The sequence below is a fragment of the Paraburkholderia bannensis genome (assembly GCF_014200455.1).
GTDB classification, from domain to species: domain Bacteria; phylum Pseudomonadota; class Gammaproteobacteria; order Burkholderiales; family Burkholderiaceae; genus Paraburkholderia; species Paraburkholderia bannensis_A.
In genome coordinates this window covers 1-55,569 of the sequence record NZ_JACHBW010000012.1, presented here as the reverse complement: position 1 = coordinate 55,569, position 55,569 = coordinate 1, and the positions used below count along the sequence as shown (strand labels likewise).

The following is a 55,569-nucleotide window of genomic DNA, read 5'->3' as shown; positions in this document are numbered from 1 at the left end:
GACATCGACCAGAGCGCCTTCGTTCTGGGCGTCGTTGGCCTTGATGAGAAGCCCGGCGAGGCTTGCGCTCATGCTGCGCTCGAAGGTTGCCTGCCATTGCGAGCGAGGCAAGGCCCGGGCATCGATAGCGCGGTCCAGTAACTGGCTCAAAGCGGCGGCAACATCATGGACGCAATAGCGTCGTGGCCCTTCCGCATGGAAGATTTCAATGTCCTTCCCGCTGGCAGGCCGCAACCAGAGCTCGGCTGCAATGCGGCCTGCATCCGGCGCTGAAATTGTGGGAAACAGTTTATCGAGCGGGTCATGAAAGCTGGGCAATGTCCCGGTTGCGATGGCGACGGGAATCACCCGTCGCCAGCCTTGCATATGTTCTGCTGATCGCAGCACCAGCTTTTGCCCCGGAAGTTGGCCCAGGCGCTCCTCGAAAAGTCGAAACACCGTTGGCATGCCGATGTCATGGGCGATATGCGCGCCGTAATCGGAAATCGCCAGAATGCGTTCCGGGCGCACCTGGTTGAGCGCCTGCACGAGGCTTTCGATTGCGCGGTGCATCTGCGCCGTCGTGTCTTCGGCTTGCGGGTCTGGCGGGAGAATGACCTGCACATGGCTGGCGTTGCCGATTGCGCTTGCAAGCGCTGCACTTTCCTCTAAATTGGCCACGGCGATTTCACAGCCAATTTCGCGTAAGCGCGCGCTTTTTCCGGCATCGCGGACAATCGCCCGCACCGGCAAGCCCGCCTGGCGCAGCGCCGTTGCGCTCGAAAAACCAACCTGGCCCGTCGCCCCAATGATTGCGTACATTTTTGATTCCCTGATTGCGTTGTCAGAGCGCCAAGGTTAGGCAATCGTGCGTGCGGCTTCTTGCAGATTGAGACGAGGCCTTGCAGAATCGGTCCGATTTTTTAGATCGGTCGAGCGATTGCGCCGGGCGTCTGGCCTAGGACGCGCCGCATCGTGGTCGTCATATGGCTTTGATGCGCAAAGCCAGAGGCGAGAGCGACTTCGCTTGCCGGCATCTTTGTTGTAGCCATCAAGGTGCGGGCGTGTTCGACGCGGCGACGGATAACGTATTGATGCACGGACAACCCCGTGCTATTGCGAAACAGGAACTTCAGGCGCGTCGCGCTGAGACCCGCAACGGTCGCAAGGTGGGCGACGTGCAACTGCTGATCGAGGTTTTGGCCGATGAAATCGGTCAGCAGCTGTAACTGTCGCGCCGACATTTTGAGTGCGGGCGCTGGCTGTGGGAGAGTGCAATTGTCGCTGGCGGCATCGAATAGCCGGATCACCAGCGCGCTTGCGAGGTGGTCGATATAAAGCGGATCGGAAGGCGTGTCGGCTTCGAGTTCAGCCTTGATCGCCGCACCGATGGCTTCGATGCGAGCATCGCGAAGCTGCATATGCGGAACCAGTGCGATGGTCGACGCATCCTTGTCCAGATCCCCGGCGACGCGATCTACCAGCGCTTGAGGCAGAGACAACGTGAGTATCTGGCATTGTGCGTCGTCCTCCCAGGAGGAGTCCATTCCCGCCGGCACGAAGCCGATGTCGCCCTGCTTTTGCACGCGACGCAAACGCTTGCCATCGCAGGTGCAATCCGCGTAGACGGGCGGCCCGTAGTGCAGGCCCAGGGTGTGCCGCTCGCGGCCCGGGATGCGCGTCAAACCGCGCGGAATTCTCACGAGCGCAGCGTCCAGCCCATCCCAGCCTTTTCCTGCGCTCGAATGGAGAACTTCAGGTGCCTGCAAGAGTGTCGAAGAAGTCATGGCCGGAAGTGTCCTGAGGGGTGACGGCTGGCAACGGGTGGTGATCAGGTCGCAAAAAAGGGCGTGGTCGTTCACATTGCCTGTTTAGCGCAGCATAGCCGGGAAATCGACCGGCCGTTGATGAGAGGCCGGTGAGCGCCGCGAAGCGCCCGCGAACACGATGCGGTGGTTCGATGTTCGCCATTGGCTCACGGCAAATATTCGCGATCCTGACCAGCCGGCTGAAAATCACGCGCGCCGGATTAAATGCTTGGCCCGGTAATCAGTACGCTGCGAGCAAATCAAGCCCGTCGGGCAATTCTTTCCGGCGAAATACAAGGTAACGTTACGCGATTTTTGAGGGTGGAACTTTAAGGCGGCTGGGGTTTATTGTACGAACCAATTACAAGTTTTGGCCCTTCGCCTGAGAGGAAATCCGCCATGAAGAAAACTCTGATCCTTGCTGTTTCCATTGCCGTGACGGCAGCCGCTTCGCTGCAGGTACGCGCCGAGGAGCCGCATGCGCCGCCGCCCGTTCGCGCTCCTCTGTTCGCCGGCGATCTGGGGCCGGTTCCGCCGTTCCATGGTCCAGACTTCGACGTCATCAACGATCTTGAGCAATTGCGTCGGCTCTACAGCCTGTCGGGGCGGCCTGGCGACATCGTCGCGGTCTATCACGAGGTGCTGGACAAGTCGCGCAATCCTGCGGTGCGTCGCTTCGCTTACGACGCTTTGGCGCGCGAACAACTGAAGCCTTCCGACCCCTCAGCCGCCATTGCAACGCTGCATGCCAGCCTTGAAGAGGATGTCGATCGCGCCAACAAGACGCCGCATTTCGAACCCGGTCAAAAGCAGAACGCTGCGCATCCCTGATTCGCCAGGTAGGCGCACCGGTATCGATTCAGCCGATGCGCGTCGAAACTGTCGACGGATGTCGCTCGCGTGACACTCACCAATGCTTACTGGAATTTTCTTTCTGTAATTCGCGAGAAAGGAAATAAAAATATTGCGTGAATCCGCGCCATTCAATCCGGGTTGGCAATACGCACTCGCTCAGGAAATCCACCAGCGCGCGAATCTTCGGCGATAGATGCCTGCTGGCAGGCCAAAGCACGTGCACGACGCCGGGACGTTCGACGTCATCCGTTAACACCGCGCGCAGGCGGCGGCGAGGCGCGGCGCTCGCCTGTGAGATTTCCATCTGCTCCGCTTCGATCTGCGCGGGAATGCGGCGGCTTCGGCGCAAAGATCCGCCTCAGGCTTCGACTGAATAGTCGCTGCGCCAACGGCAACGCGGCACGTTCGCTGTCATCGAACGTGCCGGGTTGCGCGTAGTCGTCCCGCAGCTACTTGGAGCGCTGCGCGAGTTCTCTTAGCGCATGCCGCCGCTGGCGACGATATGCTCGCCCGTCAGCCACTTTGCGTCGTCCGAGGCGAGGAAGACCGCAATCGACGCAATGTCGTCCGGTGAACCCACGCGGCCGAGCGGAGTCTGGCTGACCGCCGCCGTTTCGAATTCCGATCCGATCACGCCAGCGCTTTGTGCGCCTTCAGTCACGATCACGCCCGGATTGATGGTGTTCACACGAATCTTTTTCGGCCCGAGCTCGCGTGCAAGCGCGCCGCTGATGGCGTCCACCGCGCCTTTGGTGCCGCTATAGACGGCAGTCGTGGCGGGGGTGATCGTCGAAACCACCGAACTGATATTGATGATGCTCGCGCCTTCGCCAAGGTGTTTCGACGCAGCCTGTGTAGTGAGCAGCACACCGAGTACGTTGATATCGAACTGTCTGCGATATTGATCTTCGGTGAACTCTTCGATGGGCCCGAATTCGTACACGCCCGAGTTATTCACGAGAATATCGAGGCGCCCAAAGGTTTCGACCGCGGCGTCGATGATGCCTTTTGCGTCGGCGGCCTTCGACACGTCGCCGCCCACGGCAACCGCCTTGCCACCCGCCGAAGTGATTGCCGACACAACGGTATCCGCACCGGCTTTGCTGCTCGCGTAGTTCACGACGACCGACGCGCCTTCGGCCGCCAGTGCTTTCGCGATCCCTGCGCCAATGCCTTTCGACGCGCCGGTGACGACGGCCACTTTGCCTGAAAGCTTGCCCATGATGGTTTACCTCGCTGTGAGTGATTGCGTTGAAGCGGACCGGCTTGATGTCTTGCGTCACCAGTTTGCCGGCGCGTCTTGCAAATCTAGACAGTCGCGGCGCAGCGATAAAGGCGCGCAAAATGAATTGAGTGGCTTGATTATCTGAACAATCCGCGAAAACGGCCAAAACGGGGCGCAACCATTGCGGGTGAATCAGGCTGAATCCCAGGCGCTGCGCCGGTTTGCGGCTCCTCGGCGTCTGCTCACGCCAGTTCGCAAATCTTCCATTGGACTTTCGACCTGAAAAATACTTCGTTTGGATGTGCGCTCCGCACCATTAGAGTGCGGGCTGTGCCGCCGGCGTTCGACGTGCGATGACGCAACCAACAAAAAGGAATTCAGACAATGAAGATGAAAATCAGGGGCGCAGTGTTTCCCGCACTGCTGACGGCGTTGCTCGCCCTGGCATCGACTGCAGCGCACGCCGATCGGCTCGACGACATCAAGAAGGCGGGCGTGCTGCGCGTGGCCGCGTTCGACAGCAATCCGCCGTTTGGCTTCGTCGATTCGACCAATAACCAGATCATCGGTCTCGATGTCGATTATGCGCGCGCCGTTGCGAAGAGCCTTGGCGTGAAGCTGGAAGTCCAGCCGACCAACCCGGCGAACCGCATCGCGTTCCTCAAGTCGGGCAAGGTCGATCTGGTGTTTGCGAACTTCACGATCACCGATGGGCGCAAGAAGGAAGTCGATTTCAGCACGCCGTATTTTGCCTCGGGCACCCAGTTCATCGCGAAGAAGGGGGTGCTCAAGTCGCCCGACCAGCTGAACGGCCTGCGCATCGGCGCCGACAAGGGCACCACCAACGAACAGCAGGTGCGTTCGAAATACCCGAACGCGACCATCGTGGCCTATGACGACACGCCGTTCGCGTTCGCCGCGCTGCGCACGGGCAACGTGCAGGCGATCACCCAGGACGGCCCGAAACTGGTTGCGCTGCTCGCGCGCGTGCCGGATAAGGCGAACTACGAGATTCCGGCGTTCACCATTTCCAACGACTATGAAGGCGTGGGTGTGCCGAAGGGCGAAACGCGTCTGCTCGACGCCGTCAACACCACGCTCACGCATCTCGAAGCCGACGGTCAGGCCGCACAGATCTATGACAAGTGGTTCGGCCCGAAGAGCGCCGCGCCGCTGCCGCGTCTGTTCAAGATCGGCGATCCGCAGAAAAACAGCTAATCGGTCACTCTGTCAATTTAACCCGGGCCTTGCTTTGCAGCGGCCCGGGCTTTGTGTTTTCTGTTTCCTGATTCATGCATACCTGGCTTGAACCCAAGTACTTGGCGTGGCTCGAACAGGGCCTTGCCGTCACCGTGTTGCTCAGCGCCTGTGCGGGCCTGTGTGCAACCTTGCTCGGCTTTGTGCTGGCCATCGCGCGCACGGCGCGCAGTGCCGTGGTGTCGCGTACCGCCGCGCTCTACGTGTTCGTGTTCCGCAATTCGCCGCTGCTCGTGCAACTGCTGTTCTGGTATTTCGGCGCGGCAGCGTTGTTGCCGTCGGAATGGATGACGTGGCTCAACACTGCGCACTTCGTCGCATGGGGGGCGCTCACCTTGCGCTGGCCGAGCTTCGAATTGCTGGCGGGCTGGATCGGGCTCACGTGTTATACGACGGCCTTTATCGGCGAGGAATTTCGCGCCGGCATGCGCGGCGTGAACGTCGCCCAGGCACACGCTGCTGCCGCGCTCGGGATGGGGCGCCTGGCGACGTTGCGCTACGTGATCCTGCCGCAGGCGTTGCGCATCGCCACGCCGCCGCTCGCGGGACAGTATATGAATCTCGTGAAAAATTCGTCGCTGGCGATGGCGATTGGTGTGGCGGAACTTTCGTATATGTCGCGCCAGGTGGATACCGAAACGTTCAAGACATTCCAGGCCTTCGGCATCGCAACCCTGTTTTACGTGCTGACGATTGCAGTGATCGAAGTGGCGCTGGTCGTCTGGCAGCGCACCGGTACGCGCGCACTGATGCGAGGTCGCGCGTGACAGGCATCGACTGGCTTCCCACCTTGCGCTATTTGCTGCTGGGAGCGTTCCCGGAGGGGCCGCTCGGCGGCGTTGCGCTCACCCTGGTGCTATCCGTGACATCGGCGCTGCTGGCGGCGCTGATCGGCCTCGCAGGCGGCGTTGCGCTGGCGATGACGCGCGGCGTGGTTCATCTGGCACTCACGGCAATCGTGGCGTTCTTCCGCGCGATTCCCGTGCTGATGCTGATTTTCTGGACCTTCTTCCTGATGCCGATCCTGCTGCACATCGACGTGCCGGGTCTTGCCACCGTCGTGTGCGCGCTCGCGCTGATCGGCGGCGCGTATCTGTCGCATTCGGTCTATGCGGGTATCGAATCGATCGGCGCCGGGCAGCGCGACGCTGCGCTCTCGCTGGGTCTCACGAGATGGCAGGCGCTCAAAGAAGTCGTGCTGCCGCAAGCGGTGCGCGTGATGCTGCCGTCGTTCATCAACCAGTGCGTGTCGCTCATCAAGGATACGTCGCTGGCGTACATCGTCGGCGTGCCGGAGTTCACCTTTCTCGCCAATCAGTTGAATAACCGCTTGATGGTGTATCCCGCGCAGATTTTCCTGTTTGTCGGCTTCGTTTATCTGCTGCTGTGCGGTGCGTTGCAATGGATCGCAAATCGGCTGGTGGGAAAGCGCGCGAACGCGTGGGACGGGAGGTCTCACCCCTAGCCATAAACATCGGAATACTGATTAAATGCAGGGCGTTCGCGCGTTGCCCGATGCCGGTTTACCCGGTCACCGCTTCCTGTATGGCGTCGACCAGGTCTGCATTGCTATGGGCGCGGCCCGCGATGCCCCATGAGCCGTCCGCCGCATAAACGATGTTGGTCCAGATGTGGTCGCGCGTAAGACGGCCGTCGGCTGCGTGTTCAAGAATGGCGGTCGCCTTTTCGGTAAAGGCCTGCTTGGCTTCGGGCGTCGCAAGCGCGATCTGCGGCAGTGTCAGTTCAACAAACGCGGCGGCTGTGGGTTGGCCGGCGGAGAACACCCGGCCGGCCGGGATCACATTGAGCGTCCCGATCACATTGGGCGTCATGAACGCGTTGCCTTCGAGTTGGGCGACGCTCAACAGCGCATGTGTCAAGGCCGCGAAGGTCGGGGCCTCGGTTTCGGCGGACAGCACTCCCTCAGATACGGTCAGCGTAATAGGCATGGCAGATCCTCGTCGGTAAGCGACAGCAGTTAGTGGTATATATGTAGCGACTGCTCTCTATGTATAGACACTGACTGCTCTTTAAGCAAGAAAAAAGAGCAGTCGCTCCGAATGGGAGATCCCATGCGTTACACCGCTGAGCACAAGATCGAAACGCGCAAGCGCATCGTCGATGCGGCGAGCCGCCTGTTCCGGCGCGACGGCTATGGCGGCTCCGGCATCGACGGGCTGACGAAGGAGGCGGGCGTGACAAATGGCGCGTTCTACGGCCACTTCAAGTCGAAGAGCGAGGCATTCCGCACGGTGGTGCTGGCGGGCATGGAACAGTTGCGCTTCGCCGTCGCTGATCTGAGGGCGAGCCACGGCAAACGCTGGCTGAAGACCTTTATTGGCTTCTATCTGGGCCCCAAGCGCACCTGCGATATCGGTGAAAGTTGCGCGCTGCCAAGCTTTTCCCCCGAGATGGTTCGCGCCGACGCCGAAACTCGCGAGGCCTATGAGGCGGAGCTGCTACGCCTGATCGAGGCGGTTGCGGCGGGGCTGGGCGACGAAGCCGCAGCGCAACGCGACGACAAGGCGATCGCGCTGCTGGCGATGTTGTCGGGCGGGGTCACGCTCGCGCGGGCGGTGCCCGATCCGGCGCTATCGAAGCGCATCGCCGACGCAATCGAGCGCTCGGCGCTTGCGTTGACTTGCGCGCCGCGCAAACACGGCTGACCGCACGCTGGCAGACAGCGATTTACGTGGCCAGCGTCGATATTGGAGAAGGGCGCCGATTTTCGCGTCCGGGGCAACGACATCCTGAGCGGCCCGCGCTTGAGCGGGCCGTACGGGCTTACTTGATGAGTCCCTTCTGTCTTCGATAGACGTCGGTGGGCAGCCCGCCCCAGCCCCAGTTTTCCGTTGGCACTTCTTCGATGACGACGAAGGTCGCCTCCAGCGGTTTGTTCAGCACGTCAAGCAGGAGCTGGCTCACGCCCTTGATAAGCTCGGCCTTTTCTTCCGAAGTGACGGAATCCGCGCCTGGGCGGGTGCCTTCGCGGGTGACCTGAATGGTGACGATTGGCATTTGGCATTCCTCAGTGGTAATCGTGGCAAGAAGCGCTGGAAACCGGGGCTTCTTACCGGCCCGTGAGGGCCGGTAGAGCATAGTGCGCCTTAGTGACCGGCGCTCTGACCGCCGTCGACGTGGAGGATTTCGCCCGTCACGAAGGGTGCCGAGTCGAGATAGAGGATGGCATTGACGATGTCGCTCATCTCGCCCATATGCCCCATCGGATGCAGCGCGCCGAGTGCCGCGTGGGTTTCGGGTGCGTGCATCGGCGATTTGATAATGCCAGGCGATACCGCGTTGGCGCGAATGCCGCGCTTGGCGTACTCGATAGCCAGCGAGCGCGTGGCGGCGGCGAGGCCGCCCTTGCTCAGCGAGGCCAGCACTGAGGGGACGCCGTCGATCGCGTGATCGACGAGCGTCGTCGTGATTGTGACGACGTGGCCGCTCCCGTGCTTTTCCATGTCTGCGATCGCGAGCTGCGTGATATGGAAGAAACCGTCGAGGTTGGTGCCCTTGATTGCCGCATAGTCTTCCGCCGTGTATTGCGTGAACGGCTTGGCGACGAAAATGCCGGCATTGTTGATCAGCGTGTCGACGCGGCCAAAGCGCGCAACGGCCGTTTCGATGACGCGGCGCGCCGTTGCGGGGTCGGCGATATCGCCGGCCACTGCGACGAGATCGCTATCGTCAGTCTGTTTGATGTTGCGCGAAGTCGCGACCACCTTATGGCCGAGTGCGCGGAATGCCTTGGCGGTTTCGGCGCCGATGCCCTGCGATGCACCCGTGATCACGATGACTTTGGAGGATTGACTCATATGAACCTCGAAGGAAATTGGACTTTGTTTCTGATCGGGCTTGCTGCTCCGATGACGACCAATTTACGCATCCACGCCTTCGGGTTGAAGACAGGAAGCGGACAAACAGTTGTGAGTCGCAGGAACAAATGAGAGCAATCTGGGATCGGCGATGCGCGGCGAGCATGATCTCGTGAATGACGCTGATTTATATCTGGACAACTGAATAAGTTTCGCGGCAGACCGCGCAAGATGATTCAGACCCACATGGGTCTTGCGGTCGAACTCGACCAGGCGGCTTGGGTCGGTCACTTGCCCGAGGGTCAGGTCGCGCACGGTCAGTCCGGCATGATCGATGCCGGGCGTAAGGCTTTTGTCATATATGTTTCGCCTGGGACGCTGCACCGAGCCGCCAGCCCGTTTCATGCGACCTCGAAAATTTTCGCACATAAATCTGCAATGTCAGATATAGTTTCGATCAGATATCGAGGAGGGCGAGCGATGAGCGATCCGGTCAATGAAGATTCCGAGCGCACGCAGAAGCTGCTGTTCGAGTTCGGTCAGGCCCAACACCTGATGGCCACCGAACTCAGGGCAGGGCTCAAGGATGACCCGCGTGCTGGACAGGCTCGAGAACAGCGGGTTCGTGGATCGCGCCGCTTTCCAGGCTGCTCCACGGCCTGGAACGCCCTTTTTTTCGCCAATTATCAGACATGTCAGATAACGGCCCGTGCTTGACGGCATATTCGCATCCAGACGAGAGGACCTAACATGAATCCATCGACCAACCCAGGCGGGCCTGCCCAGCTGACTGGCGCGAAGTTCGCGCTTGGCACCTTCGCCGTGGCGCTCGCTACCTTTATGAACGTGCTGGATTCGTCGATTGCAAACGTCGCGATTCCCACGCTCTCCGGCAACCTCGGCGTATCTATCGACGAAGGCACATGGGTCATTACACTATTCGCCGCAGCCAATGCGGTGTCCATTCCGTTGACTGGTTGGCTGACGCAGCGTGTGGGCCAGGTCAAGCTGTTCATCTGGGCGATCCTGCTGTTCGTGCTTTCGTCGGCGGCCTGCGGTATGGCCCCGAACCTGCTGACACTGCTGGTCGCCCGTATCGTTCAGGGCGCCGTGGCGGGGCCGCTGGTGCCGTTGTCGCAAGCCCTGCTGCTCGCCTCCTTCCCCAAGGACAAGAGTTCAAACGCGCTGGCGCTGTGGGCGATGACCGCAACCGTCGGACCGATCGCGGGGCCCGCGCTCGGCGGCTGGATAACGGACAGCTATAGCTGGTCGTGGATCTTCTATATCAACGTGCCGGTTGGCCTCTTTGCCGCCGGCGTGATCTGGGCGATCTATCGCGACCGCGAGACGCCGGCACGCAAACTGCCCATCGACAAGGTCGGGCTGATCTCACTCATTGCCTGGGTCGCTCCGCTGCAGATCATGCTCGACAAGGGCAAGGACCTCGACTGGTTCAGCTCGCCGCTCATCTGGGTGCTCACCATCGTCGCCGCGGTCAGCTTCGTGTTCTTTCTGATCTGGGAATTGACTGAGGAAAAACCGATCGTCAACCTGCGGCTGTTCACCAGGCGCAACTTCCTCGGCGGCACGATCGCAATTTCGGTCGCCTATGCGATCTTCTTTGCAAACCTCGTGATCCTGCCTCAGTGGATCCAGGGCTTTCTCGGCTACCGCGCGGTGGATGCAGGGCTCGTCACCGCGCCGCTGGGGATTTTCGCGGTGATTCTTGCCCCTGTAATGGGCAAGCTCATGCCGCGCTCCGATCTGCGGGTGCTCGCCACGCTGGCGTTCGCTGGCTTCGCCGCGGTATTCTTCATGCGCTCGAACTACACGAGTGGCGTGGATGCGTGGACGCTGATTCTGCCGACGCTGCTGCAAGGCATTCCCACGGCGCTGTTCTTCACGCCGCTCACCGGTATCATCCTGTCAGGTCTGCGGCCCGACGAGATTCCGGCTGCCGCGGGTCTGTCAAACTTTGCCCGCATTTTCGCCGGCGCCGTGGGCACCTCGCTCATGAGTAACGCCTGGAACGACCGCACGATCCTGCATCACGCGAGGCTGACCGAGCAAACGAGCGTGGAGAATCCGGCTTTCACCGGCGCCATCGCGCACCTGCAGGCGACGCTCGGCGGCGGCATTCCCCGGGCCACGGCCTTTTACGAGGCCTCGCTCAACGCTCAGGCCACCATGCTGGGGTTGAACGATATTTTCTGGATATCGGCGGTGATCTTCGTTGTCATCATCCCATTGATCTGGGTGACGAGGCCGGTCAAGGGCGCTGGCGCGGGCGCGGCAGGCGCGGGCGGACACTGAATTGCTGGCTTGAATACGTTTGAGACAGGCAAAGAGTATCCCGTGTTTTTCTTGACAGTATCTGATATTGCAGATACTGTACGGTCTAACACGGAGGAAGTCGCGATGGACCATTACACGCCAAGGAATTTCATGCTTACCGAAAGTGTCGGCTTCAGGATCGTCAAGGCGCGCAATCTGGTCGTTGCGGAGATGGACGCGGCGCTCAAGGACCTCGATATCACGGGCCAGCAAATGGGCATTCTGCTGTCGCTGGAACAGGGTGTGGCGACCACCCCGTTCGAACTGTCGAAGCTGCTCGGCATCGATACCGGCCTGATGACGCGGATGCTGGACAAACTGGAAACAAAAGGTCTGCTGGAGCGGTCCCGTGACGCAGACGATCGCCGCGTGGTCAATCTGCACCTCACTGCAAAGGGGCTGGAAACGGCGGAACAGATCCCGGAGGTTGCGCCGCAGGTGTTGAACGCCCGCTTGCGCAAATTTACCAAGGCGGAGTTTGCCGAACTGAACCGCCTGCTTCGCAAGTTCACGGACGACTGAACGGTGCGGCCGTCGTGCCGCGTTTTTTCGGCCATAAATCTGATTTGTCAGAAAATGAAATCACAGACTTTTGAATCAAGCATCGGTGCCCGTACGCTGAAGCTGGGCGTATCGGCGATTTCAATGGCTGCACTGGCGGCTTGCGCCAACTATGCGGGCATCCACAGCGACAGTCAGATGGCGCAGCCGCAGCAGTTCGAGACGGCGCAGAGCCTGCCGCAGCAACGGGGGCACTGGCCGTCCGCCGATTGGGTCGACCAGTTTGGCGATGCCCAGCTCAAGGCGCTGATTGCCGAAGCGCTGCAGGGCAGCCCGAGCGTCGAGCAGGCCAAGGCGCGCGTGGCCCAGGCGCAGGCCTATAGCGATACTGCGAAGGCGGACACGCTGCCGCGCGTGGACGCCAGCTACACGCTCACGCGCCAGCAATACAGCGGCACGGCGCTGATTCCGCCGCCGTATGCCGGTTCGTGGCAGACCGAGAACAAGGGGCTGCTCACCGCCTCCTACGATCTTGACCTGTGGGGCAAGAATCGCGAGGCGCTGCGAGCGGCCGTTTCGGAGACGGCCGCGAGCGAAGCCGACGAGGAAATGGTCAAGCTCACGCTGGATACCTCGATCGCACGCACCTACAACCAGTTGGCCCGGCTCTACGCGCTGCGCGACATCGCGCAGGAAGAGGTCGCGCGTCGCGAGCAGATCGACCGCATCACCGCCGGCCGCATTGCCACGGGCCTCGATACGCAGGTGGAACGCAAGACGGCGCAGGCGAACCTGGCGACGAGCCGCTCGCGGGTGAGCGCGCTCGACGGCAGCATTGTTACGACGCGCTACCAGCTGGCCGCTCTGATGGGCAAAGGCCCCGACCGCGGACTCGCGATCACGCGGCCGACGCTGGGCGTGGGCGACGAGGTGCGTTTGCCGGACAACCTGCCCGCCGACCTCGTGAGCCGGCGCCCGGATATCGTCGCGGCGCGCTGGCGCGTGGACGCGATCACGCACGAGGTCAAGCAAGCCAAGGCTGAGTTTTATCCGGACATCAACCTGAGCGCCGCGCTCGGTCTCGACGCGTTCGGCTTTGGCCGCTTCCTGAGCGCCGCGAGTCGCACGGCTTCGGTGGGCCCGGCGGTCCATCTGCCGATCTTCGACGGCGGCGAACTGCGTGCGCAGTTGAAGGGGCGCTACGCCGAGTTCGACTACGCCGTCGCCGCCTACGACCAGACGCTCATCGGCGCGTTGAGCAGCGTGGCGACGCAGCTCGCGCAGATCCAGTCGAGCGATGTGCAACTCGTGGATGCCCAAACCGCACAGCAGGCTGCGCGCGACGCCGACCAGCTTGCAATCACGCAATACAAGGGTGGCCTGACCAATCAGCTCACCGTGCTCAACGCCGACCTCACGGCACTGAACGCCGACGAAGCCATTGCCAACCTGAAGATGGATCGCCGCGACGAGCAGATCGCTTTGGCTTCGGATCTGGGGGGCGGCTATGTGGACCGCTCGGCGGATACGGGCCACCAGGTCGACGCCGCTGCGCAACCCAACACCCGAGCAAATTCCGTCATTGCCGCCGCGCGCTGAAGGGCGCGTGTGCAAACCAGCCAGGGAAAACTGAGATGAGCGAAACGATCACGACCGACCGCGCGCCGGCGGAACAACGCGACGAGCAACAACGCGACGAGCAACACGGCGGCGCGCAAGCGGCCACGGCCCACCACGACGAACAAGCCGCGCCGCCGCGCCGCCGCAAGCGCCTGATCGCGCTGCTCGGCGCCGTGACGTTGATTGCGGGCGCGGCCTATGGCGCGTACTACTTCACGGAAGGCCGTTTTCACGAATCGACCGACGACGCCTATGTAAGCGGCAATCTCGTGCAGCTTACGCCGCAGGTCACGGGCACGGTGGTGGCCGTCAATGCCGACGACACGCAGATCGTGCGGGAGGGGGAGCCGGTCGTGACGCTCGATCCGGCCGACGCAAGAATCGCGCTGGCCAATGCCGAAGCGTCGCTCGGCCAGACGGTGCGACGCGTGAGCGGTCTCTATGTCAACAACGACTTCTATGCGGCGAACGTGGCGCAACGCGAATCGGATCTGGCGCGCGCCAACGACGATCTGCACCGCCGCGTGGCGGTGGCGGACTCGGGCGCCGTCTCGGCCGAGGACATAGCCCACGCGCGCGCCACGGTGCAGGCCGCACAGGCCGCACTCGATGCGGCACGCCAGCAAGGCGCGGCGAATCACGCGCTGACCGATCGCACGTCGGTCGAGCAGCATCCTGACGTGCTGGCGGCCGCCTCGAAAGTGCGCGCGGCCTGGCTGGACTATGCGCGCGACACCTTGCCCGCACCGGTGACGGGTTATGTGGCGCAGCGCCACGTGCAGGTTGGCGAGCGCGTGTCGCCCGGCACGCCGCTCATGGCAATTGTGCCGCTCAACAGCGTGTGGGTGGATGCGAACTTCAAGGAAGTGCAGCTCAAGCACATGCGCGTTGGCCAGCCAGTCACGCTCACCGCCGATGTCTATGGATCGGGGGTGAAGTATCACGGTCGCATCGAAGGCTTTTCGGCGGGCACGGGCAGCGCCTTCGCGACGCTGGCAGCGCAGAACGCCACGGGCAACTGGATCAAGATCGTGCAGCGCCTGCCGGTTCGTATCGCGCTCGATCCACGCGAACTCGCTGCGCGTCCGTTGCGCATTGGTCTTTCGATGACGGTGGATGCCGATACGCGCGACGACTCGGGCTCGCAACTGGGGGCGGCGCAAAACACGCGCTATCGCACCAACGTCTTCGCAGACTACGACGCGCAAGCCGACGGCGTGATCGAAAAGATCATCAAGGAAAACGAAATGGCTGCGACTGCGTTACAAGCCTCGCCGCAGCATGTGGCTGCGCGCGATCACCAGGGCAACGCGGGTTAAGGCGGTCCGTTTCGCGCTCGTGCGCATCGTCGCGCATTTCGCCCCTTCGGATCGCCGCGATGGCCGACTTGTTGCGATGGCCGGAAACGAGCCGGGATTAGCCCCAAACCGTCGCCTGCGCGAACTATACAGGGTGGAATACTGCGACTTCCTGATTGCCGTGGGCGCACGATTCGACGACCATCGCGGAGTTCGTTGAGGTACTGAACGGCTACGTTCGTTGGTACAACGAGAAACGGATCGAGGGCTCCCTTGGCTATTCCAGCCGTTTCTGAAGAACGCGCTGCGATCTCAATTCGCCTATTTCGGGCGAATCATTCATTTCCTTCCTGAAAACGCATCGCTGATCTGTCGCGCCCGTTTGACTTCGTCACTGTGGAGGTAGATTGACGTCGTTGAGACAGAGGCGTGACGCAGGTTGTCTCGCACGGTGGTTAATTCCGCGCCGCGGCCGAGTGCGTGGGTCGCATGCGTGTGCCGCATCCAATGGGGACTCGCCCGTCGCAGTTTTTCCGCAAGCGGTGCGTGATTCGCCTCGATCGCCTTTGCGGCCAGCAGGAAGAAGCGGCGCATCACCATCCACAGGCGCACGCTGCTGATGGCGTCGCCACTGTCGGCTTCGAGACTGCCGACGACCGGAGTTTCCGGGCGCCAGTGCAACTGCGTGACCGGCAGCCCGCGTTCAGCCAGATAGCGCGCAAGCGCGTCCCAGGCGAGCGGCGGCAGCGCCACGCGCGCCAGTTTCTTCCCTTTGCCTGTCACGCGTAGCCAGTGATCGCCGCGCGGATCGGTTTCGACGTGACCAAGCGCAGCGCCGACCAGTTCGCTCGCGCGCAAACCGGTCGCGTAGCCGAAATCGAGCAGAAAGCGCACACGCTGCGCCGCGGGCGCCGACCAGCCGTGGGACCACTCCAGCCCATCCGCGATCGTGCGTGTGAGCGCCCATTCGCCTTCGGTAAATGCGTGGGATGCATCGAGCACGCCAGTCCCACCAGCATCGCGCACCTTCACACCCGCAAACGGATTGGCGAGCACGTAGCGCTGCTCGATCAGCCAGCGGAACAGCGCACCGAGGATCGACAGCGCATGCGCGACCGATCGAGCGGAAAGTCTGCCATTGAACGGCCGCCAGTCCGGCGAGGTGCGCGGCCGAACCGGGCCGACCCAGCGTCCATGCGGCGAGGGGTGGCGCAGGAACGCGCGATAGGCGATGGCATCCTCGGTGGTGAGCGAGGACAGCGCGCGCCCGCGTTCGACGATGGCCCAGAGGATCAGCCGCTCGGCTTCCTTGCGGTAGGTGCGTTGCGTTGCCTGCGACTCGTGCAGCGAAAGCCAGCTCTGGACGGCCTGGTAGTCGTTGGACGCGTCGAGCGTACAGGTGGCCACGGGCGCGCGGAAGGTGCCTTTGGAGCCATCGACCTCGTGCGGCAAACTGATCGATTCCCACGGCACGATGGGACTTTCCCGGCTGGCTGCGATCAGGGCGCGGGCCTTTTCTGTGAGCGCGGGCCGCGCGGCGAAGAATGCTTCGATTGCCTGCGCGCTCGCTGCGCCCAGCCCAGGCACGACTTTCCACCACTGGCGGCGGCGCGGAATGCGCACGGTGAGATCGGCAAGCGTCGTGATCCCATGAGCCTGCAGCACGCGCACGGCGCGCGGGGAGAACCACTGCGCGATGTCGTCAGCGATCTGTGGTTCGCGAGGGCGGGCAGTGCGCAGAATGTCGATGGCCTGCGCGACGGCTTTCGCATGGTGCGTACGCTCGTCCGCGGGGTGATCGAGAAGAGTGGCCAGATCGTCGCGATTGACGGCGCGGGCGATCGCCACGAGCCTGCGTCGGATACGGCCGAGCACGCCGCGCGCGGATTTGCCGTCACCCAGCGCCGAAGGCAGATAGCGCTCGACAGCGGGCCGAACCGCAACACCCGCATACCAGGCGCGCAGAACCGCGAGTTCGGCGGCGTCGGGGAAGCCGGACTGTTCGAGAGTAACAGGAGCGGAAAGAGCAGTGTGACGCGTTTTCATACTGTCGAGTTTACTAGATAAATAAACACCTTATGATAAGAAAAGTTATCTTAATGCTTGTGACATCTCCCCGTTGTTCGCGAAAACTTCAGGCTTTGTCGCAATACGGGAGCTGCCAGGCAGAAGACCCGAGGACGAGCGATCTGATCGATGAGGCAGAGCCTGAATCCGGCTGTAGCGAAGGTGCTCAAGCGCCTGCACTATCCGCTTGATGTAATCCTTCTGCGCATGCGCCGTTACGTTGCGTATCCGTCAAGTCTGCGCCACCTCGAGCAGATGATGGCCGAAGGGCATTTTGGTTGACCATTCGACCGTGCATCGCTGGGCGCTCAAACTGTTGCCGGTGCTGGAGAAAGCGTTCCGGCGCTGCAAGCGGGCAGTCGGCAAGAGCTGGCGTACGGACGAAACGTACATTCGGGTCAGGGGCGGATGGAAATCTGTATCGCGCCGTCGAAAAGACTGGCGACACGATCGATTCCTGCTGCGAGCCCATCGTGACAAGGTTGCGGCCCGGCGCTACTTCGAAAAAGCGATCGCGCAGAACGGCGAGCCGGAGACCGTGACGATTGATAAGAGCGGATCAAATCTGGCGGCGCTACAGGCGCTCAATGTTGAACGTGAGACGCCGATCAGGATCCGCCAGAAGAAGTACCTGAACAATGTTATCGAGCAGGATCACCGGGCCATCAAGTGTCGCACCCGGCCGATGCTGGGGTTCAAGAGTTTTCGATGTGCACGCATCATACTCGGCGGCATCGGGTTCATGCACATGATCGTCAAAGGCCAGATGGAAGACGGCGGCATCGCGTTAGCTCCCGCCCAGCAGTTCTACTCGTTGGCTGCATAAGTATTCCTCATCATCTCGAGTTTGTTTGACTCGACTTCCTTATCGCGACAAAAAACGCTTCGCCGCCCCATCCTCGTTACTGCGACAAAACCATTTAACTTCTTTGTCCCGTCGATTCCCGGCGTACGAGTTGGATGGGAAGCACGTCATGCGATGGCGCACTCATCCCTGACGCGCGGATGCGCTCGACGAGTCTGTGTGCTGCAGTTCGTGCCATGGCCTCGACCGGTTGGCGGATGGATGTCAAACCGATCAGCGGGGATCCCGCCAAAGGCATGTCATCGAAACCGATGATCGAAAGCTCGCCCGGCACACGGATACCGCGCCGGTTCGCGGCCTCAAGCACGCCGAGGGCGATCGTATCGTTACCGGCCACGATCGCCGTCACGGGCTCGGACTTGCCCAGCATCGCCATGGTGCTCGAGTAACCAGCTTCGCTGGTATAGTCGGTCCAGACCACGGAGAGCGAATCGGATGACACGCCGATTTCCTTCAACCAGTCGAGCGCGCCTCGCGCTCGATCCCGACTGGTCGACGTATTGCTCGGTCCCATGATGAAACCGATCTTGCGGTGTCCGAGCTGATAAAGATGCTCGGCCGCGACCGCGCCCGCATGAACGTTGTCGATTTCCACGGTATCGACCGCGACGTCGTCGACCGAGCGAACCACGAGCACGAGCGGCACACCTCTGCGTTGCATCTCCGCGACGACAGGCGAGTCGAGCGTGGCGGTGGCGAAGATCAAGCCGTCCAGATAACCGTCAATCAGCGGACGAAACGCAAGCAGATTCCCCGGATCGTTCATCGGGTCGATCATCAATGTGATCTGGTAGCCGAACTCCTGAAGCGCGTCGTGAAGATGCGTGAGCAGCAGCGTCATGAAGCGGTTGTGAAGCGCGCCGACAACCACACCGATCAATCGCGTTGCGGGCTTGCGTGCGCGCCGTCCCTGCAAGGGCATACGGTAGCCAAGCTCGGCGGCCACCTCGCGCACCGCATTGCGCGTCTCATCGCTGATCGCGGGATGACCCGCAAGAGAACGCGAAACCGTAGAGATGGAGATGCCGAGCCGCTCTGCAACATCCTCAAGCTTGACCTTCGCCGCACGCGTCGCGTGTAAATGTTTTTGCATGATTTTGCATTGGGCGCGTCCTAAAAGGATTGTTCGGAACACGCTGTAATGGAGATTCCAGGGTTTGTTGGGACTGTTTGCGCTGCTTTTGCATAAAAAGTTGCGCTACATTTGCGCCCATCGTAGCGCATGCGTGAGCGCAATGGCAGCGCCGCGTAGACCATCCCCTCTTCAGGAAACAAAAATGGCAATCCAATATCTGAAACACGGCCGCAGCGCCGAAGAATCCTCGCAGGACGCAGCCAAGGTCCGTGACACCGTCACCGGCATTCTCACGGACGTCGCGAAGCGCGGTGACGACGCGGTGCTCGAACTCTCGCAAAAGTTCGACAACTGGGCCCCGGAGAGCTTCCGTCTTTCGGAAGATGAGATCGCCGCGTGCGTGCGTTCGCTGTCGCAAGGCCAACTCGACGACATCAAGTTTGCGCAGGCACAGGTGCGCAATTTTGCACAGGCGCAGCGCGAGTCGATTCGCGACGTCGAAGTCGAAACGCTGCCTGGCGTCGTGCTCGGCCACAAGAACATGCCGGTCGATAGCGTCGCCTGCTATGTGCCGGGCGGCAAATTTCCGCTGGTCGCGTCGGCGCACATGGGCGTCGTGACGGCCAAGGTGGCGGGCGTGCCGCGCATCATCACGGCGTCGCCGCCGGTGCAGGGCAAGCCTAACCCGGCAGTCATCGCCGCCATGCATCTGGGTGGCGCCGACGAGATCTACACGTTCGGCGGCGTGCAGGCCATTGCCGCGATGGCGCTCGGCACGCAGACGATCGATCCGGTGGCGATGGTCGTCGGTCCGGGCAATGCGTTCGTCGCCGAGGCGAAGCGTCAATTGTTCGGGCGCATCGGCATCGACCTCATCGCGGGGCCTTCGGAGACGCTGGTGATCGCCGACGACAGCGTCGACGCGGAAATGTGCGCGACCGATCTGCTGGGACAAGCCGAGCACGGCTTCAATACGCCCGCGATCCTGCTGACCAATTCGCTGCAACTCGCGAAGGACACGATCACGGAAGTCGAACGCATCCTGAAGATCCTGCCGACGGCCAACACGGCGGGTGTGTCCTGGCGCGACTACGGCGCGGTGATCGTGGCGGACACGCTGGAAGAAATGGTGGCCGAAGCGGACCGTATCGCATCGGAGCACGTTCAGGTGATGACGCGCGATCCGGACTACTTCCTGAACAACATGAAGAACTACGGCGCGCTTTTCCTCGGCGCGCGAACCAACGTGGCGTTCGGCGACAAGGTGATCGGCACGAACCACACGCTGCCCACCGGAAAGGCGGCGCGCTATACGGGCGGCCTGTGGGTCGGCAAGTTCATCAAGACGTGCACGTATCAGAAGGTGCTGACGGACGAAGCCAGCGCGCTGATCGGATCGTACTGCTCGCGTCTGTGTGCGATCGAAGGGATGATCGCGCACGGCGAACAGGCGAACATCCGCGTGCGCCGTTATGGTCATCAGGATGTGCCTTACGGCAGCGCCGTGCCGGCCTGACGCATCGTTGCGACGAAAGACGCTTCGGTCAGTCCGCTCAGGTATGACCGAAGCGTCCGCGAATCTGTCTCGGCACGTTCCCCTTTGACCTTCAACAAAGCATTGCCATCCAAAACACAGCAGCGCGCGTGACGGACCAGCACGCCCGGTGCTGAACCGTGCGAAAGCCCTGAAGCGATGGCTTTCGACGTTCACGCAGACGCACACCGGCGAACTCCACGCAAGCACGTTCCCCTGGAGCGCCAGCGTAGCAAATTCAACCGGGTATCCGACCGATCGCGCGGCGCGAGATCTCGACTCGCCGCCGCCGATCGCGCTCGCCGGTTCTGAAAAAAAAGGACTATCAATGAGCGTGATCATCGCACTGGCTGCACTGTGCTTTCTGATGCTGGCGGCCTACAGGGGCTACAGCGTCATTCTGTTTGCTCCCATCGCCGCGCTCGGCGCGGTGCTGTTGACGGACCCATCCTTGATCGCGCCGGTATTTACCGGGCTTTTCATGGACAAGATGGTCGGCTTCATCAAGCTGTATTTTCCCGTTTTCCTGCTCGGCGCGATCTTCGGCAAGCTGATCGAACTGTCGGGTGCATCGCGCTCGATCGTCGCCGCCGTCATTGGCGTGCTTGGACGTGAACGCGCGATTCCGGTCATCGTCATCGTATGCGCGTTGCTGACTTACGGCGGCGTGTCGTTGTTCGTCGTGGTGTTCGCTGTGTATCCGTTCGCGGCCGAAATGTTCCGGCAAAGCGGCATACCGAAGCGGCTCATGCCCGCCACGATCGCACTCGGCGCGTTCACGTTCACGATGGACGCGATGCCCGGCACGCCGCAAATCCAGAACATCATTCCGACGACCTTCTTCAAAACGACATCCTGGGCCGCGCCTTGGCTCGGACTGATCGGATCGGCGTTCATCTTCATCGCCGGCGTTGTGTATCTGGAGGTGCAAAGCCGCCGAGCGATCCGCAACGGCGAAGGCTACGGCACGAATCTTCGCAACGAGCCGGAGACACCTGAGGATGCGCGCTTGCCGCACCCCGTTGTCGCACTGCTGCCGCTCGTGATCGTCGGCGTGGTCAATCTCGTGCTGACGCAACTGATTCCAATCTGGTATCCGGGCACTTATTCGTTCATGTTGCCCGGAATGGGCGCGCCGATCGCGATCGAAATCGCGAAGATCACGGCGATCTGGGCCGTACTCGGCGCATTGTTCGCGGGTATCGTCGTCGTGCTGCTGTTCGGCTTCAACGCGATTCGCGAAAAATTCGCCGACGGCTCGAAAGCCGCAGTAGCGGGCGCGATGCTCGCGACAATGAACACGGCCTCCGAGTACGGGTTCGGCGCGGTGATCGCGGCACTGCCGGGATTTCTCGTCGTCGCGCACGGTCTGCAGTCGATCTCGAATCCGCTGATCAACGAGGCGGTGACGATCAACCTGCTGTCGGGCATCACGGGCTCGTCGTCGGGCGGGATGAGCATTGCGCTCGCCGCGATGGCCGAACGCTTCATCGCATCCGCGAACGCCGCGGGCATTCCGCTCGAAGTCCTTCACCGCGTCGCGTCGATGGCGGCTGGCGGCATGGATACGCTGCCTCATAACGGCGCGGTCATCACGCTGCTCGCGGTCACGGGGCTCACACACCGCGAGTCGTACCGCTACATCTTCGTGATGACGGGCATCAAGGTCATGGCTTCGTTTCTCGCGATCGCGGTTTTCTACGCCACGGGGCTGGTGTGATCGGCCACGCCGACCACACTTGGCCTTCAAAGCCAAAGCCGCGCACTGAATTCAGAACCCAAACCCGCCGCCGTCCACGTTCAGGACCTGACCGGTGATGAAGCGCGAATCGTCGGAGACGAGGAACGCCAGCGCGCCGGTCAGGTCGGCGGGCTCTTCGGTGCGTGGAATGAATTGCCGGGCGCGCAGCGCGTCGAAGGCTTCCGGCGGCAGATTCGCCGCGCTGCCCGGATGTCGCGTGAGTCCCGGCGAAATCGCGTTCACCGTAATGCCGTGCGGACCCAGCTCCGCCGCGAGCGCGCGGGTGAGCCCGATCACCGCCATCTTGCTGCTTGCATAGGCGCTCATGCCGGGGGGCGGTCCCCACACGGTGCTCGAAGCGAGATTGACGATGCGCCCCCAACCGCGCTCGATCATCCCGGCTGAAAACGCTTGCGCGAGCAGGAAGGGCGCGTCCACGTTGACGGTCATGATCTGCCGCCACAGCGTCGCGGTGATCGAAGCGAGCGGCGCCATCGGCATGAAGGCCGCGTTGTTGACGAGCACGTCCACTTTGCCCGTCTGTTCGACGACGCGAGCCGCAAAGCGCGCGACATCGTCCGGCTCGCTCAGATCGCAGGGCAGAGCGCAGGCGCGCCCGCCGTTTCGATGCGCGCGGCGAGGGCGTCGCATGGCGCGCGGTCGGTCAGCACGAGCGAGTGTCCGGATGCCGCGAGTCGCAGCGCGAAGACTTCGCCGAGGCCGCCCGCCGCGCCGGTGACGACGGCGACGCGGTCGTTGTTTGCAGTGAAATCTGTCATGGTGAATTCAGTAGGTTTCGCGTTGTCATGCATCAGATCGGCTCGCGCAGCGCCTGCTGCGCGGCGACCATGACGCGCGTGTGCTCTTCGCGCGAGCCGCCCGTGCACTCGAACTCGCCCATGCGCCCCGACGCCGAGACCACGAGCCGCGCACGGTCGTAGTGGCGTCCCGCGTAGGCGAGCAGTGCGCCTTCGAGCGAGTGGCGGCGCGCGAGTTCGGCGGCGAGCACGAGCGCGCCTTCCACGGCGATGCCCGCGCCCGACGCGAGATGCGGCGTGGTCGCGTGCACGGCGTCACCGAGCAGCACGATGCGCCCGCGATGCCACGGACCGCCGATCATATGCCCCATGAGCGGCCGGTACAAAATCCGGTGCTCGTCGTGCGAACCGTCGAGCAGGCCTTCGCGCAGCGTCGCCAACGGCCCGTCGAATTCTTCGAGCAGTTCGGCAAGCAGGCGCGGCCATTTTTCCTGCGCGACGAAATCCATCCCCTCGCGCTTGTCGAGCACGAACAGATAGCACTGCGTCGCGCTGATCGGATTCATGCCGGCCTTGGTGGTCTTGCCCATGTAGATCGTCGAGTTCTCGCGCGTGCGCGGCACCACCGCGCGCCACGATCCCTGGCCGGTGAATTTCGGGCCCGGAAAATCGGGCTTCACGTGACGGCGCACCGTGGAGTTGACGCCGTCCGAGCCGATCACGAGATCGTAGCGCGCGCGACTGCCGTCGGTGAATTGAACGTCGACGCCGTCCGCATGACAGCATCTCGCTGTCGTTCAACTGGGCGATGCTGACGCCGCACGAACAGGAATTCCTCAAGCAGGAAAACATCGCGGCGGGTGGCACGGGTTATACGGTGGGCCGCACGCAATACGGGCTTAAGCTCGACGCGAATATCGCGCTCTCGCGCAGCATCATTCTGAGTCCGTACGTGATGCGCACGTGGAATACGAATACGTGGGGCAATCCGTCGTTTGCGGGGACGCCGAGGAACGGCTTCGTGGCGGGCATTCTTGCGAGCGTGTTCTTCGACAAGATGCTTGGCCTGACCGATCGTTGACAGCCATCGCTGGTGGCACAACAGCGGCAAGCTGCTCAACAGATGCCTACGCCGACTATCGCGACCACCTGCTGCCGTGGCGACAGTGTGAGCAGCAGCTGCCCGACCACTGCGCGAAGGTCGGCCTGCCCGAAACGGGCAGCGAATTCGTTGCCCAACTGCGTTGCGCGCGGCGAGGCAGGGTGCCCCCGCGCATCCGTTCGGCGACAACGCCCTTTCGCATTGCTCGTTAGCGGAATCGCCTGAAAAAACGGCGCATATCCTCGGCCAGAAGATCAGGCTCTTCCATCGCGGCGAAATGGCCACCGCGAGGCATGTCTGTCCATTGGACGACGTCAAACACGCGTTCGAGCCACGACCTCGGCGGCCTGTTGATCTCCTTCGGAAAGCGAGCGAATGCGACCGGCGGCAGCACGCGCTCTCCAGCAGCGAAGCGAAAGGGTTGCAGCCGGTTTTCCCAATACATCTGCATCGACGTACCGATGCTTCCGGTGAACCAGTAAACCGAAAGGTTAGTCAGTAAGGCATCTTTTGAGAAGCGGCGCTCGATCACGCCGTCACAGTCGCTCCATGCACGAAACTTCTCGCCGATCCACGCGGCTAGTCCCGCCGGTGAGTCGTTGAGTGACGCGGCCGCTGTTTGCGGTTTCGTCGCGTGCATATGCGCATAGCCGCCCTCCAGCACGGCCCATTCGGCTTTCTCGCGAAGATAGTCCTGTTCCGCCGGGGTGAGCGAGGCGTTTGCGGCATCGACGGTGGGTTCGTACGAGCCAGGCAGGAAATTCAGGTGGATACCGTCCACCGCATCGCTGTGCCGCGAAGCCAGCGCGATCGACACGCCCGCGCCGAGGTCGCCGCCCTGCGCGCCGAAGCGCTCATAGCCGAGGCCTCGCATGAGCGCGGCCCACAGATCGGCTACCTGGAATGCGGAAGCTCCGGGCTTCGCGGGCGCGGGCGAAAACGCGAAGCCGGGGAGCGAAGGCACGACGACATCGAATGCATCTGCCGGGTCCGCGCCGAATGCGGCGGGGTCGCAAAGGCGATCGAGCAGCGCGTGGAATTCGACAAACGAGCCGGGCCAGCCATGCGTGAGGACGAGCGGGTAGGGCCTTGGGCCCACGCCGCGCCGATGCACGAAGTGCACGCGCTGGCCGCCCGCATCGGTCGCCACGTCGGCCATGAACTGCGGTTGCTGGTTCAGTGCACGTTCGGCGACGCGCCAGTCGAATTCGTCTGCCCACCACGCGACCAGTTCTCGCAGCCATGCGTTGTCCACGCCCTGCTGCCATGCCGGCGCAGGCGTGGCGTTCGCCCAGCGCGTGGCGCGCAAGCGCCGGCGCAAGTCGTTGATTGCTTCGTCGGGGACGTGGATCTCGAATCGGTCGATATACATGGTGGATCGTCCTAAGCAGGCTGTTGAAAAAGCTCCAGTTCTCGTCATTGAAGCGGGAGCGGCAAACGTTGAAACAAGGGAGTGGACAAGGTTGTGTCGCATTAGTGCGGGGACGCCAGGATGCGCATCTGACGAACCTGCACTGACCCGATGATGATGAAGGCACCGACGCCACGAACGGCCCTTGCCCCAGGCATTGCGAAGGTTCTGAAGCGACTGCACTATCCGCTCGATGTCATCCTGATGTGCGTGTGCTGGTATGTGGCCTATGGGCTGAGCCTGCGAAATCTCGAAGAGATGATGGCTGAACGCGGCGTTGATGTCGATCATTCAACCGTGCATCGAAGGGCCATCAAGCTGCTGCCTGCTCTGGAAAAGGTGTTCCGGGTCCGCAAGCATCCAGTCGGCAAGAGCTGTCGCGCAGATGAGACATCGTTCAGGCCTTTTCAACACGAAGCCGACGTAAACCGCGCCGATATGAGGATGTGGCCCACGTCGGAATTAAACCAGCCTCCCTTTTGGCGGGCCTTTCTTTTTGGGCTTCAACCACCCTCACGCAAGAGCCGCTTTCTTCTTTCTTCGGTTTCGCCGGGATAGAGCGTGCCGCGTAGCCACGGAGTAGGGAGGTCAGTCAAGCAGGGTTCGGAATCAAGCTCGCGCCCGGAGAGCTCCCAGACGCCCAATGCTTTAGTAATGCCCCCTCAAATCCAACGTCGGTAGAAGTAGAATTTTCTCGCTAAGAGTGAGTTCTGCAGACGAGGGAGTCGAGATTCACGGACAGCCAGGTATTGGAGGCGCTCAAGCGCGCGGAGGCTGGGCAGGGGGGCGGGAGCTATGCCGGGAACCGGGCATCAGCTCGGCAGCGTTTTATATATGACGCTCGAAGCACGGCGGCATGAACGCAGCGATGATGTCGCGCATGAAGGAGCTTGAGGCGCAGAATGCCCGGCTTCGTAAGATGTACATCGAAGATAAGCACGGCCGGGCGGTGCTTAGCCGCTGTCCGAGCACGAAGGAACGCTCGACGGGCCAGCCTGCAACGTCGACAATCGATGTTCACTCCATCGACAATCTCGTACCCATGTTGAGAAGAAGAGCTTTCGCCGCGTTTCTGTTCGCCGCCTTGTTTGGCGACTGCCCGGCAGCCTCGGACCAATCGCACAGGCCACCTGGGCCCGTGATGATGGTCCATTTCGACTACTACCCTCAGGATATGCCGAGAATTCACGCTTTGGAGCGCCGGCTAGAAAGCGCGATAAAGCGTGCGGGAGTGGGCGAACTCGGTGAGACCGAATTTCACCTCGACGGGAACGACGGCTATTTTTATATGTACGGAGCCGATCCGGATCGCATGTACACGGTAGTGAGCCCAATCCTGAAATCGTCCAGACTGATGAGCGATGCCGAAGTCACGAAGCACTATGGCTCCCACACGCAAACAGCCGTGTTGCACCGAGACGGCGAGCATAACGACTCGGGAAAGTAACGGGCAATGGCGGCCTTCTGGCGACTCGACTGTCCCTTCGCGTCGCAACGCAGCCGGAGGGGGATCAGGAATTCCAATGGCAGCTTCCAGAGTTCAGTTGCTCCCGGAAGCGACGGTGAACAGGCAACGTGTCGGGCAAAGAGGACGGTGAACTGAATATCCGCGAACGACCGCTGAGCAGCGTATGGCGGTCTCTCCCAGACGACATATGCGCCGACCATGCCGGCCGTCGCGCCTCGGTCAAGCGCGTTTTAGTGTTGACCTCAGGAACTGTCCCGCCACGAAGATATCGCGCTCCACTGCTCGCCGCGCCGCGGCGGCATCCCGCCTGTCCAGCGCATCCATCAGGTCTTCGTGGGCGTCGTTCAACACGGCCGAGGCTTCGGATGCGTCGAAGAGGCGGTTCGAGATTGGGCCGGCCTTCAGCCACAGCGTATCGATCAGTTCGAACAGCAAGGGCGAGCCGGCCGCCTTGTAGAGCAGGACATGGAACTCTTCGTTGGCGGCCAGGTAATCGGTGGGTTGGTCGGCCTTCAAAGAAACGGCGGGCTGCTTCAGCGTTTGTTTGCCTCGCTCGGGCGTCCTGGCGCGAGGCGGCTGATCCGTGGGGGTTTTCAACGCCTTTCCCATGCGCTGGCAAAGCTTGCGCAGCGTGGCAAGTTCGGCCGGCTCCAGCCTCAGGCAGCCGCGCTCGGCGGCCTCGCCTTCGAGCAGCATGCGCATTTGCAGCAGATCGTCGAACTCGGGCAGCGTAAGCCTGGGGACGATCATCCCGGCGTTGGGCACGTTCACCAGCGCACCCTCTGCAGCCAGACGCTGCAGCGCGGCGCGCACCGGCATCTGACCTACCCCCATCTCGGCTGCCACGTTGCGGATCTTCAACCGCTCGCCGGGAAGGAAGCGGCCTACAGTGACCCATTGCCGCAACGTGGCGTAGGTAGTGTCTTGCTGTGTGGTGGTGGATTCGATGTTGTTACTCATGAATCGGTCGTGGCGGTGAGCGAAGCCAGTACAGCATCGAATGCGGTGAGCAGGCGCTGCACGTGCATCTGGGTAGTGTCAGGGCAAACGAGCATCATATTGTGAAATGGAGTGATCAACACGCCGCGGTTCAGCAAGGCCAGATGAAGGGCGTGCTCCAGCTCGGCATCCATGACCGCCTCGGCCTGGCTGCCGTTGCGCGGCGGCTGCGGACAGAACTGGAACTCTACCCGGGCGCCCACCTGGGTGACGCACCAGGGCAGGCTGCAGCGGGCGATGATCGTGCGCAGTCCGGCGGCCAGTTGCTCGGCCAGGGCGTGCATGGGGGCGAAGACCTGGGGCGTCATCAGGTGGGTGAGGGTGGCGCGCATCGCCGCCATGGCCAGCGAGTTGGCGGTAAGCGTGGTGCCGATGCCCGAGTGGCCCGGCGGCGCGGCGCGCTTTGCGGCCTCGGCGCGCTCGGCCAGCGCGGCGCTGAAGCCATAGGCCGCGCACGGCATGCCGCCGCCCAGTGCCTTGCCCACTACCACGGCATCGGGCTGCAAGCCGTGAGCGCGCGCATAGCCGCCGGGGCCGCTGCTGAGCGTGTGGGTCTCGTCCAGCACCAGCAGGCTGCCGTGGCGGCGGATGATATCTTGCGCCTGCGCCCAGTAGCCCGGTTCGGGCAGCACCATGCCGATGTTGGTCATCACCGGCTCGGCCAGAATGCAGGCCACGTCACCCGGCGCCAGCGCTGCATCCAGCGCGGCCAGGTCGTTGAATTCCACTACGCGCGTGGTGGCGGTGAGATCGTGCACCTGGCCCAGCAGACTGGCGCGTTGCGTGGGCTGGCCGTCCACCAGGTCGACGAAGACGTCATCGACCGTGCCGTGGTAGCAGCCGTTGAACACCAGCAAGGTACGCCGCCCGGTGGCCGCACGTACCCAGCGCAGCAAGAAACGGTTGGCGTCGCTGGCGGTCATGGCGAACTGCCATTTCGGCAGGCCGAAATGCTGAGCCAGCAATTCACCCACGACGGATGCGTCCTCGTTGGGCAGCATGGTGGTCAGGCCGCGCTGTGCCTGGGTCGCCAGTGCATCGGCAACTACGGCGGGCGAGTGGCCGAACATGGCGCCGGTGTCACCCAGGCAGAAATCGGCCAGCGTGTGGCCGTCCACGTCGGTGAGTTGCGCCCCCTGGGCCTGGGCCACGTGCAGCGCGAAAGGCGTGGACCAGTCGTTCATCCAGTGCAGCGGCACGCCGAACATCAGCTGCGGCGCGGCGCGTGTGGACATCACTTGCGACTTCGGGTTGCGTTGCGCGTACTCGGCGCGTTCGCGTGCTAGCACGGCCCGTACGCGTTCGCGCTCAATGCCGGTATGTTGAATGGTGTGGTTCATTGCGGCCTCCTCATACCAGCAGTAACAGGTGCTCTCGTTCCCACGAACTGATCACCCGGTTGTAGGTGGAAAATTCCAGTTCCTTCACGGCGCAGAAGGCGTCGACGAAGGTTTCGCCCAGTACATCCTTCATGGCGTCGCAGGCGCGCATGACCTCGATAGCGCTTTCGAGATGGCGCGGCAGTTCGTGGGCGACGTTCCAGGCGCTGCCGTCGGTGGGCTCGCTGGGATGCAGCCGGTCGCGCATGCCGATGTAGCCGCAGGCCAGCGTGGCGGCCATGGCCAGATAGGGATTGGCGTCAACGCCGGGCACGCGGTTTTCAACCCGGCGGGCGGCGGGGCCGGACTTGGGGATGCGGATACCGCAGGTGCGGTTGTCCTGGCCCCAGCGCACATTGATAGGTGCCGACATGTAGGGCGCCAGCCGCCGGTACGAATTGACGTAGGGCGCCAGCATAGGCATCACCTGCGGGATATAGGTTTGCAGTCCGCCGATGAAGTGATGGAAGTGTTCGCTGGCTGTGCCGTCGGTGTTGCTGAAGATGTTGCGTCCTTCGCCGTCGTTGATGCTCTGATGGATGTGCATGGCGCTGCCGGGTTCGCCCTCCATGGGTTTGGCCATGAACGTGGCAAATACCCCGTGGCGCAGCGCCGTCTCGCGCACCGTGCGCTTGAACAGGAAAACCCGGTCGGCCAGGTCGAGCGGTTCGCCATGGCTGAAGTTGATCTCCATCTGCCCCGGGCCGGCCTCGTGGATCAGCGTTTCCACGCCTAGCCGGTGCTGGTCGCAGAAGGCGGAGAGTTCCATGAAGAAGGGATCGAAGTCGTTCACCGCGTCGATGGAGTAGCTCTGCCGCCCCACCTCGGGCTTTCCAGTGCGCCCCAGCGGCGGCTGCAGAGGCTCGTGCGGGTTCTGATTGCGCGCCACCAGATAGAACTCCATCTCGGGCGCCACGACGGGCTGCCAGCCGCGTGCTTCGTACAGCGCCAGCACGCGGCGTAGCACCGCGCGGGGCGAGAGTTGCACCGGCTGGCCGTCCCACTCCAGGCAGTCGTGGATGACCACGGCCACCGGTTCGGCTGCCCAGGGCACGATACGGACGGTGGCGGCGTCGGGCCTGCAGACCATGTCTGGGTCGGTATCGCCCACGAAGGGGCCGTTGTCGGGCTGTTGCCCGTTCACGGTGTTGAGCAGCACGCTCTTGGGGATGCGCATCTCGCCCGACGCCGTGAACAGATCGCGCGGAAGGATCTTGCCGCGCGCGATGCCCGTCATGTCGGGGATCACACACTCCACCTCATGGATGCGGTGCTGGGTCAGGAAGTTGCTCAAAGCGTCATTCATGGCGTATCACCTACGATGTGATCACAAAATTACATTTTTTTGAATGATAGCGCAAATATTGCCAATATTGTGATCACAAATGTAGGCCTGTGGGCGATAGGCCAATTTGCGACAGCGCCAGCACCTGGCAGTCGCAGGTCCACGGGCATCCCCACGGTATGCCCCGTTCCAGCCATTCTCAGAGTCAAATGGCAAATGGCCGGTCTAAATGCAGAACCGGCCATTTCTTTTTAATGGGCTATTGACTGCCAAGGCTGAGAGGTCTGGAAACAGACCTGCCGTCAGATTTCTGGGTGGTGCAGTCGTTTGGGCATCAGCTTCGGAGATCGGACTGCCGGCTGCTTCTGGCCGGTCACCGTCTCGGGCGTCCCGCGTGAGAGCGACGATTCGCGGCGGCGGGGGCGGGGGGAGCCACTTCGGACTTTGTACATCCTATAAAATGGACGCCCGATCTAACCTATTCTCGCCTCTCGGTAACCGGTCACGGAGCCGCAGAGATCGCGCGCTGCACGTAACGATCGAAGTGGTTCCGATACCAATCAATCATTCCCAGCATATGCGACTCGGCCGATGGCATATCTCCCGCGTCTACAAGTTCGGCGCACGCGGCGGCCACTGCGGTAAGAGTTCGCGCCGTTTCCGGGACATAAGGTAGATCGAGATTCCTGTCGTGACGCACCCGGATTACTTCGTAGCGAACGTTCTCGGGTAAAGTCCACGCACTGGTCAAGAATTCTTGTACGCTCACATGCCGGCTGCCTACCTGGAGCGAACGACTGCGATGCTCTTCAGCATAGCCGGCCAGTTCCAACCGCTCGCAACTGTCGATAGCTGCGTTTAGAACTTCACGAATCAATTTCCAGTTCGTTTTCATTTCACTCCTTTTCAGCAGCTTTAATCGAATGTGCGATAGAGATAGACTCACCTGCCGCGGATCTTCAGGTGCGTTTCATCGACGCGTCCCGATTGTCCTGTGGGTGTGCCGAAGCGGCTCCAGCGTCTGACGAACTCCGGCGCATAACGTCGCACCCAACGCAGGATCGTCGTGTGGGCCAGCGACAAACCCCGTTCTGCCATTATCTCCGAGAGATCGCGCAGACTGACCTTGTAACGCAGGTACCAGCGAACGCACAGAATTATCACCTCGCGGTCGAAGTGACGGACTGCGAACAGTTCCTCCAGGCTCTTCGGCTTGCTCATCGTCGGCTCTCTATTCGTTCAGCCCGACACTCTAACCGATTCGCCGGCGCCATTTGCACCAGACTGTTGGCCAAATCCCCCAGCATAGGCGGTGCGATCCTGACGGTTCGTAGGCAGCTAAGGATCGCGTGCCTCGTGCCGCCTGTTGTTTACGACATTTTTCCTTGTGACACGCGGGCACTCTCCTTAGACTGGCGCACCACGTTGGTCGAGCGATGAGGACAAGGATGAATACGCCGGACCCCTGCAAAGAGAAACTGGCAAACCCGGACGAGGTGATGCATCGCCATTTGCTTGCCCGGATGCGCTGGCGCGGATGGCTCAAGGTGGTCACGCTGACGATGGCGGTCGATCAATTGCTGATTGCAGTGTTCACGTTTGCCGCGCGAAGTCTCGATCCCGGCATTGGCGAAATGCCAACGCTCATCTTCAGTTGCATTACGTGCATGCTGGTGAGCAATTGGCTGGTTTCGGACGCGCGCGCAGCGTGGGTAAGCGCGAAAAGCAGCGGCTACATTGGCACCGCGATAGACGCCGTCAAAGGCGAGAGTGTCGTGATTGCCGCGCGCTGCCGACGTCGCTGGCTGGTTGTTTTGCATATCGAACTAAATCCGCAACTCGTCATGCAACGTTAGCAGTGGCGGAGAAAATAAAGTGAAGTCCTCCACAGTATCGGCGTTTGAGTTGCGCGGAAGGATTTTCTTTCCCCTCGTTCAATGAAGCAACATCATTGAAAGGTGTCGTTTTCGGTTCGACGACTAGCATCGCAGCTTCAGGTGGTAGAAGAGCAAATCTATAAAGAATTCGTCGCCAGCTATTTCCAGCCGGTATCGACGCCCTACGAACGCGAAGCCGACACCCAGTTCGAGTAGAAATCGCGTAATGTGCTGCGTGAGTGCGCGCTCGATATCGCGTTCCTGGGCACTTTCAGTCAAGCCGAGCAAGTCGAAGACATACGGATTTTTGAGCACGTCCCGAGCAAGATCGGATTGTGGTGATAGAAGCCGGTTGGCGCGTTGGCCATGCGCGGTGAGATTGGGCCGCGGTTGGCAAGATCGGGAACGACACGTCTACCGCCTACTGTCAGGCGACGAGCAGGATGTCGAAGTGAAATGAATGATTGAAAATTCGTCATCAAGGTTCGATCTCGAATTGGGGATTGATGTCGTGACAGTAAGACCGCGATAAGAAGGATTCTCTTAATGCTTGTGTCATCTCCCCGTTTTTCGCGAAAACTTCGCTCGCTTACGCAGGCAATGTTATGTCCAGATCGCAAGGAGACGGCTCTGTCGCGTTGGTGAACAGGCGGACCAAGATGTCGCGATGAAAAACCGAAATCGATCTATCACGGCCACCGCTTTCCGGCGGCGGTTATCAGCCAGGCCGTGCGCTGGTTCCTCCGTTTTCAACTGAGCCTGCACGACATTAAAGAGTTGCTGTTCGGCCGTGGCGTGACTGTCAGCCACGAATCGATCCATCGGCGGACGGGCAAATTCGGCCCGCGCTTCGCCCGTCAGGGGCACGGCCGCCCGTCGCAAGCCCGGTTCAACGTGGCACCTCGACGAGATGATCGTGACGCTGCGTGGCGAACCGTATGTGCTGTGGCGTGCAGTCAACGAGCACGGCATTGAACTCGACACCCTGCTAAAGAATCGACGCGACAAGGCTGCCGCGAAGCGCTCTTTCAAACGCCTGCCGGCAGGCTGTCCCGCACTGCCGAAGAAGGTCGGCTCCGACCCGCTACGCAGTTACCCAGCCGCCAAAACAGCGCTCCCGGAGCACACCGTAGTCGTCGCCCATAACTCGTAACACGGTCGGCAACGTGACAGAACCGCGACGGCGGTAGAGGGGCACTTGCCCTACTCGAGGAACCGAATGCTGATTGGTCTCCCGGGATGAAGGCTGGCTATCCAGAGACCCTTCATCCCGAGGAGAAACCGAAGCAGGTTACGGCATCAAAACCTTGTCGACGACGTGAATCACGCCATTGGACTGCATGACATCGCCGATCGTTACGTGCGCAACGTCGCCCTTGTCGTCCGTGATTGCCCACCCTTCGCCGTCCCGGCTCACAACCAGGGAGTCACCCTCGACCGTCTTCAGGCTTGCCCTGCCTCCACCGTTTTGGACCGCCATTGCGAGATCATGCGCGGTCAGGCGGCCCGGCACGACATGATAGGTCAGCACCTTGACCAGCGTGTCCTTGTTCTGCGGCCTGAGCAGGGTATCGACGGTGCCCGCTGGCAGTGCGCCAAACGCCTCGTTGGTCGGCGCGAACACTGTAAACGGCCCGGCGCCCGACAATGTATTCACGAGGCCCGCTGCCTTCACCGCAGCAACGAGCGTCGTATGGTCCTTCGAGTTGACCGCGTTCTGGATGATGTTCTTTGACGGATACATCGCGGCGCCACCGACCTCCACGCTGTCCTCGGTTGACATCGATCCGGCCACCGCAACCGGTGCCACCGTTGCCAGCGTCAGCACCATGCCAAACGCCACGCCTATCGTCTTTAATATCTCGATCCGCATTCTGGGTTCCCCCATGTGTGATGCCTCCGGACTGGAAGCTATCGTAGATACGGGCTGAATGCAGAAAAGGATGCATCGATTCCTGGCAAAGCGAAAGAGTGGTGTCCGCTCGCCTTAGTTGCTTACGTCGGTCCCATCGGCCCAGCGGCAAGCACCGGTCCCGTCGGCTGTCCGGTCGGCGAACCCCCGTGAGGTCCCACTGAGACGGCCGGGGGCGCATGCTGGGCCAACTCCGCAAGGTGGTCAAGAGGCAGTCTCACCAAGGTCGCCCGGTTCACTGCAATCAGGCCGAGTGAGACGGGCTTCATTCCCGCAGGAATCATCCAGAGTTCCGTAGAGTGGCCGGGGATGACGGAAGCGTTGGCCGCCGGGACGATCACCATACTCGCATGTTGCACTTCGACTGTCGCGGTCGAGGCAGCGCCACTGCCAGGGACCTGCCGTGCGAGACCGGCAACCATATAGCCACGGCCAGATGGTGTGCTCAGACGGCCTGGCGCCACCAATATCGGCGAGACCGCTGCGACCGCCGCAGCGACCGCGATTGACGTCACGCCAATCCAGCGCCGCAGCCGCACACTGTCCCACAGGCGGGCGCGACGTCGGACGCCGCCTTGGGCAGGGCACTGTCACGTGGGCGACGACTGCGGTGTCTCAGAAAACGGCGGACGGTCTTGGGTAACGCCGGTGAAAAAGCGCCTTGCATCAAATCGTGCGGCGAGTTGTTTTCGGTAGAGCGATGCGCATAGCAGGTGCCGCTTGAGCGCGACGTGTTGCCGGATTGGACCGAAGCACGACAGGAAAACTTGCGTGCGCCCCAGGCGGTCGAAAGCCTCACATCCTGCGCTCGCGTTCGCGCGTAGGCTGATGGCTGTTTTCGGCCCTGTTGTTCACGCACGCGCAGGCCTTGACGAATACGTGCTTCACGTGAGCGAGCTCCAGGAGCTCCGTTTTCGCGGTTGGGTACCATATCCGGCAGCAGCGAGAGGGTCACCTGATCACGGTGATCAAGCCGAATGCTCCTGAACCGGCAATGTCGCGTGATTAAGACGACTGATCAGGGATGCGTAATACACGAATGCACGAGTTTCCCAGGTATGAGCGGCGCTGGCGCCTTTGACGCAGCGCAGGCGAATACGGCGAAAGCAGCACCGGTAGCCGCGCAGCAGGAGCGCAGAGATTCGACACGTCTTTGCAGGATTGAGGAAGAAGTGCCACCGGCAAGAGCCTAGTCTTGTTGTCGTCGTGATTGGGCCGATGGCCACGTCGACGAGATCGGCATCATCCCGTAGTCTGCATAGTGGTCGGGATCGCGATGATCGGCAGGCTCCAGTGGAGCGCGACGCCTTACCCAGGCCGCAATGGGAACATCGATCGGGACTTACAACACTTCCAGCAAGGAGAGATGTCATGGCTGGGAGTGGCAATCGCGTAGTGACATTCATGGGTCCGATGAAGATGGAGCTGCAGACTTTCGACTATCCGAAGCTGGTCGCGCCGAGAGGCAAGAAAGTCAATCACGGCGCCATCCTCAAGATCGTTACGACGAATATCCGTGGCAGCGACCAGCACATCTACCACGGCCGCTTTGCCGGGCCTATGGGAACGGTGACGGGACATGAGATGACCGGGGAAGTCAGCGAGGTCGGGCCGGACGTGGAGTTCATCAAGACGGGCGAATGGCTGCGGGGTGGTTTATCTCACCAGTGACACGCCCGTGCCCGACCAGATCGAAGCGATCCTCGGCAAGCGGGAAGTGGATTGCGGCGTGGATTGCGGCGTGGATTGCGTCGGGCTGGAGGCGCACGGCTGAGCAGGTGCCTGCAAGACGTTCAGCGAGGGCTCGCCGAAGAAATTCGTCATCGATCCGCACGGCAGCGTGAAGAAAGCCGCCTGGAGCCGGTAGATGATAAGGGGCGCTCGACTGCTCCTGCACTTCGGGTGCCCCGATCCGTCACGTGAGGCGGGCGAGATAACGGCACGGGTCATCATCTTGTGAGGGCGCCGAAGGTAGATCCGTAACATCACGCTGGAAGATGGAGCAGGAAGTCATGGCAAGCAATCGGCGTCAAGGCACGTCATTACCATATGCGTTCCAGACGATATTGGTGTGTTGAACAACCCTCGCCCGCTGTAACTGGAATCGTATTTTTATGGAGTACCTATGAAAGCTGTTGTCTATAACGAGTCGGTCCCGCTCGGTTCGCCGGATGCCCTGACCGACACCACGTTGCCCGAGGCTGAGCCAACCGCGTACGATTTGTTGGTGGAAGTGCATTCGGTCTCGGTGAACCCGGTCGATACCAAGATCCGTGGCGGTGTGCTGCCGCCCCCAGTGGTACCAAAGGTGCTGGGCTGGGATGCGTCCGGTGTGGTGCGCGCCGTGGGCGACAAAGTCACCTTGTTCAAGCCCGGCGATCGCGTCATGTACGCCGGTTCGCTGTTACGGGCGGGCACCAACAGCGAGCTGCACCTGGTCGACGAGCGCATCGTCGGTCCGATGCCGAAGAGCCTTAGCTTCGAGGAAGCGGCCGCGTTGCCGCTGACCTCGGTTACGGCGTGGGAGTTGCTTTTCGACCGTTTGCAAGTGCGCGAAGGCAATGACCCAATCGGGATGCTGCTGGTCATTGGCGGCGCCGGCGGCGTCGGCTCGATAATGATCCAGCTGGCGCGCCAGCTGACCGGCCTGACCGTGGTGGCCACCGCATCGCGGCCGGAAACACGGGAGTGGGTGCGCGAGCTCGGCGCGCACCATGTGATCGACCACACGAAGCCGATGCCGGAGCAGTTGCGCGGCCTTGGCATTGACGGGGTCGATTACGTGGCGAGCCTGACCCATACCGACAAGCACCTGGTCGAAATCGCCGGGATGCTGGCGCCGCAGGGCAAGCTGGGGCTGATCGATGACCCCGTGTCGCTCGACGTGCCGATCCTCAAGCCCAAGAGCATCTCGCTGCACTGGGAATTGATGTACACCCGCTCGATGTACCAGACCCCGGACATGATCGAGCAGCACAATATTCTGGTCCGGGTCGCCGAGCTGGTCGACGCTGGCGTGCTGCGCACGACGCTGGCGGAGCATTTCGGCACCATCAATGCGGCCAATCTGCGCCGCGCCCATGCCTTGATCGAGAGCGGCAAGGCGCGCGGCAAGATCGTGCTGTCCGGCTTTTGAGATTTTGAGGCTACTTTAAGAAAGCCACCAGCACCGTGGCATGGATGCTTCCAAGGGGCGAAGGGATCACCGTAACTGTTGCCGGCCTTTCGGCTGGAAAGAGCTCGGGCGTTCGTCAGTATTGGTCAGGCAGACATGTCTGCGCATCTGTCGGCAAGCAGTTCTACTGTGCTGCGTCAGCGAGCATGGTGTGGACATTGCGCCGCCAGGTGACGCTCACTCATCCACATCTGCCAGCAGCCGGACGGCGAGTGGCAAAACACCATGCAGCCACCCCAAACAAAAACAACTCGCTGATGTCCACGTCCGGATCGTCGATGCACATAACAATTGGCTTCTGCAAGGCCATTCGTTCGACCCGTTGATGCTGCGTTGATGCTGGTAAAGCTGCGTCTCGTTCGCTACAGAAGACCGTCGGCTTTGCCAGCACAGGCACCACGCAGCCTGCGTTCTACTCGAACGTCGATAGCTGGAAGATCATTCCGGCCGCCCTATTTCTCCTCGTGTGACTTGCCACGGCCTGGCGCAGTGGCTGCCCACCTGAAAGTCGGTAGCTGATTCATTTGGCGAAGGTGCCGCAAGACGATGACCGCGGCGGCGCAATCGACTGTCTACTGAAAGCGGCGGGTAAGGCCGCTGCGAAGAATCGTGCATCGAGTCTCATGTTCATCAAATACTATCCGCAGCTTCTACGCAATCGTCCCCGCACGATGAGCGGCCTCGCGATCGGCGTCGTCGTCGCGCTCCTCGTACGCGGCCATACGAGTCCGCTAGCGCGCACACTGCTCGGTTGGGACGCGGCCGTCTGGAGCTATCTGATCATGATCTGGGTACATATGGCCCACACCGGGGAACATCGCGCGCGCGAATACGCGATACGCGACGACGAAAACGCGGGCGTCGTGCTTTTCGCAAGCTGTATGGCGACGGTCGCAAGCATCGCCGCGATCATTCTAGAGCTCGCCTCGGCGAAGGGTGCGGGAGGCGCGTCGATCGTATCGCACTACCTGCTGACCGGTCTGACGTTGATGGGAGGATGGTTTTTGATTCCGACAATCTTCACGCTCCACTACGCGCGGCTCTACTACGACACCGACGCCCAGGAAACAGCCTTGAAGTTCCCCGACCACCATTTACTGCCGAACTACCGGGATTTCCTCTACTACTCGTTCACGATCGCGGTTGCGTCGCAGACCTCGGACGTCGTGCTACGCTCGCGCGAAATTCGCCGCGCAACGCTCGCTCAATCGATCCTTTCGTTCTACTTTAACGTCGCCGTGCTCGGCTTGTGCGTGAACATCGCAGCAGGGCTGCTGGGCTCATGACACCGTCCTCGCGCGGTGCTCGGACGATTGCGCGAACGCCGCGCGCGTGCCTGAATGATAGTTGCGACGCAGGTGTCGCCCAAGCTGCGCGGCCACTAGACGCGGACTCGAACCTCGTCGGTCCATCCGTGCCAAACCGGTACACGCCGAGGCTTAACTGCGGCCATTTTCCGTGCCGCCCAGCCGGGGAGGGAGCGTGCCGATGCACGCTTTAGGGGGGGGCTCTCGCCGAAGTAACGGGTCGACATCCGCGCCGACGCTGCGTATGGAGGCCCAACGCGGTTTCGTGGCATCATCATGTGGTCCTTTACACCGTCGCGGGAGCGCACGTCATGGCAACTTATATTGTCTTCACAAGGGAAAGCACGCAGGATCAAGGTGAGCTCGACGTCTATCAAAGCAAGGTGGGCGAGACCTTCAAAGGTCATCCTGTCAAGATTCTCGCTGCCTACGGACCTCAGCAGGTCCTGGAGGGCGACGCGCCAGAGGGGGTCGTGATCGTGGAGTTTCCGTCGACAGCGGCCGCGCGTTCGTGGTACGACAGCCCGGCGTATCAGGAGGTCGCGCAGCACCGATTCAAGGGCGCGCGCTATCGCGCAGTTCTCGTCGAAGGCGTGTGAGAAAAGGCAGCGACGCTCGGCGCGTGGAGTTCAGCGGACCTTGGACCCACGACTGACGCGGCCGGAGAGCGTTTGCGTTTCGTCTGGACGCACAGGTGACGCGAGCTGCCTTGAACATCGATTGGGTGAGTGCCCACCTGGTGATGCAAGACGAACATTGGACCAAGGTCCGATTGCCGCCGCCGGTACATCCATCACCAATACTTCAAAATCGCCGCACGAGCGCAGCGAGAGGATTCGCTGCCGCCGCCAGGAAAAAGTTCGGTGGCAAGCGCGCTTTCAGTCCTGCAAGGTTTGTGACGGGATGTGGCACTCGCTGTAATGACGCCATTTCCGAATGCCTGGATAACGCGGGTCAGCCGGTGACGGTTTCCGGATGCGCGGCGTGGGCCCAATGCGCCGCAATGCAAGGTGGCGGCGGGCGCCGTTGCCTTTGACTGATGGAGGAGGACAATCATGATGCTCGACTGGAAGGCCTATCAGCAGCAATTGATGACCCGCATCGGGTCTATCGGCAAGCTCAGTCCGGACACGCTTCGAGGTTATCAGTTGCTTGGCGGCGCAGGCGGCAAGACGGGGAAACTAGATGCAAAGACGAGGGAGTTGATCGCTCTGGCCGTTGCCGTTACGCGTCAGTGCGACGGCTGCATTACCGTGCACACCGATGCTGCCGTGAAGCATGGTGCCACGCAGGAGGAGATTGCGGAGGCGCTCGGCGTAGCGATAGCCGTCAACGCCGGCGCGGCGCTCGTCTATTCGTCGAGAGTCATGGACGCCTATGCCCTGATGACCTCGTCGTCCTGATGCTTCGCAGGCGCGCTGCTGCCATTAAGGTTTTGTCGCGGTAAGGATCAAGAAACGAACGAGATCGATATGCGAAGTTGTGTTTATGTTACGAGGTCATAGAATTGATCGTCGGCGGACGGATGGGTTCCGTGAGCACACTGCATTTGCCCTTTGGCGATCATAGGCATTAGTTCGATGCCGGCCAGCAAGATCCGGGCACAGCGAAAATTCCTGAACCCCGGCATGGGACGCGTGCGTCGCTTGATCACCCGAAAATTCTGCTCGACCAAGTTGTTGAGATATTTGCACCGGCGGATCTTGATGGGCGTTTCACGATCAGCATCGATCGCTTCGATCGCTTTCTCAAAGTATCGCCGCGCCGCAACCTTGTCACGATGGGCGCGCCGCAGAAAGTCAACGGTATTACCGTTCTTGTCGACGGCCCGGTAGAGATATCGCCATTCGCCATTGACGCGGATGTGCATCTCGTCCATCCTCCAGCTCTTGCCAGCCGGCCGCTTGCGCAGGCGAAAGGCTTTCTCCAGTACTGGCAACAGCTTCATGTCCCATCGGTATACGGTCGAATGATGAACCTCAATCCACGGCTCGGCCATCATCTCTGCCAGATTTCGCAGGCTCAGCCCATAGGCCACATACCAGCGCACGCACATCAGCATGACATCGAGCGGACAGTGCAGTTGTTTCAGAACCTTCGCAATGCCTGGGGCAAGGGCCGTTCGTGGTGTGGGTGCCTTCTTCATCATCGGGTCAGTGCAGGTTCGTCAGATGCGCATTCTTGCGTCCCCGCGCTAATTCGACACAACCCGATCTCCTGCCGCGGGCTCATCGTGACAAGGCCGCAGCTCGACGGTATTTCGAAAAATCTTTCGATCACAACGGCGCGCCAGAGAAAGTGACGATCGACAAAAGTGAGGGAATCTGGCTGCGTTCGAGACCCTCAACGCCGGACCCGAGAGGCCGATCAAGATCCGCCAGAAAAAATTTCTGATTAACATCATCGAGCAGGACCACCGCCTCGTCAAACGTATCATCAGGCCAATGATGGGCTTCAAGAATTTTCGGTGTGCGCGCATCATCCTCTCGGGCAACGAGATCATGCATATGATTCGCAAAGGCCAGATGAAAGACGACGGCCACGAACGCACGGGAGTCGCGCAATTCAACGCGCTGGCGATTTAAGCAATCCTATGTATATGGAGTCGTGATCAGCCCGCCATCCTTATCGCGACAAAACTCCGGCAGGCGTGAGTGCGTGATCGGGTTGCAGCGGGCTGAACCAGCCTGGCCCGAGTTCAATCCACAGCAGATCGCCCATGCGACTCGTCAGGATTGAATCAGATGATCCCGGTGAGTGCTTTGCGATTCCGGCCCCCGAACCTTGCTATATACGAAGGTATGGATCGGACCTTCCTTGTCGTGATCGGCCAATGCCAATGCATAACTGTTCTATCAGTGCTATCCAGCCTATTCTGCTGCTGAAGCATGATTAGCCGCTGTGAAGCAGTGGCGCAGCGCGATTTTATAGGAGAGTACCTGACATGACCGCCTTGCCTGCCCGATCCGCGCCTCCCGTGCTTGAAGCTGGCACGTTGGCGCCGGACTTTACGTTGCACGTCACGCCCGACCAGAAAATGGCGCTCTCCGAGCTGCGCGGCGCGCCAGTGATTATTGCGTTCTATCCGGCGGACTGGAGTCCCGTTTGCGGCGATGAACTGGGCCTGTTCAACGCCGCACTCGCTGAGTTCCGCCGCTTCGGCGCGCAACTCATCGCCATCTCTGTCGATAGCGCGTGGTCGCACGCAGCCTATGCGACCGAACGCAAATTCCATTTTCCGTTGCTGGCCGATTTCGAGCCGAAAGGCGCCGTTGCGACGAGCTATGGGGTCTACCGTACGACCGAGGGTGTCTGCGAGCGTGCATTGTTCGTCCTTGACGGAGAGGGCGTCGTTCAGTGGGCCTATGTTTCCCCCGTCACCGTGAATCCGGGCGTCGACGGAATACTCGGTGCCCTTGAGAAAATGAGCACTTCCGCTAAACAGGACACGCCATGAGCCATCTCTATCCTCCCGTTGGAGCCTCCGACCACATCCAGGGCCCAGCTGACGTGCCCGTGACATTGGTCGAATACGGTGATTTCGAATGCCCTTATTGCGGGTCGATGTACGGCGTAATCAAGGCCGCACAGCGCGCAATGGGAGCCCAGCTTCGATTCGTCTTCCGGCACTTTCCGTTGACGGACCTCCACGTACATGCGCTTCACGCCGCAGAGTTTTCCGAGGCGGCCGCCACCGTCGGAAAATTCTGGGAAGCGCACGACATCCTGTACGAAAATCAGGCAGCATTGAGCGACAGGGAGTTGATGCAATATGCGGCGCAGCTTGATCTACACACCCGCGACCTTGCCACGGCTTTCGAAGGAAGATATGACGAGCACATTCAGAAAGACTTCGACGGTGGTCTGCGAAGCGGCGTGAACGGCACGCCAACCTTATTCATCAACGGACACCGGTATGACGGCGACCGCGACCTCGAAAGTCTGGTCAAGGCGCTGCGCGCTGCCACTCGCTCCGCGTGAATGCGTCGATAGAAAACGGGCGGCAGAGGTCGTTTGACCTTGCCGCCCGTTTTTTAAGGGTGGTGGTAACCAGTCAGGCAATAGTATCGACGACGCCGCCATCCACGCGAAGTGCCGCACCGGTGGTCGCCGAAGCCTGTGGCGAGCACGCATACACAACCATGTTTGCGATTTCTTCTGTGGTGGCCGGCCGCTGAATAATCGAACTACGGCGATGCTCGCGCACAAACTCGATGCCGACCTGCTCGACGGTCTTTCCCTGCGCCTTCGCCGTTTCTTCCACCATTGCGCGGAAACCGTCTGACAAGGTTGGTCCCGGCAATATGGCATTTACTGTCACGCCGGTGCCAGCCGCCTGCTTGGCGATGCCGCGCGCGATGCTCAACTGTGCAGTCTTCGAAAAGCCATAAGCAAGCATATCCGCCGGGATATTCAGACCCGATTCCGACGAAATGAAGACGACGCGCCCCCACTTGCGTTCCATCATCCCGCGCAGATAGCTGCGCGTGAGCCGCACGCCCGACATCACGTTGATCTGAAAGTAGCGCTCCCAGTCGGCGTCGTCTGTGGAGAAAATGTCGCCGGGGCCGAACACACCCAGGTTGTTCACGAGAATGTCCGTGCGAGGTACGGCTTTGGAGAGTGCGGCGCAGCCCTCGGGCGTGCCGAGGTCGGCGTCGAAGCCTTGCAGCTTCGCTTTGGGGACCGTCTTCAGAATGGCTGCGATGGCGAGGTCCACCGCTTCCCGCTTGCGCCCGTTGATGATGGTTTCTGCGCCTGCAGCGGCGATGCCCGTCGCAATGGCGAGCCCGATACCCGCCGTGGAGGCGCTGACGATGGCGGTTTTTCCGGATAGGTCGATGACCATAGGCTTGCTCCTGAAAGGAAAATATTCCGCACCAACAGCCCTATGCGGATGATAGCTTCGCTTGCTCGCTAAACGTCGATCTGCCGGCGCAGGCTGGCGCCAGCCAATGGAAAGTCGCGCAGGCGCTTGCCGGTCGCGTCGAACAGTGCATTGCCGAGCGCGCCCGCGGTCGGGCCCATTGACGCTTCCGCGGCGCCGAGAAAGGGGGCGCCGGGGCGATTGATCAGATGCACGTCGATGCTGGAGGGCGCAGCCGAGAAACGCAGGATTGGATAGCTGCTCCAGTCGAAGCTGCGGATCCTCTTCGTGTCGAACTGCAATTCTTCGTAGAGCGTCCAGCTCGCCGATTGAATCACCCCGCCTTCGATCTGGTTGCGGATGCCGTCTGGATTGACGATCTGTCCAGAGTCCACTGCGGCCACAGCTTGTTCGAGAACGACCTGACCTGTTTCGGGCACGACGGAAACCTCGACCGCGAGCGCGACGTAAGCCATAAGGTTCTTGTACTTGGCGAATGCAAAGCCGACGCCGTGATTGCGTTTGCGTGGCGGACGCGGCCAGCCGAATTTCTCGGCGGCGAGCTGGATCACCTCGCGGGCACGCGGATCCTGCATGTGCTTCAGCCGGAACGCAACGGGATCGACGCCAGCGGCGGCGGCCAGTTCGTCCATGAACGTCTCGATCGTGTAGATGTTCATGTGCGCGCCGAGCGAGCGCATTGCGGAGGTATGCAGCGGCATGGTCGGCGAGAAGTTGTTCATCACGCGCATGTTCGGCAACGCGTACAACGGAATCGCGTTGCGATCGCCGCCGCCTTCGGGCTGAAGCATCGGCACCGACGGTGCCGGCGTGAACGGTTTTTCCAGCATCTGCGCTGGAATGAGCCGGCCGGCATTGACGATGCGTTCGTTATGCGAGCTGCTCCACAGCGCATAGTTCCAGTCGACGATGCTGCCGTTCGCGTCGAGTGAAGCGTTCACTTCCGTGACCATCGCGGGCGTGTAGTGGTCCCACGTATGTTCCTGTTCGCGCATCCATTGCACACGGACAGGTTGGCCCTCCATGTCGCACGCGATCAATGCGGCATGCGCGGCGACGTCGTCCGCGCCGTTGTGACCGTAGCAGCCTGACCCTTCAACATGGATGCAGCGTATCTTGTCTTTTGGCATTGACAGCATTTCCGCCAGCCCGTCGCGCAGCGGATAGACGCCTTGCGAATGGGTCCAGACTGTCAGAGCGCCGTCTTTGAACAGAGCGATTGCGCAAGAGGGCCCAATCGAACCGTGCATCATGTAGCGCTTGGTGTATTTCGCGCCGAGCGTTTTCACGGCCGTGCCGGTTGCGTTGTGCGTATTGGCGATCTCGATGTGTTCGGTGGAGATCACCTTTAGATCGCGATGCACGTTGGCGGGATCGGGCAGCGTGCGCCCGGCCGTCCATTGGCTTCCGGATGTGAGCGCACGTTGAGCCTGCACCGCCTGCCACTCGCCTTTGGCGACTACCGCCAGCATGCTGCCGTTTCTAACCACCTTGACCACGCCTGGCATCTTCAGAATGTCGGCCGTATTTGTCTGCAGCAAGCGCGCCTCGTAGACGGGCGGCATCACCACGCGGGCGTGCACCATGCCCGGCATCAACATGTCCTGAACGTAACTTACGCCGCCTGTCACCTTGCGAGGAATGTCCACGCGCGGTAACGATGTGCCGATCACGTCAAACGTCGCGGGCTTTTTCAACGGCGAGGCCGGCGAGGCCACGCGATGCAGATCGACGAGGCTCACCGCCTCACCGTAGGTCATACTGCGACCATCCGGCGCCTTGATAACCGCGTTGTGCGCGCTCAATACAGCGCTGGCGACGCCAAAGTGTCTGGCCGCTGCGTCGACCAATAGGCCCCGTACCTGAGCCGATGCGTTCAGCAATGCGCTGCCGCTGTCGGCGATCGTGTGGCTGCCCGCGGTGAGCCCTTCGTCCGGCGAGGCGCCTGTGTCGGCGGTCAGGAACGTGATCAACGAAGGCGCCATGTCCAACTCTTCGGCGGCGATCTGCAACAATGCAGTCCGCACGCCTGTCCCCAGTTCTACCTTGCCGGTGTAGACCGTCACTTTGCCGTCCCGATCGATCTTGATCCACGAATCGAGATACGGGTTTGTCTTAAGACTGCCGGAGAGCGCCTCGGTCGCTTTGCCGATGTGCACCGCAGCGCCTTCGTCCGCGATCACTTCCTGCGCCATCGCGCTGACGCCGGGAAACATGCTGAAGCTGACTACGAGGGCGCCCGAGAGCAGGAAGCGTCGGCGTCCTTCGTTGATCTCTTGATCCTGGACGGTCATGACGCAGCTCCCGGGTTGGCGGCGCTTTGAGCCCCCGCTGCCCCGGCATCGCTCGCCGGCAGATGGGCGACTTCGCGGATCGCAGCGAGAATGCGGGTGTGCGTGCCGCAACGGCAAAGGTTCGGTTCCATATGTTCGAGCAGTTCGCGCTCGGAGGGGCGTGGATTCAGGTCGAGCAACGCCTGCGCGCGCATGATCATGCCGGCGATGCAATAACCGCATTGCACCGCCTGGTGTTTGATGAACGCCTGTTGCAGCGGACCGGGATGCTCGATTGTGCCGAGACTTTCGATCGTGCGTACGGGCCGCTTGCCGATCGACGAGACCGGAATCAGGCACGAAAATGTGGCCTCGCCATCCACGATCACGGTGCACGCGCCGCACTGTCCGAGGCCGCAGCCGAACTTCGCGCCATGCAATTGCAGGTCGTTGCGCAGCGCGTAAAGCAGTGGGGTTGAAGGATCGATGTCCAGCGCGTGCTGTACACCATTGACGGTTAAATTGATCATCGCGCGTCGTCCTCCTTTCTGAGCTTGGCTGCCATAGCCTCGATGTCTTGCCACGCGCCGCGCTGCGAATACGTCGCGCGAATGTATGACGCTAGATCGGCGATCTGCTGGTCGTTATAGATCTGGTTGAAAGCCGGCATGTAGTTCATGCTGTCTTCTCCGTGCCAGCCGTTCCCGATTAACATCATCTGGATCGCGTTGCGCGGCGTGGCGGCATTGACGGCTGTGCTGAACGCAAGCGTGGGTCGCTCACCAATCGACTGCATCGGGGCGTCAGGACCGTGACATTGCGCGCAGGATGCGGCGAACAAAGTCGCGCCGCGTTGCACCTCGGGTGATGTGCTGTCAACCGCTGACCCAGTAGCGTGAGTGGCGCCGGGCTGCGCTTTCTGGATCGACAGTACATAAGTGGCGATCGCCTGCACGTCTTCTTCGGGCACGGTGGCAAGATCGCGCGTGACGGGTAGCATCGGGCCGGCTGCCGCGCCGTGCTCGCCGGCACGGCCGGTGCGCAGGTATGTCACGAGCTGTTCCCGGGTCCATGGTTTGGGCGCCGCGCCGAGCGCATTGAGCGCAGGCGCTTCCCAACCGTCGACGATACCGCCGTCGAATGCATGTCCCGATTTCTCGCCGCCGATCAGATTGAGCGGCGAATGACACGACGCGCAGTGTCCAAGACCATCTACCAGCAGCTTGCCGCGGTTCCACTCAGTATCCTTCGATGCGTCCGGCTGCTGTGCGCCGGGGTGCAGGAAGAGCACGTTCCAGAAGCCGAGCAAAGGCCGGAAATTCAGCGGGAAAATCAGGTCGTTGGCGGGTGCGGTCGCCTTGACCGGCTCGCGTGTCATCAGATACGCGTACGCCGCTGAGATGTCTGGATCGGACATGCGCGTGAAGTGAATGTACGGAAACGCCGGATACAGCAGATGGCCGTCGCGGGCGACGCCGTAACGCAACGCTCGGGTAAACGCTTCGAGCGACCAGTCGCCGATACCCGTGCCGACATCGGGGGTGATGTTGGTTGCATAGATGGTGCCGAATGGCGTGGCGAGCGGCAGGCCCCCGGCGAACGGCTTGCCGCCCTTCGCCGTGTGACACACAATACAGTCGCCCAGCGCGACGACTCGCGCGCCCGCGAGTCGCGTTCGCGCGTCGAACGACGTGGGAGCGGGAGGACTGACCGGCGCAATTGCGGGTTTCCACATCAGCAGGAATGAGATGATTAGCGCGGCGGCAATGACCACGCCGCCAGCTATCAGCCATCTAGATTTGCGAGTCATTCGCGCATCTATCATAGAAGTCCTCGATCGAAGGAGCGGCGCGTACGAAGCCGAGCGCTTGAATTGCGAATGGCATCAAGCTTGCCTCGCGCCCGCTTGCAGGCTTTGGCCCGCGGTACTTTGAAATGGATAGTCGATATAGCCGGCGGCACCGCCGCCGTACCAGCCAGTAGGCTTTGGCTCCGCGAGCGTTGCCCCAGTCGCGATGCGCTCCACGAGGTCAGGATTCGCGATGTACGCGCGAGCGAACGCGACCAGGTCGGCGTGGCCTTCGCGGATCAATGTCTCGGCGTGATCGACGGATATGCCACCGTTGACCATCAACGTACCGGAGAAGACGCGGCGCATGCGTTCAATGATGCGCGGCAGGTCCGGTTGTCCGCTCCAGCCGTTCGTGTCCGCCGCGTGAACGTAAGCGACCCCGAACTCGCCGAGCATTTTGCCGACGTAGTCGTAGGTGCCGTCCGGGTCCGCGTCGCGCACATTGTTGTAATGCGCATACGGCGAGATGCGTACGCCGACACGTTCGAGCGAGAGCACCGAGCCGATCTCCGTAAGAACATCGCGCAGAAAATTGGCGCGGTTCGCCACCGAGCCGCCGTAGCGGTCATCGCGTGTGTTGGTGGTCGATGAAAGGAACTGATGGGGCAGGTAGCCGTTCGCTGCGTGCACCTCGACACCGTCGAAACCGGCCGCTATCGCGTTGACCGCGCCGTCTTTGAAGGCCTTGATGGCGAGTTTCACTTCTTCGGTCGACATGGCGCGCGACGGCGTCGCGTGGATCTTGGTGTAATGACCGTTCTGCAATTGGGCCCACACCTGAAGTTGATCGAGGTCGTCGTTCACGCCCGAAGGCGAGAGCGGCGTCTCGCCCCCGAGCAGCGCGAACGAACTGACGCGCCCGCTGTGCCACAACTGCATGAATATGCGACCGCCAGCGGCGTGTACCTGGCTTGTGATATGACGCCACCCGTCGATCTGCCCGGCTGTGATGATCCCCGGTGTGAGCTCGAACGCCGCAGAGGCTGGACTGACGTTGGTTGCTTCCGTGATGATCAGACCCGCCGATGCCCGCTGCACGTAGTATTGCGCCATCATTTCCGTGGGACGGCCTTGCGATGGCGCCCGCGAGCGGGTCATGGGCGCCATCACCACGCGGTTCGGCAGGCGCGTCCCCGAGAGGTTGTAAGAGTCGAGCAGGGGCGAAAGGGAGGACATGTTTTTTCCTTTGCGAGTAATCGAGCGGAGTCCAGGTGAATGACTATGCTGTTCAGCGTATCCCCTACCGCCCAGGAATTCCTGAAGCCACGCTGAAATTATGTTAAGAGCCCGAACAGCAGCAGTCCGGGATCCGGGGGGTGTCAGGCGCGGCGTTTGGCTTGCGGCCGTCCGACGATGAGGTAGTGAGCCAGCGCTACGAGCGGAAAGGCCGTGGCCACGGCGGCGACCAGTGGCCAGCCGCCGTGGTCGTATAGCGGGCTGGCGAGCGCTGAACCGAAGGCCCCGCCGACGAAGATGCTCGTCATGTAAAGCGCGTTCAGACGGTTGCGGCTCGCCGCATGCAGCGCGTATATCTCGCGTTGACCCAGCACCATGTTCATCTGCACGCCGAAATCGAGCACAATGCCCGTCGCGACGAGGCCGAAAACGCCCCACGCTGGATGGATGAGTGCCGGCGCATAGGCGATCGCGCCCACTGACAGTGCGATCAATGTCGCACGCACCGTGTGGCCTCTGTCCGCGAGATGGCCGGCTACCGGCGCGGAGGTCGCGCCGATCGCACCGACCAGCGCGAAGATGCCGATCTCGGTTTGCGTGAGGCCGAATTGACGGGTCAGCTCGACGGGAATCGCGGTCCAGAACAAACTGAAGGAAGCGAACATCAGCCCCTGGTAAAACGAGCGGTGGCGCAACACCGGCATCGTGCGGACCAGATGTCCGAGCGAGCCGATCAGTTCGAAGTAGGTGGCCTTGTGCTCCGGCTGGCGGCGCGGAATCGTGAGCGCGAGCACCGCGGTGACGATCGCCATCAGCACGGCGGCGCAACCGAAAACCGCGCGCCAGCCGATATGCCCGGCCACCACGCTGGAGATTGGCCGCGACAGCAGAATGCCGAGCAGCAGGCCACTCATGATGGTTCCGACCACTTTGCCACGCGATTCGTCCGGCGCCAGGTGGGCGGCGAGGGGGATCAGAATCTGCACGGCGACCGAACTGAAGCCGACCAGCAGCGAGATGGCAAGGAAGCAGCCCGGTTGATGTGCGACCGACGCGACGGCGAGACTGACGATCGACACCAGCGCGGTGGTGATCATCAGCTTGCGGTTTTCCAGCAGGTCGCCAAGCGGGACGAGAAAGAACAGGCCGAACGCATAACCGATCTGCGTGAGGGAGACGATCAGACTGGCGGTGCCGCCGGACATGTGGATGTCCGGTGCGATCAGTTCGGTGATGGGTTGCGCGTAATAGAGGTTCGCGACGATAGCGCCGCAGCAAAAGGCGAACAGCGCGATTAGACCGCGCGTCAGCTTGACGGGGCTGCTACCGCCCGTCACGGCGGATGCTTGGTTTGACATGACAACTCCCGAAGGTAAGAAAACGAAAACGTGGTCTCAGCGTGCGATGTTCATCAGGCGGTTGCCGAGTGAAATGCCCAGATCGGTCATCAGCCTGCCGCGTTGCAATTGCTGGTTTTCCCAACGCTTGAGGGCTGAATCGATCTTTGCGCCGCTTTGCCATGTCGATGACAATGCCAGCGCCAGTGCATGGGCATTGGCCGCCGCCTTGGCGGTGCTGCCCGCTGTGTGTGGGCGCGGTACCGATGCGGCGTCGCCGAGCAGCACCGCGCGGCCGAATACCATCTTTGGCGAACGCAGGTCGACGATCGGCTGCATGAATGGATCGTCGGTGGCGTCAACCAGTGCGCGAAACGTCGGTCCGAGCCATGTTTTGGCGTCGTCCCGAAGCTGGGCGATGTCGACGCTCTTAGTCGAGCCGGGCGGCAACGAAAATTCCCGCGCGACGCCATGACGGTCAACCAGCAATTCGTCCAGTTGCGCGCGGCTGTATTTCCGATACCACACCCAGTTCCAGCGCCGCTCGCCCGCTACGGTCGAATCGTTGTCACCGGGAATCAGATAACAGAGGCCCGAATGCCCCTCGTCTTGCTGAAAGCTGAAGCGGTCGCGCAGTACGTTTGCCGCATGCCGCGGCAGATCGGGTTCCTCGACGATGCCCCGCCAGGCGACATAGCCCGCATAGAGCGGCACGATTTCAGGCATCAGGCGTCGCCTGACGGTCGAGCGAATTCCGTCCGCGCCGATCAGTAAATCCGCCTTCTCAATGTGGCCGCTTTCGAACTGCGCGACGATCTGCTCACCTTCCATATGGAAATCGACAAAGGTCTCGCCGGTATGGAGTGCCTCCGCGGGCAGTGCATTTTTCATGGCGCGATACAACAGACTCCATGAGGTCTGCATCTGTGGCATATAGATCTGTTCAATCACATGGTCGTCGCGGTCAAGATAGATGCGAAGACCCGATGCCACGCCTGGCGGGTCCGGCAAGTCGACACCGGCGAAGCGGAGCGCATCCAGTACGTCAGGCTGCAGCACGACCCCGCCACCGCGGCTGTCGAGTTGACCAGGAGATGTTTCGAATACGTCGACCTCCCAGCCGGCTGCTCGCAGGGTATTGGCCGATAGCAGTCCGCCGAGCGATCCGCCGATCACGACAGCACGCGGTTTCTCGAGCGATTTCATGGTGTGCTCCGATGCTTCTCTCTAGCTAATGGATACCGCTTACCGGTTGCGTTGAGGTTGCCGAATGACTTGCAAATGCAATCTCGCGTTGTGTCTTTTTCAACCGGCTCTATGCGCGACGGCCGGATTCGAACAAAAACCACACCCGTTGCTCCGCTTCGTCGATCCAGCCTTCCAGAAGACTTGTCGTCGCGACGTTGCTGTATTCGCCGCATAGCGAGTGCGTTTCGCGCATGTAGCCCGCGAGCGTCAGATTGTCTTCACGCAACTCGGCCAGCATGTCGTCCGGCGTCACGAAGTCCGCATCGCTATCGAGAATGCGCTGCAGCTTTGTGATCTGACCGGTGAGTGCAGCGTCGTGCCGCCGATTTTCCGTGCGCGCACCGCGATCCGATCGGTCGTCGCGAAGATCTGCTCCGACTGGTCGTCGAGCAACAGGTGATAGTCGCGCAAGCAAGGCCCTGACATGTGCCAGTGGAAATTCCTGGTCTTCAGATACAGTGCGAACACGTTCGCAAGCAGGGTGGTCAGGGCGGCGGCGATGTCGGGGGTCGCTTCTTCGGTCAGGCGGGTTGGTGTCTTCAACGGCGCTGCGCGCTGCGCCTGCGCATTCGATACATCCTTCATGGTGGATCCCTTCGAGTGGGGGAAAGCTGATGTACGAGTAACCAGGTACATTCTAGGAATGCATCGTGGATAAAGTCCTGCAGAAAATATGAAAAGTTCTGAGTAGGAAATAAAACCTGCGGTCGCCTTCTGATGACGCTCCGCTGGCGTGCATTCTTTTCAAGAGCTATTCATGCGCTTTCCGGGAGTGCGGCGAAAACCAGTCGATAGCATGGATTGCAATTTCTGACGCCATGCCAGCACGGGAAGCATGTCTATTCAGGGAAAGTATGCAAATCACCGCGGAGCCAGAAATTCAAAAGAGCGCCTGAAAGCGGACTCATGTGCGGTTGCGTCAATCGACTACAACCGTAAATGTTTTTCGGCACGATGTCGCACGAGCGAACGAAAATTTTGCATACCGTGCGGGCCGTAGCAACAACCGCTAATTTAACCAAAGCGATCGACGGCTTGCTGAAATGGATGCGTGGCAGCGCGCTGCGCTTACACGACCTCCTGCTATCAGTGAATTCGAATCAATGACGGGGTGATTCAGGTTTTTTAAGAATTCGCCAAAGTCTTTAAAGATTTATTTCTCTATGCTGCTTTGGATCGTCACTTTTACTGCACTCGGTTCGGCATGTGCGCGAAGGCGCATTGGGTACGGGGCTGACACGGAGGAAATGACATGAATAAGACCATTGCCGGCGTTGACATTCCGGATGGCGTGATGGCCCGCGCGGCAACGGAGCTGATCCGCAGGACGCAGTCTGAGTTGATGTTTCATCACGCGTTGCGGGCTTTTCTGTTCGCTGCGCTGACTGGATACCGGGAGAATCTGGAATTCGACGCCGAGTTGCTCTATGTCGGCGCGATGTTTCATAACGTCGGGCTGGACGCGCGATACAAGCGGTCGCCATACCGCTTCGAGGTGGATGGCGCCAACGCTGCGCGCGATTTTATGCGCCAGCACGGCATTGGCGAGCGTGAAATCGAAGAGGTCTGGGTGGGGATCGCATTGCACACGACCCCTGGCATTCCGGAACACCTGCTGGCGCTGGTCGCGCTTATCAGCGCCGGCGTGCAGATGGACGTGCGGGGCGCGCGCTACGACGATTTCACCGCGCAGCAGCGCGACGAAATCGCACATGCCTACCCGCGCGAATCGGGTTTCAAGAAGAAGTTGATTGAAGCGTACGCGCGCGGCATGGAGCATCGTCCCGAGACGACATTCGGGACCGTGAATGCCGACGTGCTGGACCGCTGGGATCCGAACTATCGACGCCTGAATTTCTGCGGACTGGTGCTGGGATCGGAGTGGCCGAATTGATTGATGTTTGAGAGGATCGGCGAGTGGCGGTGAGTGGCGGTGAGTGGCGGTGAGTGGCGGGTGGTTCGCTCGCGGGCTACACGCTGGCGTCGGTGCCGTGGATGCCGCGCCTCGGCGTTCAGGTGGATGAGCAGGCAGCACTCTCGGTCAACCGCTATCGCGATGACGGGCTAAAGAGGTCATGATATGAGCACCCCGGACTTATCCGTTGACACAAGCACCCCCTCAGAACTCGAGGTCCCGTATTCGTCGCTGGAGTACCGCCGGCACCAGATGTACCCGCGCCTCTCGGCAGCGGAGATCCAGAGCCTGCGACGCTTCGCCCGGCCGATGTCGTTCAAGGCTGGCGAACTGATCTTCGAAACCGGGCATGCGGCGCTCGGCCTCTTCGTGCTGCTCCATGGCCGCGTGCGGATCGTGTCGCGCGATAGTTTCGGACGTTCGACCGTCGTCACCGAGCACGACGACGGCCACTTCATGGCCGAGATGGCGCAACTCTCCGGCAAACCGGCCTTGATCGACGGCATCGCGCTGACGGACGTCGAGACGCTCGTGATCGAGCCTGACCGCTTGCGCGCGTTGATCGTCGCCGATGCGCAACTCGGCGAGCACATCATGCGGGCGCTGATTCTGCGGCGGCTTGGATTGATCGAGCAGGGTCTGGGACCGGTGATCGTCGGCAATGGGGACGACGCGCGGCTGATCCGGCTGCAAGGCTTCCTGCGTCGCAATGCCTATCCCGCGATGGTGATCGACGCGCGCACCGATCCCGAGGCGCTTACGCTGCTGGGCGGTATGACGACCGGCCCCGCCGATTTTCCGCTGGTGTTCTGTCCGAACGGCTCTGTGCTGCGCGCTCCGGATGAGGCCCAACTCGCCTCGTGTCTAGGACTCGTGCCGACCTTCGAATCGTCGCATATCTATGACGTGGCGATCGTCGGCGCCGGGCCCGCGGGCCTGGCGGCATCCGTGTATGCCGCCACCGAAGGGTTGTCGGTTGCGGTGTTCGATCAGCGTGCGCCTGGCGGGCAGGCCGGCGCCAGTGCGCGGATCGAAAACTATCTGGGATTTCCCACCGGAATTTCGGGTCAGGCGCTCGCTGCGCGCGCGTTCCAGCAGGCCCTGAAGTTCGGCGCGCATCTGGCGATTCCCGGCAAGGTCATGGACGTGAGCCGCCACGACGGCGTCTTCCTGCTGACGCTGCTGGACGGACAACGCATCAGCGCGCGGACAGTCGTGGTCGCGAGCGGAGCCGCTTATCGCAAGCCGACGGTGCCGGGCTTCGAGCGCTTCGAAGGGCGCGGCACTTACTACTGGGCGTCGACGATCGAAGCGAAACTGGTGAAGGGGCTGGACATCGTCCTGATGGGCGGCGGTAACTCCGCCGGTCAGGCGGTCGTGTTTCTCGCCAATTTCGCACGCAGCATCCGCGTGCTGATTCGCGGCGCGGACCTGAACGCGAGCATGTCGAAATACCTGATCGACCGCATCAACTCGTTGCCGAACGTGACGCTTTGCACACGCTGCGCGCTACGCCGACTCGAAGGCGACGAAGCCGGGCTCACTGAATTGCATATCCGCCATGAAGAGGCGGGTGTGGATGAAGTTATTCCCACGCGTCATCTGTTTCTTTTTATCGGCGCGGATCCGACGACGGATTGGCTCTCATCGAGCGGCGTAGAGCTCGATAACCGCGGTTTTGTCGCAACAGGTTTTGCTCGCAGCGAGCACGGTTTGTCTGAAGCCAGTGCGCGGTATCCGCTTGAAACCAGCGTGCCAGGCATGTTCGCGGTGGGCGACGTGCGCTCGGAATCGGCGAAACGGGTGGCTGCGGCTGTGGGTGACGGTGCTGCCGTTGTGAGCCAGATTCATGCTTATCTGGGCCAGCTCACGACAGCTGCCGCCTGAGACGATCAGTCATGCACCGGATTTGCGTCCAGGTCGCGCGTGAGGGCTCAATGTGCCGCGGTGGTTGGCCAGCGCGAGCAGCCAACCGTCAGCCGCGCACCAGCGACATGCGTACCGTGGCATACGTTTTGCTTCGCGCATCTCGCTGTAGCGGTCGTCGAGCTGCCACCGCCGCTGCTGTACCGCCGCGTTCAATTCCGTAATCAACACCGACGGGTCCAGCCGGGGTTTCAGATCGAGGAATTCGCTAGAAGGTGTTATGCACTTTTGTTAAGGGCTGCAAAGTGGACGAGCATAAGCACGGAGAATACGACGAAATGCAACCCAGCCAATGTTTCGGGCA

General features: G+C 61.5%; 54 protein-coding genes and 8 pseudogenes (1 of these 62 only partly in view). 31 read left to right on the top strand and 31 right to left on the bottom strand.

Translation table 11 applies throughout. From position 1 onward, the window contains the following. Together F4827_RS20415 and F4827_RS20410 are read right to left on the bottom strand one after the other, a co-directional pair. Positions 1-801, bottom strand: the 5' portion of a protein-coding gene (locus tag F4827_RS20415) for an NAD(P)H-binding protein (RefSeq protein ID WP_183726447.1). 75 nt of this gene lie to the left of the window's left edge; 801 of the gene's 876 nt are visible here — the first part of the coding sequence; its start codon is at positions 799-801; the stop codon falls past the left edge of the window. Positions 802-902: 101 nt separating this feature from the next. Further along, on the bottom strand, positions 903-1,841 hold the full coding sequence (locus F4827_RS20410) for an AraC family transcriptional regulator (RefSeq protein WP_311673971.1): 939 nt from the start codon (positions 1,839-1,841) through the stop codon (positions 903-905). Positions 1,842-2,135: 294 nt separating this feature from the next. Between F4827_RS20410 and F4827_RS20405 the strand changes: the two genes are divergently transcribed. Further along, positions 2,136-2,618, top strand: coding sequence for a hypothetical protein (locus F4827_RS20405; protein WP_260175333.1), 483 nt, complete (start codon positions 2,136-2,138; stop codon positions 2,616-2,618). 76 nt (positions 2,619-2,694) lie between these two features. Here F4827_RS20405 and F4827_RS35455 read toward each other — a convergent pair whose 3' ends face one another. Continuing rightward, positions 2,695-2,991, bottom strand: coding sequence for a hypothetical protein (locus F4827_RS35455; RefSeq protein ID WP_311673969.1), 297 nt, complete (start codon positions 2,989-2,991; stop codon positions 2,695-2,697). 126 nt (positions 2,992-3,117) lie between these two features. Continuing rightward, positions 3,118-3,864: an SDR family NAD(P)-dependent oxidoreductase gene (locus F4827_RS20395; RefSeq protein WP_183726445.1), complete on the bottom strand. Its 747-nt coding sequence runs from the start codon at positions 3,862-3,864 to the stop codon at positions 3,118-3,120. Between the two features lie 387 nt (positions 3,865-4,251). Between F4827_RS20395 and F4827_RS20390 the strand changes: the two genes are divergently transcribed. From F4827_RS20390 to F4827_RS20380, 3 genes are all read left to right on the top strand, one after another. Further along, positions 4,252-5,085 carry an ABC transporter substrate-binding protein gene (locus F4827_RS20390; protein ID WP_409258832.1) on the top strand — a complete coding sequence of 278 codons (834 nt, stop codon included), beginning with the start codon at positions 4,252-4,254 and terminating at the stop codon, positions 5,083-5,085. Positions 5,086-5,159: 74 nt separating this feature from the next. Further along, positions 5,160-5,891 (top strand): amino acid ABC transporter permease, encoded by a 732-nt coding sequence (locus F4827_RS20385; RefSeq protein ID WP_183726443.1) that lies wholly within the window; start codon positions 5,160-5,162, stop codon positions 5,889-5,891. Next, the gene (locus F4827_RS20380; RefSeq protein WP_183726441.1) at positions 5,888-6,589 is read left to right on the top strand and encodes an amino acid ABC transporter permease; all 702 of its coding nucleotides are present in this window, start codon (positions 5,888-5,890) and stop codon (positions 6,587-6,589) included. The genes F4827_RS20385 and F4827_RS20380 overlap by 4 nt, the downstream gene beginning before the upstream one ends. Positions 6,590-6,647: 58 nt before the next feature. On the opposite strand, the gene F4827_RS20375 is transcribed toward F4827_RS20380, so the two are convergent. Beyond that, positions 6,648-7,073: a Tautomerase enzyme gene (locus tag F4827_RS20375; protein ID WP_183726438.1), complete on the bottom strand. Its 426-nt coding sequence runs from the start codon at positions 7,071-7,073 to the stop codon at positions 6,648-6,650. 123 nt (positions 7,074-7,196) lie between these two features. Between F4827_RS20375 and F4827_RS20370 the strand changes: the two genes are divergently transcribed. Continuing rightward, positions 7,197-7,790 (top strand): TetR/AcrR family transcriptional regulator, encoded by a 594-nt coding sequence (locus tag F4827_RS20370; RefSeq protein ID WP_183726436.1) that lies wholly within the window; start codon positions 7,197-7,199, stop codon positions 7,788-7,790. 118 nt (positions 7,791-7,908) lie between these two features. On the opposite strand, the gene F4827_RS20365 is transcribed toward F4827_RS20370, so the two are convergent. After that, on the bottom strand, positions 7,909-8,142 hold the full coding sequence (locus F4827_RS20365; RefSeq protein ID WP_183726434.1) for a 4-oxalocrotonate tautomerase family protein: 234 nt from the start codon (positions 8,140-8,142) through the stop codon (positions 7,909-7,911). A gap of 89 nt (positions 8,143-8,231) precedes the next feature. After that, positions 8,232-8,942, bottom strand: a complete 711-nt coding sequence (locus tag F4827_RS20360; protein ID WP_183726432.1) for an SDR family NAD(P)-dependent oxidoreductase — start codon at positions 8,940-8,942, stop codon at positions 8,232-8,234. A 231-nt stretch (positions 8,943-9,173) separates the two neighbouring features. Between F4827_RS20360 and F4827_RS20355 the strand changes: the two genes are divergently transcribed. The 6 genes and pseudogenes from F4827_RS20355 to F4827_RS36005 form a co-directional block, all read left to right on the top strand. Beyond that, complete coding sequence (locus F4827_RS20355) at positions 9,174-9,659, top strand: hypothetical protein (protein WP_183726430.1); 486 nt, start codon at positions 9,174-9,176, stop codon at positions 9,657-9,659. A 33-nt stretch (positions 9,660-9,692) separates the two neighbouring features. After that, the gene (locus tag F4827_RS20350) at positions 9,693-11,255 is read left to right on the top strand and encodes a DHA2 family efflux MFS transporter permease subunit (RefSeq protein WP_183726428.1); all 1,563 of its coding nucleotides are present in this window, start codon (positions 9,693-9,695) and stop codon (positions 11,253-11,255) included. Positions 11,256-11,360: 105 nt separating this feature from the next. Then, positions 11,361-11,798 (top strand): MarR family winged helix-turn-helix transcriptional regulator, encoded by a 438-nt coding sequence (locus tag F4827_RS20345; RefSeq protein WP_183726426.1) that lies wholly within the window; start codon positions 11,361-11,363, stop codon positions 11,796-11,798. 54 nt (positions 11,799-11,852) lie between these two features. Then, positions 11,853-13,376, top strand: a complete 1,524-nt coding sequence (locus tag F4827_RS20340; protein ID WP_183726424.1) for an efflux transporter outer membrane subunit — start codon at positions 11,853-11,855, stop codon at positions 13,374-13,376. Between the two features lie 35 nt (positions 13,377-13,411). Beyond that, entirely contained in the window at positions 13,412-14,716 is a 1,305-nt protein-coding gene (locus tag F4827_RS20335; RefSeq protein ID WP_183726422.1) for an HlyD family efflux transporter periplasmic adaptor subunit, read from the top strand. A 173-nt stretch (positions 14,717-14,889) separates the two neighbouring features. Further along, positions 14,890-14,991: pseudogene (locus F4827_RS36005) on the top strand (IS3 family transposase); the annotation flags it as partial. A 43-nt stretch (positions 14,992-15,034) separates the two neighbouring features. On the opposite strand, the gene F4827_RS20330 reads toward F4827_RS36005, so the two are convergent. Beyond that, the gene (locus F4827_RS20330; RefSeq protein ID WP_183726420.1) at positions 15,035-16,741 is read right to left on the bottom strand and encodes a site-specific integrase; all 1,707 of its coding nucleotides are present in this window, start codon (positions 16,739-16,741) and stop codon (positions 15,035-15,037) included. 150 nt (positions 16,742-16,891) lie between these two features. On the opposite strand from F4827_RS20330, the gene F4827_RS36000 reads away from it, so the two are divergent. Together F4827_RS36000 and F4827_RS20325 are read left to right on the top strand one after the other, a co-directional pair. Then, positions 16,892-17,044 carry a hypothetical protein gene (locus F4827_RS36000; RefSeq protein WP_409258831.1) on the top strand — a complete coding sequence of 51 codons (153 nt, stop codon included), beginning with the start codon at positions 16,892-16,894 and terminating at the stop codon, positions 17,042-17,044. Beyond that, positions 17,037-17,588 (top strand): IS6 family transposase, encoded by a 552-nt coding sequence (locus F4827_RS20325; RefSeq protein WP_409258830.1) that lies wholly within the window; start codon positions 17,037-17,039, stop codon positions 17,586-17,588. The genes F4827_RS36000 and F4827_RS20325 overlap by 8 nt, the downstream gene beginning before the upstream one ends. Positions 17,589-17,682: 94 nt before the next feature. Here F4827_RS20325 and F4827_RS20320 read toward each other — a convergent pair whose 3' ends face one another. Further along, positions 17,683-18,720: a LacI family DNA-binding transcriptional regulator gene (locus F4827_RS20320; protein WP_183726415.1), complete on the bottom strand. Its 1,038-nt coding sequence runs from the start codon at positions 18,718-18,720 to the stop codon at positions 17,683-17,685. Between the two features lie 184 nt (positions 18,721-18,904). Between F4827_RS20320 and hisD the strand changes: the two genes are divergently transcribed. Next, positions 18,905-20,218 (top strand): histidinol dehydrogenase, encoded by a 1,314-nt coding sequence (gene hisD / locus F4827_RS20315; protein WP_183726413.1) that lies wholly within the window; start codon positions 18,905-18,907, stop codon positions 20,216-20,218. A 346-nt stretch (positions 20,219-20,564) separates the two neighbouring features. Further along, entirely contained in the window at positions 20,565-21,956 is a 1,392-nt protein-coding gene (locus tag F4827_RS20310) for a GntP family permease (protein ID WP_183726411.1), read from the top strand. A 51-nt stretch (positions 21,957-22,007) separates the two neighbouring features. Here the strand turns inward: F4827_RS20310 and F4827_RS20305 are convergent, their stop codons facing one another. The 3 genes and pseudogenes from F4827_RS20305 to F4827_RS20300 all read right to left on the bottom strand — a co-directional run. After that, positions 22,008-22,628, bottom strand: a complete 621-nt coding sequence (locus F4827_RS20305) for an SDR family NAD(P)-dependent oxidoreductase (protein ID WP_260175331.1) — start codon at positions 22,626-22,628, stop codon at positions 22,008-22,010. Then, complete coding sequence (locus F4827_RS35450; protein WP_260175330.1) at positions 22,565-22,756, bottom strand: SDR family NAD(P)-dependent oxidoreductase; 192 nt, start codon at positions 22,754-22,756, stop codon at positions 22,565-22,567. Before F4827_RS35450 ends, F4827_RS20305 begins: the two co-directional genes overlap by 64 nt. A 32-nt stretch (positions 22,757-22,788) precedes the next feature. Continuing rightward, a pseudogene (locus F4827_RS20300) lies at positions 22,789-23,463 on the bottom strand (FAD-dependent monooxygenase); the annotation flags it as partial. 80 nt (positions 23,464-23,543) lie between these two features. Here F4827_RS20300 and F4827_RS20295 point away from each other — a divergent pair. After that, positions 23,544-23,816, top strand: a complete 273-nt coding sequence (locus tag F4827_RS20295; RefSeq protein ID WP_183726407.1) for a hypothetical protein — start codon at positions 23,544-23,546, stop codon at positions 23,814-23,816. A 229-nt stretch (positions 23,817-24,045) separates the two neighbouring features. Here F4827_RS20295 and F4827_RS20290 read toward each other — a convergent pair whose 3' ends face one another. After that, a complete protein-coding gene (locus F4827_RS20290) occupies positions 24,046-25,209 on the bottom strand; it encodes an epoxide hydrolase family protein (RefSeq protein ID WP_183726405.1) in 1,164 nt (387 codons plus the stop codon). 150 nt (positions 25,210-25,359) lie between these two features. Between F4827_RS20290 and F4827_RS35445 the strand changes: the two genes are divergently transcribed. Both F4827_RS35445 and F4827_RS35995 read left to right on the top strand, forming a co-directional pair. Further along, the gene (locus F4827_RS35445; protein WP_409258829.1) at positions 25,360-25,806 is read left to right on the top strand and encodes a transposase; all 447 of its coding nucleotides are present in this window, start codon (positions 25,360-25,362) and stop codon (positions 25,804-25,806) included. Between the two features lie 298 nt (positions 25,807-26,104). Beyond that, the gene (locus F4827_RS35995) at positions 26,105-26,695 is read left to right on the top strand and encodes a hypothetical protein (protein WP_409258828.1); all 591 of its coding nucleotides are present in this window, start codon (positions 26,105-26,107) and stop codon (positions 26,693-26,695) included. Between the two features lie 240 nt (positions 26,696-26,935). Here the strand turns inward: F4827_RS35995 and F4827_RS20275 are convergent, their stop codons facing one another. The 5 genes and pseudogenes from F4827_RS20275 to F4827_RS20255 form a co-directional block, all read right to left on the bottom strand. Next, positions 26,936-27,676: a GntR family transcriptional regulator gene (locus F4827_RS20275; protein ID WP_183726403.1), complete on the bottom strand. Its 741-nt coding sequence runs from the start codon at positions 27,674-27,676 to the stop codon at positions 26,936-26,938. Beyond that, a complete protein-coding gene (locus F4827_RS20270; protein WP_183726401.1) occupies positions 27,673-29,055 on the bottom strand; it encodes an aspartate aminotransferase family protein in 1,383 nt (460 codons plus the stop codon). Before F4827_RS20270 ends, F4827_RS20275 begins: the two co-directional genes overlap by 4 nt. 10 nt (positions 29,056-29,065) lie before the next feature. Next, entirely contained in the window at positions 29,066-30,400 is a 1,335-nt protein-coding gene (locus F4827_RS20265) for a glutamine synthetase family protein (RefSeq protein WP_183726399.1), read from the bottom strand. A 481-nt stretch (positions 30,401-30,881) separates the two neighbouring features. Further along, entirely contained in the window at positions 30,882-31,274 is a 393-nt protein-coding gene (locus tag F4827_RS20260) for a hypothetical protein (protein WP_183726397.1), read from the bottom strand. Between the two features lie 50 nt (positions 31,275-31,324). Beyond that, a pseudogene (locus F4827_RS20255) lies at positions 31,325-31,600 on the bottom strand (IS6 family transposase); the annotation flags it as partial. Positions 31,601-31,827: 227 nt separating this feature from the next. On the opposite strand from F4827_RS20255, the gene F4827_RS20250 reads away from it, so the two are divergent. Next, on the top strand, positions 31,828-32,235 hold the full coding sequence (locus F4827_RS20250; RefSeq protein WP_183726395.1) for a hypothetical protein: 408 nt from the start codon (positions 31,828-31,830) through the stop codon (positions 32,233-32,235). A gap of 4 nt (positions 32,236-32,239) precedes the next feature. On the opposite strand, the pseudogene F4827_RS20245 reads toward F4827_RS20250, so the two are convergent. Next, positions 32,240-32,607: pseudogene (locus F4827_RS20245) on the bottom strand (PDDEXK nuclease domain-containing protein); the annotation flags it as partial. A 333-nt stretch (positions 32,608-32,940) separates the two neighbouring features. On the opposite strand from F4827_RS20245, the pseudogene F4827_RS20240 reads away from it, so the two are divergent. Next, positions 32,941-33,379: pseudogene (locus tag F4827_RS20240) on the top strand (IS6 family transposase); the annotation flags it as partial. Between the two features lie 168 nt (positions 33,380-33,547). Here F4827_RS20240 and F4827_RS20235 read toward each other — a convergent pair. The 3 genes and pseudogenes from F4827_RS20235 to F4827_RS20225 form a co-directional block, all read right to left on the bottom strand. Further along, on the bottom strand, positions 33,548-34,039 hold the full coding sequence (locus F4827_RS20235) for a fasciclin domain-containing protein (protein WP_409258835.1): 492 nt from the start codon (positions 34,037-34,039) through the stop codon (positions 33,548-33,550). A gap of 212 nt (positions 34,040-34,251) precedes the next feature. Continuing rightward, positions 34,252-34,683, bottom strand: coding sequence for an anti-sigma factor domain-containing protein (locus F4827_RS35990; protein ID WP_409258827.1), 432 nt, complete (start codon positions 34,681-34,683; stop codon positions 34,252-34,254). 75 nt (positions 34,684-34,758) lie between these two features. After that, positions 34,759-35,059: pseudogene (locus F4827_RS20225) on the bottom strand (IS6 family transposase); the annotation flags it as partial. 480 nt (positions 35,060-35,539) lie between these two features. Between F4827_RS20225 and F4827_RS20220 the strand changes: the two are divergent. The 6 genes from F4827_RS20220 to F4827_RS20200 all read left to right on the top strand — a co-directional run bounded on the left by F4827_RS20220 (position 35,540) and on the right by F4827_RS20200 (position 40,053). Continuing rightward, positions 35,540-35,839 (top strand): alcohol dehydrogenase catalytic domain-containing protein, encoded by a 300-nt coding sequence (locus F4827_RS20220; RefSeq protein WP_183726388.1) that lies wholly within the window; start codon positions 35,540-35,542, stop codon positions 35,837-35,839. Beyond that, positions 35,820-35,942, top strand: a complete 123-nt coding sequence (locus F4827_RS35435) for a hypothetical protein (RefSeq protein WP_260175329.1) — start codon at positions 35,820-35,822, stop codon at positions 35,940-35,942. The genes F4827_RS20220 and F4827_RS35435 overlap by 20 nt, the downstream gene beginning before the upstream one ends. A 351-nt stretch (positions 35,943-36,293) precedes the next feature. Beyond that, complete coding sequence (locus F4827_RS20215) at positions 36,294-37,304, top strand: zinc-binding alcohol dehydrogenase family protein (RefSeq protein WP_183726387.1); 1,011 nt, start codon at positions 36,294-36,296, stop codon at positions 37,302-37,304. A gap of 662 nt (positions 37,305-37,966) precedes the next feature. Next, the gene (locus tag F4827_RS20210; protein WP_183726385.1) at positions 37,967-38,629 is read left to right on the top strand and encodes a DUF1345 domain-containing protein; all 663 of its coding nucleotides are present in this window, start codon (positions 37,967-37,969) and stop codon (positions 38,627-38,629) included. Positions 38,630-38,961: 332 nt separating this feature from the next. Beyond that, entirely contained in the window at positions 38,962-39,249 is a 288-nt protein-coding gene (locus tag F4827_RS20205) for a DUF1330 domain-containing protein (RefSeq protein ID WP_183726383.1), read from the top strand. 459 nt (positions 39,250-39,708) lie between these two features. Then, positions 39,709-40,053 (top strand): carboxymuconolactone decarboxylase family protein, encoded by a 345-nt coding sequence (locus F4827_RS20200; protein WP_028209101.1) that lies wholly within the window; start codon positions 39,709-39,711, stop codon positions 40,051-40,053. Positions 40,054-40,136: 83 nt separating this feature from the next. Here the strand turns inward: F4827_RS20200 and F4827_RS20195 are convergent, their stop codons facing one another. Next, entirely contained in the window at positions 40,137-40,799 is a 663-nt protein-coding gene (locus F4827_RS20195) for an IS6 family transposase (protein WP_409258826.1), read from the bottom strand. 62 nt (positions 40,800-40,861) lie between these two features. Here F4827_RS20195 and F4827_RS20190 point away from each other — a divergent pair. The 3 genes and pseudogenes from F4827_RS20190 to F4827_RS20180 form a co-directional block, all read left to right on the top strand. Further along, positions 40,862-41,235, top strand: a pseudogene (locus F4827_RS20190) (DDE-type integrase/transposase/recombinase); the annotation flags it as partial. 359 nt (positions 41,236-41,594) lie between these two features. Then, complete coding sequence (locus tag F4827_RS20185) at positions 41,595-42,107, top strand: redoxin domain-containing protein (RefSeq protein ID WP_183726381.1); 513 nt, start codon at positions 41,595-41,597, stop codon at positions 42,105-42,107. Next, entirely contained in the window at positions 42,104-42,631 is a 528-nt protein-coding gene (locus F4827_RS20180) for a thioredoxin domain-containing protein (protein WP_183726379.1), read from the top strand. The genes F4827_RS20185 and F4827_RS20180 overlap by 4 nt, the downstream gene beginning before the upstream one ends. Before the next feature lie 73 nt (positions 42,632-42,704). Here F4827_RS20180 and F4827_RS20175 read toward each other — a convergent pair whose 3' ends face one another. The 8 genes and pseudogenes from F4827_RS20175 to F4827_RS20140 form a co-directional block, all read right to left on the bottom strand. Then, the gene (locus F4827_RS20175) at positions 42,705-43,499 is read right to left on the bottom strand and encodes an SDR family NAD(P)-dependent oxidoreductase (RefSeq protein ID WP_183726377.1); all 795 of its coding nucleotides are present in this window, start codon (positions 43,497-43,499) and stop codon (positions 42,705-42,707) included. A gap of 68 nt (positions 43,500-43,567) precedes the next feature. Continuing rightward, positions 43,568-45,832, bottom strand: a complete 2,265-nt coding sequence (locus F4827_RS20170) for a molybdopterin cofactor-binding domain-containing protein (RefSeq protein WP_183726787.1) — start codon at positions 45,830-45,832, stop codon at positions 43,568-43,570. Next, positions 45,829-46,341: a (2Fe-2S)-binding protein gene (locus tag F4827_RS20165; protein WP_183726375.1), complete on the bottom strand. Its 513-nt coding sequence runs from the start codon at positions 46,339-46,341 to the stop codon at positions 45,829-45,831. Before F4827_RS20165 ends, F4827_RS20170 begins: the two co-directional genes overlap by 4 nt. Next, the gene (locus tag F4827_RS20160) at positions 46,338-47,621 is read right to left on the bottom strand and encodes a c-type cytochrome (RefSeq protein WP_183726373.1); all 1,284 of its coding nucleotides are present in this window, start codon (positions 47,619-47,621) and stop codon (positions 46,338-46,340) included. Before F4827_RS20160 ends, F4827_RS20165 begins: the two co-directional genes overlap by 4 nt. Before the next feature lie 75 nt (positions 47,622-47,696). After that, complete coding sequence (locus F4827_RS20155) at positions 47,697-48,839, bottom strand: alkene reductase (protein ID WP_183726371.1); 1,143 nt, start codon at positions 48,837-48,839, stop codon at positions 47,697-47,699. A gap of 143 nt (positions 48,840-48,982) precedes the next feature. Beyond that, positions 48,983-50,197, bottom strand: coding sequence for an MFS transporter (locus F4827_RS20150; RefSeq protein WP_183726369.1), 1,215 nt, complete (start codon positions 50,195-50,197; stop codon positions 48,983-48,985). A 36-nt stretch (positions 50,198-50,233) separates the two neighbouring features. Continuing rightward, complete coding sequence (locus tag F4827_RS20145) at positions 50,234-51,382, bottom strand: FAD binding domain-containing protein (RefSeq protein WP_183726367.1); 1,149 nt, start codon at positions 51,380-51,382, stop codon at positions 50,234-50,236. 109 nt (positions 51,383-51,491) lie between these two features. Then, positions 51,492-52,009, bottom strand: a pseudogene (locus tag F4827_RS20140) (Dps family protein). A gap of 667 nt (positions 52,010-52,676) precedes the next feature. Here F4827_RS20140 and F4827_RS20135 point away from each other — a divergent pair. Together F4827_RS20135 and F4827_RS20130 are read left to right on the top strand one after the other, a co-directional pair. Then, a complete protein-coding gene (locus tag F4827_RS20135; protein ID WP_183726365.1) occupies positions 52,677-53,318 on the top strand; it encodes an HD domain-containing protein in 642 nt (213 codons plus the stop codon). Positions 53,319-53,504: 186 nt separating this feature from the next. Continuing rightward, on the top strand, positions 53,505-55,226 hold the full coding sequence (locus F4827_RS20130; protein WP_183726363.1) for an FAD-dependent oxidoreductase: 1,722 nt from the start codon (positions 53,505-53,507) through the stop codon (positions 55,224-55,226). Positions 55,227-55,569: the final 343 nt, after the last annotated feature.

Bases quoted from the DNA above. Each gene is read 5' to 3' on its own strand.
- F4827_RS20160 (WP_183726373.1), bottom strand. From the start codon at position 47,621: ATGACTCGCAAATCTAGATGGCTGATAGCTGGCGGCGTGGTCATTGCC.
- F4827_RS20135 (WP_183726365.1), top strand. From the start codon at position 52,677: ATGAATAAGACCATTGCCGGCGTTGACATTCCGGATGGCGTGATGGCC.
- F4827_RS35995 (WP_409258828.1), top strand. From the start codon at position 26,105: ATGAACGCAGCGATGATGTCGCGCATGAAGGAGCTTGAGGCGCAGAAT.
- F4827_RS20340 (WP_183726424.1), top strand. From the start codon at position 11,853: ATGAAATCACAGACTTTTGAATCAAGCATCGGTGCCCGTACGCTGAAG.
- F4827_RS20210 (WP_183726385.1), top strand. From the start codon at position 37,967: ATGTTCATCAAATACTATCCGCAGCTTCTACGCAATCGTCCCCGCACG.
- F4827_RS20130 (WP_183726363.1), top strand. From the start codon at position 53,505: ATGAGCACCCCGGACTTATCCGTTGACACAAGCACCCCCTCAGAACTC.
- F4827_RS20310 (WP_183726411.1), top strand. From the start codon at position 20,565: ATGAGCGTGATCATCGCACTGGCTGCACTGTGCTTTCTGATGCTGGCG.
- F4827_RS20295 (WP_183726407.1), top strand. From the start codon at position 23,544: ATGCTGACGCCGCACGAACAGGAATTCCTCAAGCAGGAAAACATCGCG.
- F4827_RS35450 (WP_260175330.1), bottom strand. From the start codon at position 22,756: ATGACAGATTTCACTGCAAACAACGACCGCGTCGCCGTCGTCACCGGC.
- F4827_RS20355 (WP_183726430.1), top strand. From the start codon at position 9,174: ATGATTCAGACCCACATGGGTCTTGCGGTCGAACTCGACCAGGCGGCT.
- F4827_RS20305 (WP_260175331.1), bottom strand. From the start codon at position 22,628: ATGCGACGCCCTCGCCGCGCGCATCGAAACGGCGGGCGCGCCTGCGCT.
- F4827_RS20365 (WP_183726434.1), bottom strand. From the start codon at position 8,142: ATGCCAATCGTCACCATTCAGGTCACCCGCGAAGGCACCCGCCCAGGC.
- F4827_RS20270 (WP_183726401.1), bottom strand. From the start codon at position 29,055: ATGAACCACACCATTCAACATACCGGCATTGAGCGCGAACGCGTACGG.
- F4827_RS20335 (WP_183726422.1), top strand. From the start codon at position 13,412: ATGAGCGAAACGATCACGACCGACCGCGCGCCGGCGGAACAACGCGAC.
- F4827_RS20265 (WP_183726399.1), bottom strand. From the start codon at position 30,400: ATGAATGACGCTTTGAGCAACTTCCTGACCCAGCACCGCATCCATGAG.
- F4827_RS20360 (WP_183726432.1), bottom strand. From the start codon at position 8,942: ATGAGTCAATCCTCCAAAGTCATCGTGATCACGGGTGCATCGCAGGGC.
- F4827_RS20205 (WP_183726383.1), top strand. From the start codon at position 38,962: ATGGCAACTTATATTGTCTTCACAAGGGAAAGCACGCAGGATCAAGGT.
- F4827_RS20290 (WP_183726405.1), bottom strand. From the start codon at position 25,209: ATGTATATCGACCGATTCGAGATCCACGTCCCCGACGAAGCAATCAAC.
- F4827_RS20195 (WP_409258826.1), bottom strand. From the start codon at position 40,799: ATGATGAAGAAGGCACCCACACCACGAACGGCCCTTGCCCCAGGCATT.
- F4827_RS20320 (WP_183726415.1), bottom strand. From the start codon at position 18,720: ATGCAAAAACATTTACACGCGACGCGTGCGGCGAAGGTCAAGCTTGAG.
- F4827_RS20215 (WP_183726387.1), top strand. From the start codon at position 36,294: ATGAAAGCTGTTGTCTATAACGAGTCGGTCCCGCTCGGTTCGCCGGAT.
- F4827_RS20180 (WP_183726379.1), top strand. From the start codon at position 42,104: ATGAGCCATCTCTATCCTCCCGTTGGAGCCTCCGACCACATCCAGGGC.
- F4827_RS20235 (WP_409258835.1), bottom strand. From the start codon at position 34,039: ATGTCAACCGAGGACAGCGTGGAGGTCGGTGGCGCCGCGATGTATCCG.
- F4827_RS20220 (WP_183726388.1), top strand. From the start codon at position 35,540: ATGGCTGGGAGTGGCAATCGCGTAGTGACATTCATGGGTCCGATGAAG.
- F4827_RS20390 (WP_409258832.1), top strand. From the start codon at position 4,252: ATGAAGATGAAAATCAGGGGCGCAGTGTTTCCCGCACTGCTGACGGCG.
- F4827_RS20150 (WP_183726369.1), bottom strand. From the start codon at position 50,197: ATGTCAAACCAAGCATCCGCCGTGACGGGCGGTAGCAGCCCCGTCAAG.
- F4827_RS20395 (WP_183726445.1), bottom strand. From the start codon at position 3,864: ATGGGCAAGCTTTCAGGCAAAGTGGCCGTCGTCACCGGCGCGTCGAAA.
- F4827_RS20185 (WP_183726381.1), top strand. From the start codon at position 41,595: ATGACCGCCTTGCCTGCCCGATCCGCGCCTCCCGTGCTTGAAGCTGGC.
- F4827_RS20260 (WP_183726397.1), bottom strand. From the start codon at position 31,274: ATGAAAACGAACTGGAAATTGATTCGTGAAGTTCTAAACGCAGCTATC.
- F4827_RS35445 (WP_409258829.1), top strand. From the start codon at position 25,360: ATGATGATGAAGGCACCGACGCCACGAACGGCCCTTGCCCCAGGCATT.
- F4827_RS20170 (WP_183726787.1), bottom strand. From the start codon at position 45,832: ATGACCGTCCAGGATCAAGAGATCAACGAAGGACGCCGACGCTTCCTG.
- F4827_RS20250 (WP_183726395.1), top strand. From the start codon at position 31,828: ATGAATACGCCGGACCCCTGCAAAGAGAAACTGGCAAACCCGGACGAG.
- F4827_RS20350 (WP_183726428.1), top strand. From the start codon at position 9,693: ATGAATCCATCGACCAACCCAGGCGGGCCTGCCCAGCTGACTGGCGCG.
- F4827_RS20155 (WP_183726371.1), bottom strand. From the start codon at position 48,839: ATGTCCTCCCTTTCGCCCCTGCTCGACTCTTACAACCTCTCGGGGACG.
- hisD (WP_183726413.1), top strand. From the start codon at position 18,905: ATGGCAATCCAATATCTGAAACACGGCCGCAGCGCCGAAGAATCCTCG.
- F4827_RS20345 (WP_183726426.1), top strand. From the start codon at position 11,361: ATGGACCATTACACGCCAAGGAATTTCATGCTTACCGAAAGTGTCGGC.
- F4827_RS20200 (WP_028209101.1), top strand. From the start codon at position 39,709: ATGCTCGACTGGAAGGCCTATCAGCAGCAATTGATGACCCGCATCGGG.
- F4827_RS20165 (WP_183726375.1), bottom strand. From the start codon at position 46,341: ATGATCAATTTAACCGTCAATGGTGTACAGCACGCGCTGGACATCGAT.
- F4827_RS20385 (WP_183726443.1), top strand. From the start codon at position 5,160: ATGCATACCTGGCTTGAACCCAAGTACTTGGCGTGGCTCGAACAGGGC.
- F4827_RS20145 (WP_183726367.1), bottom strand. From the start codon at position 51,382: ATGAAATCGCTCGAGAAACCGCGTGCTGTCGTGATCGGCGGATCGCTC.
- F4827_RS36000 (WP_409258831.1), top strand. From the start codon at position 16,892: ATGAGGCAGAGCCTGAATCCGGCTGTAGCGAAGGTGCTCAAGCGCCTG.
- F4827_RS20375 (WP_183726438.1), bottom strand. From the start codon at position 7,073: ATGCCTATTACGCTGACCGTATCTGAGGGAGTGCTGTCCGCCGAAACC.
- F4827_RS20330 (WP_183726420.1), bottom strand. From the start codon at position 16,741: ATGAAAACGCGTCACACTGCTCTTTCCGCTCCTGTTACTCTCGAACAG.
- F4827_RS20175 (WP_183726377.1), bottom strand. From the start codon at position 43,499: ATGGTCATCGACCTATCCGGAAAAACCGCCATCGTCAGCGCCTCCACG.
- F4827_RS20370 (WP_183726436.1), top strand. From the start codon at position 7,197: ATGCGTTACACCGCTGAGCACAAGATCGAAACGCGCAAGCGCATCGTC.
- F4827_RS20275 (WP_183726403.1), bottom strand. From the start codon at position 27,676: ATGAGTAACAACATCGAATCCACCACCACACAGCAAGACACTACCTAC.